Source organism: Streptomyces synnematoformans (assembly GCF_039531005.1).
Classification (GTDB): domain Bacteria; phylum Actinomycetota; class Actinomycetes; order Streptomycetales; family Streptomycetaceae; genus Streptomyces; species Streptomyces synnematoformans.
In genome coordinates this window covers 1-54,709 of the sequence record NZ_BAAAPF010000010.1, presented here as the reverse complement: position 1 = coordinate 54,709, position 54,709 = coordinate 1, and the positions used below count along the sequence as shown (strand labels likewise).

Annotated in this window: 63 protein-coding genes (1 of these 63 cut by a window edge); 21 read left to right on the top strand and 42 right to left on the bottom strand. The window is 72.8% G+C overall.

All coding sequences use genetic code 11. The annotated features are described in order from the left end of the window. Window positions 1-513: the 3' portion of a hypothetical protein gene (locus tag ABD317_RS04360; protein WP_344287994.1), read on the top strand. Its footprint begins 462 nt before the window's first position; only the last 513 of its 975 coding nucleotides appear in the window; its start codon lies off the left edge, out of view; its stop codon occupies window positions 511-513. A gap of 95 nt (window positions 514-608) precedes the next feature. Here ABD317_RS04360 and ABD317_RS04355 read toward each other — a convergent pair whose 3' ends face one another. The 5 genes from ABD317_RS04355 to ABD317_RS04335 form a co-directional block, all read right to left on the bottom strand. After that, window positions 609-938: a hypothetical protein gene (locus ABD317_RS04355; RefSeq protein ID WP_344287993.1), complete on the bottom strand. Its 330-nt coding sequence runs from the start codon at window positions 936-938 to the stop codon at window positions 609-611. A gap of 146 nt (window positions 939-1,084) precedes the next feature. Then, complete coding sequence (gene mobF, locus ABD317_RS04350; protein ID WP_344287991.1) at window positions 1,085-6,100, bottom strand: MobF family relaxase; 5,016 nt, start codon at window positions 6,098-6,100, stop codon at window positions 1,085-1,087. Between the two features lie 933 nt (window positions 6,101-7,033). Further along, on the bottom strand, window positions 7,034-7,528 hold the full coding sequence (locus ABD317_RS04345) for an HNH endonuclease (RefSeq protein ID WP_344287990.1): 495 nt from the start codon (window positions 7,526-7,528) through the stop codon (window positions 7,034-7,036). 122 nt (window positions 7,529-7,650) lie between these two features. Further along, the gene (locus tag ABD317_RS04340) at window positions 7,651-8,229 is read right to left on the bottom strand and encodes a hypothetical protein (protein ID WP_344287989.1); all 579 of its coding nucleotides are present in this window, start codon (window positions 8,227-8,229) and stop codon (window positions 7,651-7,653) included. After that, window positions 8,226-8,891, bottom strand: a complete 666-nt coding sequence (locus ABD317_RS04335) for a hypothetical protein (RefSeq protein WP_344287988.1) — start codon at window positions 8,889-8,891, stop codon at window positions 8,226-8,228. Before ABD317_RS04335 ends, ABD317_RS04340 begins: the two co-directional genes overlap by 4 nt. Window positions 8,892-9,190: 299 nt before the next feature. On the opposite strand from ABD317_RS04335, the gene ABD317_RS04330 reads away from it, so the two are divergent. Beyond that, on the top strand, window positions 9,191-9,862 hold the full coding sequence (locus ABD317_RS04330; RefSeq protein WP_344287987.1) for a hypothetical protein: 672 nt from the start codon (window positions 9,191-9,193) through the stop codon (window positions 9,860-9,862). 62 nt (window positions 9,863-9,924) lie between these two features. Here ABD317_RS04330 and ABD317_RS04325 read toward each other — a convergent pair whose 3' ends face one another. From ABD317_RS04325 to ABD317_RS04305, 5 genes are all read right to left on the bottom strand, one after another. After that, window positions 9,925-10,668, bottom strand: coding sequence for a nuclease-related domain-containing protein (locus tag ABD317_RS04325; protein ID WP_344287986.1), 744 nt, complete (start codon window positions 10,666-10,668; stop codon window positions 9,925-9,927). Window positions 10,669-10,801: 133 nt separating this feature from the next. Then, entirely contained in the window at window positions 10,802-10,972 is a 171-nt protein-coding gene (locus ABD317_RS04320; protein ID WP_344287985.1) for a hypothetical protein, read from the bottom strand. A 786-nt stretch (window positions 10,973-11,758) separates the two neighbouring features. Next, window positions 11,759-12,187: a hypothetical protein gene (locus ABD317_RS04315; protein WP_344287984.1), complete on the bottom strand. Its 429-nt coding sequence runs from the start codon at window positions 12,185-12,187 to the stop codon at window positions 11,759-11,761. A gap of 256 nt (window positions 12,188-12,443) precedes the next feature. Then, entirely contained in the window at window positions 12,444-14,507 is a 2,064-nt protein-coding gene (locus ABD317_RS04310) for a hypothetical protein (RefSeq protein ID WP_344287983.1), read from the bottom strand. A gap of 508 nt (window positions 14,508-15,015) precedes the next feature. Then, entirely contained in the window at window positions 15,016-15,264 is a 249-nt protein-coding gene (locus tag ABD317_RS04305; protein WP_344287982.1) for a hypothetical protein, read from the bottom strand. Window positions 15,265-15,604: 340 nt separating this feature from the next. Here ABD317_RS04305 and ABD317_RS04300 point away from each other — a divergent pair, with 340 nt between their 5' ends. The 5 genes from ABD317_RS04300 to ABD317_RS04280 all read left to right on the top strand — a co-directional run bounded on the left by ABD317_RS04300 (window position 15,605) and on the right by ABD317_RS04280 (window position 19,451). After that, complete coding sequence (locus ABD317_RS04300) at window positions 15,605-16,831, top strand: helix-turn-helix domain-containing protein (protein WP_344287981.1); 1,227 nt, start codon at window positions 15,605-15,607, stop codon at window positions 16,829-16,831. 197 nt (window positions 16,832-17,028) lie between these two features. Next, window positions 17,029-17,286 carry a hypothetical protein gene (locus ABD317_RS04295; protein ID WP_344287980.1) on the top strand — a complete coding sequence of 86 codons (258 nt, stop codon included), beginning with the start codon at window positions 17,029-17,031 and terminating at the stop codon, window positions 17,284-17,286. Window positions 17,287-17,454: 168 nt separating this feature from the next. Next, window positions 17,455-17,691 carry a hypothetical protein gene (locus ABD317_RS04290; RefSeq protein ID WP_344287979.1) on the top strand — a complete coding sequence of 79 codons (237 nt, stop codon included), beginning with the start codon at window positions 17,455-17,457 and terminating at the stop codon, window positions 17,689-17,691. Window positions 17,692-18,284: 593 nt separating this feature from the next. Beyond that, the gene (locus ABD317_RS04285) at window positions 18,285-18,776 is read left to right on the top strand and encodes a hypothetical protein (RefSeq protein ID WP_344287978.1); all 492 of its coding nucleotides are present in this window, start codon (window positions 18,285-18,287) and stop codon (window positions 18,774-18,776) included. Between the two features lie 36 nt (window positions 18,777-18,812). After that, window positions 18,813-19,451: a hypothetical protein gene (locus ABD317_RS04280; RefSeq protein ID WP_344287977.1), complete on the top strand. Its 639-nt coding sequence runs from the start codon at window positions 18,813-18,815 to the stop codon at window positions 19,449-19,451. A 183-nt stretch (window positions 19,452-19,634) separates the two neighbouring features. Here the strand turns inward: ABD317_RS04280 and ABD317_RS04275 are convergent, their stop codons facing one another. Genes ABD317_RS04275 through ABD317_RS04260 form a run of 4 tightly spaced genes read right to left on the bottom strand, consistent with a single transcriptional unit; the run spans window position 19,635 to window position 22,380 of the window. Further along, on the bottom strand, window positions 19,635-20,513 hold the full coding sequence (locus tag ABD317_RS04275) for a hypothetical protein (protein ID WP_344287976.1): 879 nt from the start codon (window positions 20,511-20,513) through the stop codon (window positions 19,635-19,637). A 7-nt stretch (window positions 20,514-20,520) separates the two neighbouring features. After that, complete coding sequence (locus ABD317_RS04270) at window positions 20,521-21,168, bottom strand: hypothetical protein (RefSeq protein ID WP_344287974.1); 648 nt, start codon at window positions 21,166-21,168, stop codon at window positions 20,521-20,523. Beyond that, complete coding sequence (locus tag ABD317_RS04265) at window positions 21,165-22,157, bottom strand: C40 family peptidase (protein ID WP_344287972.1); 993 nt, start codon at window positions 22,155-22,157, stop codon at window positions 21,165-21,167. Before ABD317_RS04265 ends, ABD317_RS04270 begins: the two co-directional genes overlap by 4 nt. Window positions 22,158-22,161: 4 nt before the next feature. Further along, window positions 22,162-22,380: a helix-turn-helix domain-containing protein gene (locus ABD317_RS04260; protein WP_344287970.1), complete on the bottom strand. Its 219-nt coding sequence runs from the start codon at window positions 22,378-22,380 to the stop codon at window positions 22,162-22,164. 39 nt (window positions 22,381-22,419) lie between these two features. On the opposite strand from ABD317_RS04260, the gene ABD317_RS04255 reads away from it, so the two are divergent. Genes ABD317_RS04255 through ABD317_RS04230 form a run of 6 tightly spaced genes read left to right on the top strand, consistent with a single transcriptional unit; the run spans window position 22,420 to window position 28,562 of the window. Continuing rightward, complete coding sequence (locus ABD317_RS04255) at window positions 22,420-23,151, top strand: DUF6668 family protein (RefSeq protein WP_344287968.1); 732 nt, start codon at window positions 22,420-22,422, stop codon at window positions 23,149-23,151. Between the two features lie 3 nt (window positions 23,152-23,154). Continuing rightward, window positions 23,155-23,460 carry a hypothetical protein gene (locus tag ABD317_RS04250; protein ID WP_344287966.1) on the top strand — a complete coding sequence of 102 codons (306 nt, stop codon included), beginning with the start codon at window positions 23,155-23,157 and terminating at the stop codon, window positions 23,458-23,460. A 22-nt stretch (window positions 23,461-23,482) separates the two neighbouring features. Continuing rightward, window positions 23,483-24,229, top strand: coding sequence for a DUF8175 domain-containg protein (locus tag ABD317_RS04245; protein ID WP_344287964.1), 747 nt, complete (start codon window positions 23,483-23,485; stop codon window positions 24,227-24,229). 1 nt (window position 24,230) lies between these two features. Beyond that, complete coding sequence (locus tag ABD317_RS04240) at window positions 24,231-25,583, top strand: TrbL/VirB6 family protein (RefSeq protein ID WP_344287962.1); 1,353 nt, start codon at window positions 24,231-24,233, stop codon at window positions 25,581-25,583. Continuing rightward, window positions 25,570-27,075 (top strand): SCO6880 family protein, encoded by a 1,506-nt coding sequence (locus tag ABD317_RS04235; RefSeq protein WP_344287960.1) that lies wholly within the window; start codon window positions 25,570-25,572, stop codon window positions 27,073-27,075. The genes ABD317_RS04240 and ABD317_RS04235 overlap by 14 nt, the downstream gene beginning before the upstream one ends. Before the next feature lie 8 nt (window positions 27,076-27,083). Next, on the top strand, window positions 27,084-28,562 hold the full coding sequence (locus ABD317_RS04230) for an ATP/GTP-binding protein (protein WP_344287958.1): 1,479 nt from the start codon (window positions 27,084-27,086) through the stop codon (window positions 28,560-28,562). A gap of 785 nt (window positions 28,563-29,347) precedes the next feature. On the opposite strand, the gene ABD317_RS04225 is transcribed toward ABD317_RS04230, so the two are convergent. From ABD317_RS04225 to ABD317_RS04180, 10 genes are all read right to left on the bottom strand, one after another. Beyond that, window positions 29,348-29,791, bottom strand: a complete 444-nt coding sequence (locus ABD317_RS04225) for an NUDIX domain-containing protein (RefSeq protein WP_344287957.1) — start codon at window positions 29,789-29,791, stop codon at window positions 29,348-29,350. Next, window positions 29,788-30,303, bottom strand: a complete 516-nt coding sequence (locus ABD317_RS04220; protein ID WP_344287956.1) for a hypothetical protein — start codon at window positions 30,301-30,303, stop codon at window positions 29,788-29,790. The genes ABD317_RS04225 and ABD317_RS04220 overlap by 4 nt, the downstream gene beginning before the upstream one ends. 23 nt (window positions 30,304-30,326) lie before the next feature. Further along, window positions 30,327-30,785: a Pycsar system effector family protein gene (locus tag ABD317_RS04215; RefSeq protein WP_344287955.1), complete on the bottom strand. Its 459-nt coding sequence runs from the start codon at window positions 30,783-30,785 to the stop codon at window positions 30,327-30,329. Window positions 30,786-30,794: 9 nt separating this feature from the next. Continuing rightward, window positions 30,795-31,421 (bottom strand): hypothetical protein, encoded by a 627-nt coding sequence (locus ABD317_RS04210; RefSeq protein ID WP_344287953.1) that lies wholly within the window; start codon window positions 31,419-31,421, stop codon window positions 30,795-30,797. A gap of 5 nt (window positions 31,422-31,426) precedes the next feature. Continuing rightward, complete coding sequence (locus tag ABD317_RS04205) at window positions 31,427-31,804, bottom strand: hypothetical protein (protein WP_344287951.1); 378 nt, start codon at window positions 31,802-31,804, stop codon at window positions 31,427-31,429. A gap of 3 nt (window positions 31,805-31,807) precedes the next feature. After that, on the bottom strand, window positions 31,808-32,557 hold the full coding sequence (locus tag ABD317_RS04200) for a hypothetical protein (protein WP_344287949.1): 750 nt from the start codon (window positions 32,555-32,557) through the stop codon (window positions 31,808-31,810). A gap of 340 nt (window positions 32,558-32,897) precedes the next feature. Further along, entirely contained in the window at window positions 32,898-33,668 is a 771-nt protein-coding gene (locus tag ABD317_RS04195) for a hypothetical protein (protein WP_344287947.1), read from the bottom strand. Between the two features lie 37 nt (window positions 33,669-33,705). Further along, window positions 33,706-34,122, bottom strand: a complete 417-nt coding sequence (locus ABD317_RS04190) for a hypothetical protein (RefSeq protein ID WP_344287945.1) — start codon at window positions 34,120-34,122, stop codon at window positions 33,706-33,708. Then, entirely contained in the window at window positions 34,119-34,247 is a 129-nt protein-coding gene (locus ABD317_RS04185) for a hypothetical protein (RefSeq protein ID WP_344287943.1), read from the bottom strand. The genes ABD317_RS04190 and ABD317_RS04185 overlap by 4 nt, the downstream gene beginning before the upstream one ends. Continuing rightward, window positions 34,244-35,533 carry a hypothetical protein gene (locus tag ABD317_RS04180; protein WP_344287941.1) on the bottom strand — a complete coding sequence of 430 codons (1,290 nt, stop codon included), beginning with the start codon at window positions 35,531-35,533 and terminating at the stop codon, window positions 34,244-34,246. Before ABD317_RS04180 ends, ABD317_RS04185 begins: the two co-directional genes overlap by 4 nt. A gap of 155 nt (window positions 35,534-35,688) precedes the next feature. Between ABD317_RS04180 and ABD317_RS04175 the strand changes: the two genes are divergently transcribed. The 6 genes from ABD317_RS04175 (at window position 35,689) to ABD317_RS04150 (ending at window position 40,643) form a co-directional block, all read left to right on the top strand. Continuing rightward, entirely contained in the window at window positions 35,689-35,952 is a 264-nt protein-coding gene (locus ABD317_RS04175) for a hypothetical protein (protein ID WP_344287939.1), read from the top strand. Continuing rightward, window positions 35,952-37,037, top strand: coding sequence for a tyrosine-type recombinase/integrase (locus ABD317_RS04170; protein WP_344287937.1), 1,086 nt, complete (start codon window positions 35,952-35,954; stop codon window positions 37,035-37,037). The genes ABD317_RS04175 and ABD317_RS04170 overlap by 1 nt, the downstream gene beginning before the upstream one ends. Window positions 37,038-37,101: 64 nt before the next feature. Next, a complete protein-coding gene (locus tag ABD317_RS04165; RefSeq protein WP_344287935.1) occupies window positions 37,102-38,040 on the top strand; it encodes a hypothetical protein in 939 nt (312 codons plus the stop codon). A 90-nt stretch (window positions 38,041-38,130) separates the two neighbouring features. Then, the gene (locus tag ABD317_RS04160; RefSeq protein ID WP_344287933.1) at window positions 38,131-38,763 is read left to right on the top strand and encodes a hypothetical protein; all 633 of its coding nucleotides are present in this window, start codon (window positions 38,131-38,133) and stop codon (window positions 38,761-38,763) included. A gap of 165 nt (window positions 38,764-38,928) precedes the next feature. Further along, on the top strand, window positions 38,929-40,359 hold the full coding sequence (locus ABD317_RS04155; RefSeq protein WP_344287931.1) for an exonuclease domain-containing protein: 1,431 nt from the start codon (window positions 38,929-38,931) through the stop codon (window positions 40,357-40,359). Then, complete coding sequence (locus ABD317_RS04150) at window positions 40,359-40,643, top strand: hypothetical protein (protein WP_344287929.1); 285 nt, start codon at window positions 40,359-40,361, stop codon at window positions 40,641-40,643. Before ABD317_RS04155 ends, ABD317_RS04150 begins: the two co-directional genes overlap by 1 nt. A gap of 4 nt (window positions 40,644-40,647) precedes the next feature. On the opposite strand, the gene ABD317_RS04145 is transcribed toward ABD317_RS04150, so the two are convergent. The 18 genes from ABD317_RS04145 to ABD317_RS04060 all read right to left on the bottom strand — a co-directional run bounded on the left by ABD317_RS04145 (window position 40,648) and on the right by ABD317_RS04060 (window position 53,935). After that, on the bottom strand, window positions 40,648-42,153 hold the full coding sequence (locus ABD317_RS04145) for a hypothetical protein (RefSeq protein ID WP_344287927.1): 1,506 nt from the start codon (window positions 42,151-42,153) through the stop codon (window positions 40,648-40,650). 69 nt (window positions 42,154-42,222) lie between these two features. Further along, complete coding sequence (locus ABD317_RS04140) at window positions 42,223-43,221, bottom strand: DUF5131 family protein (RefSeq protein ID WP_344287925.1); 999 nt, start codon at window positions 43,219-43,221, stop codon at window positions 42,223-42,225. Continuing rightward, entirely contained in the window at window positions 43,218-43,628 is a 411-nt protein-coding gene (locus tag ABD317_RS04135) for a hypothetical protein (RefSeq protein ID WP_344287923.1), read from the bottom strand. Before ABD317_RS04135 ends, ABD317_RS04140 begins: the two co-directional genes overlap by 4 nt. A 30-nt stretch (window positions 43,629-43,658) precedes the next feature. Further along, entirely contained in the window at window positions 43,659-44,003 is a 345-nt protein-coding gene (locus ABD317_RS04130; RefSeq protein ID WP_344287921.1) for a hypothetical protein, read from the bottom strand. Continuing rightward, window positions 44,000-44,551 (bottom strand): DUF6197 family protein, encoded by a 552-nt coding sequence (locus tag ABD317_RS04125; protein WP_344287919.1) that lies wholly within the window; start codon window positions 44,549-44,551, stop codon window positions 44,000-44,002. Before ABD317_RS04125 ends, ABD317_RS04130 begins: the two co-directional genes overlap by 4 nt. 84 nt (window positions 44,552-44,635) lie before the next feature. Further along, window positions 44,636-45,409 (bottom strand): hypothetical protein, encoded by a 774-nt coding sequence (locus ABD317_RS04120; RefSeq protein WP_344287918.1) that lies wholly within the window; start codon window positions 45,407-45,409, stop codon window positions 44,636-44,638. Further along, window positions 45,406-46,467, bottom strand: a complete 1,062-nt coding sequence (locus ABD317_RS04115) for a DnaB-like helicase N-terminal domain-containing protein (protein ID WP_344287916.1) — start codon at window positions 46,465-46,467, stop codon at window positions 45,406-45,408. Before ABD317_RS04115 ends, ABD317_RS04120 begins: the two co-directional genes overlap by 4 nt. Beyond that, complete coding sequence (locus ABD317_RS04110) at window positions 46,458-47,507, bottom strand: deazapurine DNA modification protein DpdA family protein (protein ID WP_344287914.1); 1,050 nt, start codon at window positions 47,505-47,507, stop codon at window positions 46,458-46,460. The genes ABD317_RS04115 and ABD317_RS04110 overlap by 10 nt, the downstream gene beginning before the upstream one ends. Then, window positions 47,500-48,531, bottom strand: coding sequence for a DUF1643 domain-containing protein (locus ABD317_RS04105; RefSeq protein ID WP_344287912.1), 1,032 nt, complete (start codon window positions 48,529-48,531; stop codon window positions 47,500-47,502). The genes ABD317_RS04110 and ABD317_RS04105 overlap by 8 nt, the downstream gene beginning before the upstream one ends. Further along, window positions 48,528-49,394, bottom strand: a complete 867-nt coding sequence (locus ABD317_RS04100; RefSeq protein WP_344287910.1) for a DNA adenine methylase — start codon at window positions 49,392-49,394, stop codon at window positions 48,528-48,530. Before ABD317_RS04100 ends, ABD317_RS04105 begins: the two co-directional genes overlap by 4 nt. Next, a complete protein-coding gene (locus ABD317_RS04095; RefSeq protein WP_344287908.1) occupies window positions 49,391-49,951 on the bottom strand; it encodes a hypothetical protein in 561 nt (186 codons plus the stop codon). The genes ABD317_RS04100 and ABD317_RS04095 overlap by 4 nt, the downstream gene beginning before the upstream one ends. Further along, a complete protein-coding gene (locus tag ABD317_RS04090; RefSeq protein WP_344287906.1) occupies window positions 49,948-51,744 on the bottom strand; it encodes a DNA cytosine methyltransferase in 1,797 nt (598 codons plus the stop codon). Before ABD317_RS04090 ends, ABD317_RS04095 begins: the two co-directional genes overlap by 4 nt. Then, window positions 51,741-52,388, bottom strand: coding sequence for a RapZ C-terminal domain-containing protein (locus ABD317_RS04085; protein ID WP_344287904.1), 648 nt, complete (start codon window positions 52,386-52,388; stop codon window positions 51,741-51,743). Before ABD317_RS04085 ends, ABD317_RS04090 begins: the two co-directional genes overlap by 4 nt. After that, complete coding sequence (locus ABD317_RS04080) at window positions 52,385-52,810, bottom strand: ASCH domain-containing protein (protein ID WP_344287902.1); 426 nt, start codon at window positions 52,808-52,810, stop codon at window positions 52,385-52,387. Before ABD317_RS04080 ends, ABD317_RS04085 begins: the two co-directional genes overlap by 4 nt. Beyond that, the gene (locus ABD317_RS04075; RefSeq protein ID WP_344287900.1) at window positions 52,811-53,086 is read right to left on the bottom strand and encodes a hypothetical protein; all 276 of its coding nucleotides are present in this window, start codon (window positions 53,084-53,086) and stop codon (window positions 52,811-52,813) included. After that, window positions 53,083-53,358, bottom strand: a complete 276-nt coding sequence (locus tag ABD317_RS04070; protein WP_344287898.1) for a hypothetical protein — start codon at window positions 53,356-53,358, stop codon at window positions 53,083-53,085. Before ABD317_RS04070 ends, ABD317_RS04075 begins: the two co-directional genes overlap by 4 nt. Window positions 53,359-53,447: 89 nt before the next feature. Further along, complete coding sequence (locus tag ABD317_RS04065) at window positions 53,448-53,585, bottom strand: hypothetical protein (RefSeq protein WP_344287896.1); 138 nt, start codon at window positions 53,583-53,585, stop codon at window positions 53,448-53,450. A 5-nt stretch (window positions 53,586-53,590) separates the two neighbouring features. Beyond that, complete coding sequence (locus tag ABD317_RS04060; protein ID WP_344287894.1) at window positions 53,591-53,935, bottom strand: hypothetical protein; 345 nt, start codon at window positions 53,933-53,935, stop codon at window positions 53,591-53,593. Between the two features lie 209 nt (window positions 53,936-54,144). Here ABD317_RS04060 and ABD317_RS04055 point away from each other — a divergent pair, with 209 nt between their 5' ends. Further along, window positions 54,145-54,369 (top strand): hypothetical protein, encoded by a 225-nt coding sequence (locus ABD317_RS04055; protein ID WP_344287892.1) that lies wholly within the window; start codon window positions 54,145-54,147, stop codon window positions 54,367-54,369. A gap of 141 nt (window positions 54,370-54,510) precedes the next feature. Next, window positions 54,511-54,709 (top strand): DUF2637 domain-containing protein (locus tag ABD317_RS04050; RefSeq protein WP_344287998.1); only part of this gene is annotated, 199 nt, incomplete at its 3' end.

Below are 54,709 nucleotides of genomic sequence, written 5' to 3'. Positions count from 1 at the left end.
GCACGAATCGAACTTGAATCGAACGATCAGTCCCGCATGCGGGACTCGGAGAAAACCCAAGGTCAGAAGCCACTTGTCATCAGTCAGCGGGCGGCTGAAGCGCTCACGTACCTGCGGGAGGACTACGGCGCCAGCGTCGCGGCCAACGCCTACCGCGCGGCGGTGGAGGTGACCGGACGGGACAGGGTCAGCCAAAAGACGATCACCGGCATCGTGCAGCAGCTCCCCCGCAAGGCCGATGAGGAACTGAGCGAAGAAGAACTCACCGGCCGGGTCCGCGACCTGGCCAAGAAGCAGACCGAAAAGGAAGCCGCCGAGGCAGAGGCCGCCGTCGACCCGGTGAAGGCGTTCGGAGAGTACGTGGCCGCGGCCCGCGACTTCTCCCGGAAGACCCGCGGCATGGCGGCGGCCTACAAGAAGGCGGCGAAGGTCGACCAGGCCAAGGCGGACAAGCTCGCCAAGCAGTTGCGCACCCACCTGGCCCACGCGGCAGACAACTTCCCGGACGTGTGAGCGCCCCGGCCCTGCGCCGAACACGAAGCCCGCCCCGAGAACGAAGGGCGGGCTTCGGCGTCGTACCGGCTGGCTTCGGGCGGCCTGGTGTCAGCTCATTGGTGCCAGAACCAAGGTTGCTCCTCGGTCGCGCCACGGACCCACATGACGGCGTGCTGCACGCCGTTGGCGAACGTACGACGCGGCCCGGTGCGCAGCGCCTCGTCGGCCGCATTGTCCTCGGCCCACAACTGGGCCCGGTCAGGGATGCCGGTACGGCCGGTGAACGGGGCGGGGCTCAGACCAAGTACCCACTGATAGGCGGCTTGGACGCCTTCGTGGAACTCCGGCATCTCGTACCCCTGGGACAGGGCGAGGCGGATGTCCTCGACCAGCGCGGTGATCTCGCCGACCGTGCGCTGCCCCACCTGGGTGGAGGCTGACACGGCGTCTGGCAGAGGAGGGGGCGCGCTCGCCCCCTCCGGCCGCTTGTTCCACGTCGGGTTCTCAGCCATACAGAGCACCGTAGCGGGCCGCACGGACAGCCGGGCAGAGGCTCGAAGGGTCGGCGAGCTGCCCGCCGGCCCTTCGCCTACATGTCGATGTCGGGCCCGATGTCGGGCATCGGCGGCGCCGGGGGCGCCGGCGCGGGTGCTGCGGCGGGCTCGGGCTGCGGTACGGCGACCTCCGGCTCGGCCGCGGCCGGGGTGATGGCGGTCGGTTCCATGTCGCGGTCGTGGCCGGCCATCTCCTGGCCCAGCCGCTCGTACTCGGCCTCGAAGTCCATGCCGGCATTCCGGCGCTCGCGTTCGGTCTCCTCGGCCTGCGGCTGCTGGCGCTCCGCCTCTCGCTCCTGTTCGGCGGCCTGCTCCCGCTCCTGGGCACGCTGCTGGAGGATCTCCTGTGCGATGCGGGCCTGCTCCATGGCCTGCATGAGTTCCTCCTGCACCGACATCTGCGGCGAGGGTGTGGGAGTGGCGGCGGCTTCGGCGGTCTCCGGCGCGGGGGCGCGACGCTCCAGCTCGACGCGGGCGAGGTCGGCTTCGTCGCGTACGGTCTGGGTCTCCTCGGCCCACTGCTCGCGGGCCTGCTGGACCTCCTGGAACTTCTGCGCGCGGTCACCCATGGTCGCGGCGATGCTGCGGCTGGTGGTCGCCCGGTCGAGAGCGTCCTTGACCAGATGGCTCGGGTCGATCTCGGCCTGGAGCGTGGGCACCTGCTGCAGTTCCAGAGCTTGAGCTTCCTGGTCCGACATCCAGATGTTGCCCTGCGCGGTCTGCACGTTCGAGACCGCGGTGGTGGCCTTCTCCTCGTGCTCGGCCGCCTCCTTCTCCGCCGTCTCCTGGGCGCGCAGCTCCAGTTGCGTGGCCTGGTCGGCGAAGTCCCGCTGCGCGGTGAACGCCTTTTGCATGTCGTCGGCCACATACGGCGGGGCCCAGCTCTCTTCCCGTTCGCCGCGCTCGACCATCTGGTGCAGCGTCTCGTCGGACGCGCGGGCGATGTCGGCCTCCCGCTCGTCGATCCCCAGGGCCCGGCGCGCGCGCTCCCAGTCGGCGCGGGCCTCGACCGCGCCGCGGGGCGGCTGCTGCCCGATGGCGTTGCGCTCGTCGTCGTGACCGTGCGCCTCGCGGTATCGCTCGACCCGGCCGGCGCGCAGCTCCCAGTCGGCCCGCTCGATCGGATCGTCCGGCACGGGGCCCAGTCGTTCGATCGCCCATGCCGGCGGCTCGTCGGCGGCGCGTTGCCCGAGCCGCTCGACGCGCGCGTCCATCTCGGCTGCCCATTCGTCCATGACCCGGCCCAGCTCGCCCGGAAGTGCCGGGGTGCGGGCCGCGTAGGTGTCCGTGGCCTCCCACTCGGCGGCGCGCTCGGCGGCCTGCCGCTGGGCGACCTCGTTGTCCTGCCCGGCGTGGAGCACCCCGGCGTGCGCTGCGAAGGCGTCGTTCTGCGCCATCAACTCCTCGAAGGGAGAGTGCGCCTCCTCCTCGACGCGGCGGCCGACGACCGCCAGGTCCTCGACGTCGTCGGCGTCCAGCTCGCGGGAACCCTCGCGAGCGTCCGCCATCTGCTCGTGCCGCCGGTCCTCCTCGCCCTCGTCGAGCTGGAGGGTCTCCACGTACATCTGCTCGGCCAGGGTCTGCTTGAGCAACTCGGCGTGCGGGTCCTCGGCGAGCCGCTGCAGCTCGCTCGGGTCCACCGGCTGGTGTGCGGCCTCGATCGCGGTGTCGACCTTCTCCCGCTGCTCGGCCAGCGCGGCGCGCTGCTCGGCCTCCTCGGCGCGGACCCTGTCACGCTCGATGTGCTCGAAGGCTCGCTCAAGGCGCCAGTGGAGAGTCGCCGCGTGGTCGTCGGCCGTGTCCAGCTCGCGGGAGCGTGCGGTGCGCACCAGCAGGTCCTCGGCGTCGTAGCCCTGTTCCTCGACGTGCCGGGCCAGCCGCATCAGGCTGCCGTACGACTCCTCGGACCGCAGCCGCTCGTACTCCTCGGAGCCCAGCGCCTGGTGCAGAGCCCGGCTGTACCGCTCGTCGGCGGCCTGGTCCTTGACGCCGGACCAGACTGGTTCGAGGACGGCGAGGTGCTCGCGGCGCTCCAGTTCGGCCTCGATGGTCCGCGTTGCGGTCTTCTCCAGGGTGCTGCGCTGCAGCGTGGAGTCGAGGGCGGCGAGGTGGTGGGGGACGTCCTCGGCCTTGATGCCGTCGCCGTCCCGGTGGGTGATGACCCAGCCGTAGTTTCCGTCCTCGCCGCGGGTGAGCATCACGTACAGCGCCTCGCGGCTGGTCGTCTCGTCGACCAGGGAGTGGCATACCCCGACCGTGCGGCCCTGGGCGCCGTGCACGGTCGCGGCGTACGCCAGCTCGACGTGGTTCTGCACGTAGGCGGCCGGCAGGTGCATCCGGGCGCCGTCCTCCAGCCGCACCACCAGGGATCCGTTGTCCGTGACGCCGGTGACTTCGGCGACCGTGCGGTTGACCGCGAAGTCGCCGTTCGCGGCGGTGATCCTGCGGTCGTTGCGGCGCAGCTGGATGCGGTCGCCCACCCCGGCCTTGGTCTCGATGCCGTGGTCCTCCCGGCCGGTGCGCAGCACGACGCCGTCCTCGGAGACCCGGCCGGCGCGGACCAGGTCCTCGCGCACCCGCGCGGACAGCTCCGCAACCTGGGCGTTGTCGCCAGCGATGAGCAGCGGGTTCTTCCCGGCGAGGTGGTCGGTCATCCACGCCCGGTAGGCGCGCTCGGTCATCTCCTCGGCGGAGCCGCCGCGGAAGCGGCCGTGCAGCTCGTACTGTTCCAGCGCCTCGGAGTCCCCGGCGCGCAGCTTCAGCGAGACGTCGGCCTCCCACTGCCGTACGGTCTTCTCGCCAGTGACCGGGTCGGTGTCCCGGAAGCGCCGGACCTCGTCGAGGACGTGGACCCCGGGCGCCTCCTCGACCCACTGCGCGAACATCCCCCCCGCCCCGATGGCGGACAGCTGCGCCGGGTCGCCGGCGGGCACGCACTTCGCGCCGCTGGCCTCGACCAGCTTGCGGATCTCGTTGATGTCGTCGGTGTCCGTCATCCCGCTCTCGTCGAGGATGACCAGCGCGCCCCGGGGAATCCGGTACATGTCCGCGTCGGAAACGTTCTTCCCCTCAGCGATGGCCCTGTTCTTGAGCAGCGTCATCTTGATGTTGGCGACGTTCTCGATGCCCTCGTCGCGCAGCACTTGGGCGGCGCGCTGACCGCTGGCCAGACCGATGACCTGCCGGTCTTCATGGGATTCCCAGACCTCGGTGAGGGCGGCCATGGTGTAGCTCTTGCCCGCGCCGGCCGGGCCGACCAAGACGTCGACCTTGCGGCCGGAGGTGGCCGCGGCGCGGATGAAGTCGGCCTGCGCGCCCTTCAGGCCGCGGCGGTCGATGACTTCCTCGACCAGTTCGGTGGGCACGGTGGGGGCGCCACGCTCGCCGGCGAACTGGCGCAGTCGTTCCTCGACGCGCAGGTGGTGCTCGGTGGCGTAGCGGTCCCAGGTCGCGGGGTTCGGCTCGAAGACGAACGTACCGTCGCGGCGCTGCAGCTCGGCCGGAACGTCGACCAGCGCCGGGGCCTTCGTGCACACGACGCCGTTGTCGGCGGTGGGGGAGAGCGCGTCGTCGGCGAGCTGGTTGAGCAGGTCGGTGACCTGCTGGGCCTCCAGGCCGCCAAGAGTGTCGGGCAGCGCCTTGGTCAGCTCCACAATCAGGTCGGGCCGGGTCCAGGTGGCCTTCTGCTCCTGCACGGACTGGATCGCCCGGCGCTGGATGACCTCGGGGTTGAAGGGGCGTGCCGGCCGGTGCAGCTCGTGCGAGGCGGACCGCTCGGCGACGTGGTCCGGGACGCCGGCGAGGCTCTCGCGGAAGCGGTCCTGGGTGGCGGCATCCCAGCGCGCAAGGAGCTGTTCACGGCTGGTGGCGTCGTGCTTCTTGGCGTTGCGCTGGTCGAGCGTGACGTACTCCGACATGCGGGCCAGCACGTAGGCGTTCGGCTCGACGCCGTGGGCCTCCTCGTACGCCTTGGCCAGCTCGGCGACGCCCTCGACGATGCCCCGGCGCCGGCTGCTGTGCAGGTCGCGCTGCTCCTGGGAGATGCCCACGATCTCGCGGGCCTTGCCGTCCGGGCGCATCTCGACGCGCACGCCCATCTCCCGCTCCAGCGCCTCGTTGGCGACGAACTCGGCGATGTGCCCGGCGGCCTGCTTGTGCTTGAACAGCCCCCGCCCGTCCAGGCTGCGCCAGACGGTCTTCTCCTCGCCGGTGACCGGGTCGACATCCGTAGTTTTGACCTTGGCGAGCACGGTCGCGTGGACGTGGAGTTGGGGGTCGTCGTTCCTCGACGTGTGCTGAGCGAAGCCGGCGACGATGAACTCGTGGGCGTCCACGTACCGGCCGGCCGCCCGCCCCTCGACGGCCTTGCCGTGGTGGCCGGCGCGGGAGTAGCCGGCTTCCTCCTGCATGTGCCCCAGCCCGGCCTGGACGCCTTCCTTCCAGCAGTCCCAGACCTTCTCGGCCTTGCGCGTGTACTCCGCCGCCAGCTCCGCGTCGCCCGACTCGCGCGCCTCCATCGCCTTGACCTGCAGCGCGGCGTGGTACACCGAATACGACTTCGGGGCACTGAAGGTGAGGTCGTAGTACAGCGTCGCGCTGGGGGCTTCCTTGCGGACGGAGAACTCGATGCTCTTGGTCTGCTCCGGGGTCAGCTCCCCGCCGGGGGCCTGCGCGCGGGCCTTCTCCAGCGCGGCGTCCAGGCGCTTCTCGAACGCCTTCTCGTAGTTCTTCGGCGGGTTGCCGAGAGTCGCCTCCTTGCGGATCGTCTTCTCCGCCTTGGCGTACTCCTCGGTGCCCTTCTCGTGCGGGATCGCGTCGAGCTTGGCGTACATCTCGTCCCGCTTCCGCGGGTCGATCCAGTGCGTGTACAGGTCCTCGAAGACCTCGTTCTCGACCTCGCCGGACAGCCCCAGCTCCTCCAGGCCGTCCCCGAGCCAGTAGCCGGGCGGCTCGCCCGCCTCACCGATGCTGCGCAGATAGTAGTGCTCGGCGCCCTGACCAACTTCCTTGGTCAGGTACCGAGGATCGCTACCTGCGGAGATCGAAAGCATCGCAACGCAGAGTAGCTGTATTTCAAGATCAAGAACAGCCATCGGATCGTGATGCATTGGTGTGCTAGATCATTGCAGTGGGCATGGAGGTTACGGAACGTTGTGACTAAGGTGATCGGAGTGAGAGATGGGGATTGGTGATCATGGGGCTACGGGGAGGTCAGAGTCGGAGATTCCGGGAAGGAGGTGCGGCGGGTCTGCGGCTTCGGCGGCGGGGGCTGCTGCCCGTATCGGTGCGCCTCGACGGCGCGGGAGCGCGCGTCTTTTGCCCCGAGATGCGCCAGCGCCGGGCCTTCGTAGCTGCCGGACCCCCCGCCGCGGCTTCGGCCGCAGGTCTCGAAGGAGTGGTGGCCCCCTGCCGCACGTCTGCGCTACGGTCGGCACCGACGACATCGCGACCCCCGCCGGGCCTCCCCGCGGGGGTCGACTGTTACCGAAGCGCGGTCGCCGAACGGCCGCGGGGCTTCCCCACCCACCCCCGGCCGCGCGCGTCAGCGCGGCGGCCGGCTCCCCGCCTGAGAGCAGTCGACGGACACAGTGCGTGACCGGATCCGGGGAAGCTCCCGCCGCCCGCTTCGCGCGTGGGGAACGACTCCGCGCGCTCGGTGCCCCCCGTGGGGAAGATCGGCGGCCACGTTCCCCAGTGCTGGGGAAGTCGCGTCGAGCGCGGGGCGGTGGGGAAGGTGGCCGCACTGGGGAAGCGGAGCCGGGGCGGGGAAGTTCCCCACGCGCACGGTCTTCCCCACGCCCGGCTGCTGGGGAAGTTCCCCATGGGGTCGGTACTTCCCCAGGCTTCCGCGTGGGGAAGATGCGGCGGGGAATGCTGCCGCGAGTCGCAGACGAACATCCCCGCGCCGGTTCCCCACCCCACCTTCCCCACGCCCGCGCCGGGCGGGACCAATTGGTCCCGCCCGGCGTCGTGCAGATGGTCGGTCAGAAGAGGGAGTCCTGGTGTGCCCCGGTGGGGTTGCCGGCAGCGAGGGCGGCGGCAATCGCCTCGTCGAGGCGGTCGGGGTCGGCGGCGGCGATGGCGGCCTGGACCGCCCGCGCCCGGCCGATGGCGCCGCGTACGTCGGCCAGCGCGTGACCCACCAGCCTGCGACGACTCGCTGCGTCGCGGTTGTTGTCGCCCCGGGTGCCGAGGAGCCAGTGGGCGGGGTTCTGGCACGGCGGCTCGTCGCACCGGTGCCGGACCACCATGCCGGCAGGGATGGAGTCGGGGCCGTGGGCGAGGCGGTAGCCGAAGAGGTGCGCGGGGACGGTGCCGCGGCGGGTCTTGCCCGGGAGGGAGAGCGCGCGGAAGGTCCCGTGCGCCGTGTCGCTCAGTCCCCCGGTCCACCACCAGCAGGCGTCCGCGCCCCGGCGAAGGACGTGACTCCAGTACCGCGCGACGGTTTCCCCATCGGCGAGCAGACTTCCCCACAGCACGCCGTTGGCCGGTGGGGAAGATAAGTCGATTTCCCCACCTTCCCCAGCCATGGGAACTTCCCCAGCCGCCCCCTGGGGAAGCTGGTCGTGGGGAAGTTCGGGCTGCGGCCCGCTGGGGAAGGTCACCGCGGCACCAGCCGGGCGGGCCCCGGGCGGGTCGTGGTGGGGACGGTCTCGGGGCCGGCGTGCACGAGCAGGGCCTGGAGCCAGGGCCACTCGCGCTCGACTTCCCCGTCGCTGTACGTGATGGCGACGGTGGTGTCGTGCTCGGGGTCGAAGGCGGCCTCGGTGAAGTGCCGCCACCCCTCCGGCGGGTCGCCGTAGATCCGCACCCACCCGCCCGCGAGGACGTGAGCGAGGTCCTTCACCCGGATCTCGCGCGCCTCGGGCTCCCACGCCGCGGCGGCCGGCGCGGTAAGCGGGACCGCGTCCTGGTCCTCGTCCTCGTCGTGCTCCTGGGCGGCCAGCTCGGCGGTCGCCTCGACGTCGACCTCACCGGTGCCGTGGAAGCACACGGCCGCGCCGTCCTCGTCGGTCTCGGTGTACGGCGGGAGGTTGTCGTCGTCGTCCGGGTCGCCGGTGCCGTAGGTGCGGCGGCTGCAGCCCGGGGCCGTGCAGTGCCAGACCTCCTCGCCCTCGACCTCGATCCGTTCCGTGGTGGTCGAGCAGTCCGGGCACGGCGGCGGTGTGATGGACGTCACGGGCGGCCTCCGGTGGTTGCAGGCGGCTCCGCGACCGCGCGGGCCGCGGTGGTGTTGGCGGCGAGGAAGGCGCCGGCGGCGGCGCTGGCTGCCTCGCTGGTGTCGTACGTGAGGTCTTCGGCTTCGGCGGTCTGGCCGTTGGCGGCGGTGGCGATCCACCACCAGCCGCCCTCGCTCGGGTGGAAGGAGATGCGGGCCTCGCCTCCGAACGCCTCGACGCTGATGGGGTCACGGCCGCGGTAGGCGTCGGGGTTGAGGGCGCTGACCGCGCCGCGCCAGCGTTTGCGGGCGCCCTGGCGGGTGATGCCCCAGGCTGCGCCGAGGTCGGGGTAGTTGGCGCCGTACATTCCGGCCTGGCCGGCGGCGGCGTCGGCCAGGCGCTCGGTCTCGTCCCTGATCTGCCGCAGGGCCCGCAGCGTCGCGAGGTTCCAGTCGGCGGTGTCGCCGTTCGCTGGCGTGAGCGTCTCGGTGATCTCGGGGGCCAGGTCGCGCAGATGGGCCTCGCGGGCGGAGATCCCGCGGACCAGCTCCAGGGCCGTGTCCTCGATGCGCGCGCGGACGGCGGCGGCCTGCTCGGCGGTGGGGTCGGTCCACGCGGGGTCGAACCGCTGCAGCAGGAAGGCGTCGATACGGGCGCCCGGGTCGGAGTCGGAGGTCGTCATACCCACCACGATACCCGTTCGGCAACTTAGTTACCGGAAAACTGGGATTCCTTCGGCAACTGGATTGTCTTGGGATCTTCCGCGGCTCGCCACCGCAGGGCTTGTTATTACCCCGGGGGAAGGGTGGCCTGGAGCAGGCGACTGATCTTCGGCGGCGTAGCTGTACGCGGACCCGGGTGGGCAGATATGACATGGGCGTCCGTGCACGACTGGGGGTGATGGGGGTGAGCGCCGTGTGGCCGCTGCGCCGGTCTCCGGAGGGGACCCGACGTTCGTGGCGTCAGCGTGAGGTGCTGCAGGTGATCCTGCGCGGTGAGTACGGGCCGCGGTGGTGGGAGGTCGCGCCGGCGTTCGCCGGGGTCGTGGTCGGCGTCGGCTTACCGCTGTTCGTCGTCGGCTGGCTGTGGGTCTGGGTGGGCTGGTGGGCGGCGCTGCTGGCCGCGGGCCTCTTCGCCTACGGGGCCCGCGCGGTGGTGCTGCGCCGGCGGGAGGTCGCGGCCCGCAAACGGCGCCGGGCAGCCTGGGAACGGGCGCGCTTCACCCTCGATGAGGTCGACGCGGCCGACGACCGGGGGTTCCGCCGGATCGTCGGCCGGCTGCTCGTACGGGACGGGTGGTCGGCCAAGGGGGTGCTGGTCAACGACCAGGGCGCGGTGCACCTGGTCGGCAACGACGGCGACGGGCGGCGGATGGGCTGCGCCTTCGAGCGCGGGATCACGGCGGCCGGGCAGGACGGGCCGCGCTCGGCGGCCCCGCTGCGCCCGGTGAGCGCGGCCCCGGACGACGACGGCCCGGAAGAGACGGAAGCTCCTGCGCCGTTGCTGCTGATCGTGTCGTCCGGGGCGTTCGCCCGGGAGCGGGTGGTGTGGGCGGCGCGCAACAACGTGCGCCTCGTCGACCGGGACCAGCTCGCGCGGTGGGCGGCCGGGGAGAGCCTGCGCGAGCTGCTGGACCTGAACCACGCGGACTGACCCCGGGACGCACGGAGGGCCCGGCTCGGCGGCCGGGCCCTCCGTGTGCTGCAGCTGGGGGTTCAGGTGCTGTGCGGCGGCAGGTGCTGCTCGGCCAGCTGCTCGACGGCCGCGACGCGCTCGGCGGTCCAGCCCGGCTGGGGGGTGAGGTTCTGCAGCAGGCGCGGGAGCTTCTTCGCGGCGACGACGGTGACGCCCTGGACCTCGATCCGGCCGGCGAACCCGGGGACCTTCGCGCCGTGGACGGCGACGAACGGCCGCACCGGAACCCCCAGCACCCGGCTCGCCTGCTCGGCCTCCCACACCACCGTGCGCAGGGCCTGGCTCTGGTCGTAGCGGCCGTAGCGCAGGGTGCCGCCCTCGAAGCGCAGCTTCGACTTCTTCGAGCGCCACGCCTTGGTGTCGACGTACGCGACGCCGGCGGCCCCGATGACCAGGTGGTCCAGGTTAGCCCGGCTGCCGGGGACGGCCCGGTCGTGGAGCACGGCGTAGCCGCGGCGGGTGAGCGGGGCGAGTAATCGGGCGGTCGCCACTTCGCCGGCGGCTCCCTTGGCCCAGGAGTTGTCCGCGCGGCGGTAGGTCTGCCGGATCCCGTACGCGATGACCGCGAGGGCGACGACCAGGCCGGCCTGCCACACCGTGGCGACGGCCGCGGCGGCGCCGAACGCGAGGGCGCACACGGCGGTGACGGGCAGCGCGGTCCTGGCCCTGTGGTGCTGCGCGGCGCGCTCGGCGGTACGGGCGGCCTCGGCGACCTGGCGGGCGCTCGCGCCTGCTCCTGGCCGTCGTCCTGGTGCCATCGCCATGAACGTGTCCTTCCTGCTGGTCGGTTGCTGCCTGTGTCGGAACCGTAGCGCTGTGCGCTGACACCGCGTCAGTACGCACGGACGGCTGTCCGGGGGGCGCCAGCTGTCCGGCGCCCCCCCCCGGGGGACCGGGCTACAGCTCCGGCTCCTGCCGGCGACGCTCGACCCACCGGTCGACGCGGGCGAGGGTGGCCCCGGCCCGCTCGGCGGCCTCACCGGTGAACCGCACGCGCCCCTTGCCCTCGCACGCCCAGCAGTCGGGCCCGCAGTCGAGCACGGGGCAGGGCATCGTGAGCTGGTCCATGGTGATCCTCCTCGGTCGGGGCCGCTGGCCTGATGGGCTCCGCCCGCCGCGGTTCTGGGAGGGGTGCAAGGCTCGCGCAGCGACCGCGCGCTAGCGCGGCTTGGCCTTGCGGCCCTCCCAGGTTCGTGGCGCCCTTGGGCATCAGGTCAGCGGTCACGACCGAGACACCCGCGCAACCACGTCGTACCGCGTTGACCACCGTGGTGGGCCTGCAGCACCCCGGCGACCGCCCGCTGCGGAGCACCCACCCACCCGTACCGGAACCGTCCTCGACCGGGGCCCGGGCCGTTCGGTCCCGCACCATGGGCCGGGCCGGAGCGGGGGGCTCCCTCGTCGGGCGGGCGCGCGCAGCGCTGCCGCAGGTTCCCGGGGGCCGGAGGGGATCGCGCCCCGCGCGACCCGCTTGCGGGCGCCGCAGGCGTCCTTGGAGGTTCCCGGGGTTCTGTGGCACCCTCCGGGGCCCGGTCGTCGAGGGAGTTCACCGCGACCCCACAGACTCACCCACCACCCGACCGCACCCAGCATGCTCCCCCCTCCCTCGGAGGAAGGGCCCGCCGGAGGCACCTGCCTGTGCCTGCACCGCCCGCCTACCGCAGCGCCCGTACCGCCGGGGGACCGCACAGCAAGTTGGGCCGGAAGGGATGCTTCCGGCAGCGACCCCCGCGGGGCCGAGCAAGCTGTAGCTTGCGACACTCCGTTCGCGCCTTCGGCCGCTTCCGGGTGCGCAAGCAAAGTTCCCCGACCGAGGGCGGCCGGGGAGAGCGGGAGGGTTCCGCGGGGTGCGGCTCAGCGTCGGCGGCGGCCCCGCTGGAACCCGCTCCGTGCGGCCTGGGCCGCCATGCCGTGGCCGCGGCGGCGCAGCTGCTCCGGTATGGCGGCGACGTCCTCGACTGCCGTGCGCAGTTCGGCGACGTCCGGGTACGGATGCCCGGCCTGCTCCTCGTAAGCGACCAGCACTTGCTCCACCGCCCGGTGCAGGCGCGCGACGTGCGGGTCGGCCAGGGGATCGGCGGAGACCTCGACGTACCCGCTGCGGGCCGGAGGGCCGGTGACCGTGCGCGTGCGGGCGCCGGGTGCGGCTGCCCAGCGGCAGGTCTCCGGGTCCTGGACCGCTTCGGTGAGGGGGTAGACCCAGTTCCTGACCTCGCCGTCGTACCAGTGTTCGCCCGTCTCGATCCAGTGCAACCCGTCCGGGCCTCGCCATAGAGCCGTCACGACGTCCTCCTCGTTCGCTGCCGGACGACCGTGCGCCGCCCCCTACTTACCCGTGCACCGAGGGGGAGCTGCCCGTGCCCACTGGAGTCCAAATTCGTGGCCGGTGTGACGGGTGGGGCTGAAACGGGCGAGGTGCCCGCGCACCGGCGTCCTCCTCGGGAGACTCCCCGCGACCCCCAAACCAGCAGCTTAATAACAAGCCCTGGGGATGCTGCCCAGCCAGAGACCGGGACAACACCGCGGCTGCGGCGCCGGGTCAGGCGGTGGCGATGCGGCGCTCGATACGGGCTCTAGCTGCGGCGTGGTCGGCTCGGCCATCGGGTCCGCGGGGGTAACGGCGCCGCGGCTGGGTGGGCAGCGTGGTGAGGACCAGGGCCGCTTGGTCAGGGTGGGTCTGGACTCCGGTGCGGACACCCTTCTTCGGGGCGCGCATCCACGCCTCCTCCTGGCGCCACCAGTGGTACAGCTCGGCCTCGATCGCGTACCTGCGGGCCCGTGCGGCGAGGCGCCCGTGGGCGCCCAAGGCGCGCGCGGCGGCGACAAGGGAGCCGGGCCGGGGTCGGTAGTGCGGGGTACCGGAACGCTGGGCGGTCAGGGTGCGGCGGGCGGCGTGCTGGTCGGCTCCGCGGCGGCGTACGACGGTGCCGGCGGCGGTGCGGCAGCGGTCACCCGGGGCGGCCTGGCAGGTGGGGCACTCGTGGTGCACGGTCATCACGGCCCGCGTGGCGACGAGCAGCTGCTGCATCCGTCCCAGGTGCCGGGTGCAGGTCCGCGGGGCGTAGCCGGTGCGTGCGCAGACCTCTGCGAGGCTGAGCGGCCGTCCGCCGTGCTCGGCGAGCTGCTGATAGATCCGTCCGGCGTGGTGCCCGAGTCCGCCGGAGTGGGTCGGGGTGGCGCGGCCGTGGGAGAAGACGTCGGCTTGACCGGCGGCGAGGCGGGTCTGCAGGAGGGAGGTCAGGGGGGAGCGGGGGGCCCCCTGGGGGGGCGGGTTTCCTTGTGTCCCACCCCGTGCAACGTGGGTGAATGCGGGGTGCTGCTCGTTGACGGGGAGTAGGTCGTAGGTGCCGGCGGGGCCGTCGTCGTCCGCGGTCGCGGTCCAGTGGTCGAGGGCGAGGCGGGCCAGGGCGCGGTGCATGGTGGAGCGGCCGTAGCCGGTGGCCAGGGCAGCGCGGCGAATGTCGAGGTTGATCCGGGTGCGGCCGGAGCGCAGGGCGAGCAGGCAGTGCAGGTCCAGGGCGGCGCGGTCGGCGGGGCCGGACTCGGTGGCCCACCGTTCGGGGCAGGCGTCGGCGGCCTGCTGCACTCGCGCGACCTGGTCGACGACGGCGTCGATCGTCTCGGTCCACTCCGGGTTCTCGTCGAGGACGGGCAGCTTGGCCGCGTACGCCACGCACCGGGCCCACTGGCGCTCCAGCTTGGCCGCGGCGTCGGAGGTGTCCAGCAGCACGCGCAGCGGGCCGACTCCGGGCGCGGTGGTCAGGTGCAGCAGGCCGCCCTGGCGGTACCGCTGGTCTCCCAGCAGCCGGGCGACCATGGGCAGGGTCCAGCGGCGCAGCGCCAGCTTCGTCAGGATCGACGCACAGACCTCGCTGACCCGGTCGGCGGCCGGCCGCCGGGTGAGCAGGGCCATGGTGTCGGCGTCCAACAGCGTGTTGGGCGTGCCGGCGAGCCGCGGGCCCAGCTCGTCGTCGAGGACCCGGGCATCGTCTCCTCGGGCGGCGGTCCGGGGGCGGATGTCCTCGCGGGCCGGGACGGCGCCGATGATGAGCAGCAGCCGGGTGAACGCCTCGGAGCCGTTGCCACAGGTGGCCGGGGTGAGCAGGGCGGCGGCCCGGCGGGCATCCGGCGGGCTCATCAGCTCGCTGCGGCGGCCGTTGCGGTGCGGGGCACCGATCGGGCGGACCGCGCCCGTACGGGACTTGAGCAGGCCGTAGTCGAGTGTCGGCAGCCGCTTCGCGGCGGCCACGGCGATAGCCTCGACCAGCGTGGCGGTCAGCAGGGCCTCGGCGGCCACCCACACGTGCCGCCCGCCGGCGGACCCGGAGGCGGCGAGCACGTAGGTCAGACCGGCTTCCTCCAGCCAGCGCAGCAGGGTCGCGAGATCGGGGCCGACGTCGCCGCGCTTGTCGTCCAGGTCGAAGCACAGCCACCGGTAGCCGCCGAACGCCGACGACAAGTAGACCGCGTACGGACGGCGCAGAGGCTTCGTCGGCAGGGAGCGCTCGGTGTACTTGTGCAGCCATTTGCCCTCGCTGGAGCGGGTGTCCGCGCGCACGGACAGCCGCGGGGACAACTGCAGGAAGACCTCCTGCAGGTCCACGCGTCCGCCACCGCCGCCGGGTGGAACACCGGGGCGGTGCGGGTGAATCCGAGCTGATGACGGGCTGTACACACCCGGCTCCGGGGACACCCCAGAGGCGGGCACGAGCTGTCCGGCACCGTAGCCGTCCGCTACGATGGGCACTGCTCCTAACTTCATAAGGCACGCCAAAGCCCCCCTTCCGCCGTGCGGCGGAGGGCCTCAACGCGACCAAGTAGGCGCGTGAACAGGGGCTCTAACTGAATAAGCAGTGAAGGGACACCACCCGCCCGGCAGTCGCCTGGTAAGCGATCTGCGGGGCCCGACTCGCCTCCTCTCCGGTTGTGCGAGGAACCCGGTTGGTAGCCGGGAACCTCTGGACTGGTGGCGTTGGGAGACACCACGGTGTTGCTGAGCGAAGCAATGGGTTACAGCGGGTCTGGGAAGCGACGCTGAACCCGGTACGTCGAGGGCGCCGCCCCGGTTGGAGGACCGGGGCTTTTTGGCGCCCTTCGGCTTTTTCAGACAATCAGCCGGTCATGGGAAGTTTCTCCCCTTCCTGCGGCCCGAAGGCGTCGTCGGCCCATACGGGGCGGCCGTTCTCGTCGAGCTGGTCACGCATGATCAGCTCCGCGATGTACTTGCCCATCGAGACGCCGGACGCTCTGGCGTTGGCGTACACCCTGGCGTGGACCTCGGGCGGGACAAGCGGCGCCAGGCGCACGAGGCTCTTGGACTTCGGATCGGCGGCGGGCGGCACGTACTCTCGCTCGCGCACATCCCGACTTCCGTAACGTCTAGGCATGCAGGCGATCATGCCATGAGAGCTTTACATGTACGGACGCAACGGGCGGATGTGTCTCGGTTTTTTTCTGGGGCGGGGGGCTTCTTCTGGTGCATTTCCGGGGGCGCCTGACGGGTGATTAGGGGCAACTCGGGACGTACAGGGGCGCATTGAGCCCTCCGTTCCTTGACGGAGGGCCGAATGGCGAAGCGGCAGCTTCACCCGATCGGGGGACCGCCCCGCCCTCTCATGACCGGCTGCCACGGTCGGGGTGGTCCGGGGTTGGGGTCGACGTTCTACGCTGGCGGGTACATCCCTGTCGAGGGGGGCTCGAATGCCTGACGAGAGCGTCGAGATGACGATTGACGGCGAGCAGTTGCGCGACTGCCGCGAGCGCCAGGGCATGACCCGCGCGGTCCTCGGCGGCCTGGTGGCGCGAAGCGAGGACTGGGTCAAGAAGGTCGAGCGGGGCGACAGGACCGTGCGGTCGCTGTCGATGATTGTCCGGCTCGCCCGCACCCTCGGCTGCCAGGACGTCAACGATCTGACGCGCGGTGAGGTGTCGGTGCCGATCGTGGGCGGCGGCAAGGTGACGCACCCAGGCGTCGCCGGGCTGCGCGCGGCGATCCACGCACCGCTGTTCACCGCGGCCGGGGCGCCGGAGGACGTCGGGGAACTCGCTGGCCGGGTGCGGCAGGCGTGGGACGTCTGGCACCGCGCCCGTGACCAGCGCACCGCCGTCGCCGCGGTGCTGCCGGGGCTCATCGCGGCGGGGCACGCCACGGTTCGGGCCGCGGACGCCGGGGAGCGGCGGCGGGCCTCGGTGATCCTGTCGGAGGCGTACGCGCTCGCGCAGCAGTACGCCGCGCACGTCGTGGAGCCGGAGCTGTACTGGGTGATCGTGGATCGGGCGCGGATGGCTGCCGAGCAGGCAGACGACCCGGTCGCGCTCGCCTCGGCGGCCTGGATCGTCGGCAACGGCCTGCGGGTGGTCGGCTACACCGACGAGGCGCTGCGGATGGTCGCGGATGCTGCCGACACCCTCCGCCCGCAGCTGGAGGGCGGCACGCCCCGGCTGCAGGGCATGTTCGGGTCGTTGTGTCTGCACGCCGCGGTGACGGCCGCGCAGGACGGCAAGGACGGCGACGCCTGGCGGTGGCACGGGGAGGCGGACCGGACCGCGGGCGCGCTCGGATCCGCCTACGCGCACCCGTGGACGATGTTCGGCACCGGCAACGTGGCCGTCCACGCGGTCACCATCGGCGCGGACCTGCGCACCCCGGGCATCGCCCTGCAGCAGCTGGCGGACACCGACCCGGGCTCGATCCCTTCGGTCGAACGCCGCTCGCGGCTGTTTTTGGATGCGGCCAAGGCTGAGCACGTCCGCAAGGAGAAGGCCAGCGCCCTGCAGTACCTGCGCTTGGCGTACGAGACGTCACCCGAAGCCGTGCGGTATGTGCCCTCGGGCCGGGCCCTGGCAGAGGACCTGAACCGCACGGTGACCGGGGCGCTCTCCCACTCGGCCCGCCAGCTCGCGGAGGACGTCGGCGTCGCAGCCTGATCTGCGGCTCACCGGTACGAGTGACAGCAACGGGGACAGTTCGTCCCCCTCGACAAGGGGGGACGAACTGTCCCCTGACTGTGTGTCAGCCCTGCGTACGGTCGGGTACGCCGCCGGTGCGGTACGCCGATGCCGATGCGTGCGCGACTCCAGCGGCGGCCCCCTCTTGGACGGACTGCATGATGGAGGCGACCCCGATGGGGACGACCAAGGAACTAGCCGGGCTGACCCAGTGGGAGCTGGACGGACTGCGCGCCGGAGAAGCAGCCGCCGGCGGCCTCCGTGAGGCCCTCGCTCGCGTCGGCGTCACGGTCCCGTCGCTGGCGGGCGGCTTCCCGGTCCAGGGCAACGGAAGAGTCCACCTGGGCATCTGCAACGCGGGCGTCGCGACGAAGCTGGCGGAAGTCCTCAACGCCGCGGCCGACGCGCTTCCCGAACTGCGGGCGCGCACGTGAACACCGGCGACGCAGCCCCGGAACCCTGCCGGCGGCTTCCGGTGCCCCGGCAGCGGCAACGCCCGGGGCGGGAGCCGTTCAACCAGCGGGCGGCGCTCGCGGGCCTCGGGGAGGCGCCGGATTGGCGCGGCTACCCGCTCCCACGGAAGCTGGGGAGGAGGGGAGAGCATGAACGCTGACCAGCCGCCGTCCCCGGGCGACCTGCTCGTCGACCGCAGGACCGGCCGGCCCGGCCGCGTGGTCTGTGTGCTCGACGAGTACGCCCGGCTCCGCCCGCTACGCACTGGCGCGCGCCCCTGGATTGCGCCGCTCTCCGCTGTCCGGCGCGCGACCGACGACGAGCAGCGTGCGGTCGTACGGCACGCGGGCCGCGTCCTCACCTGGCGGGGAGTGGCGGTCCGATGACCGCCAGCGCGCCTCGGACCTGCATGGAGGACCCGGTTCACCTGCCCGGCGGGTGGCCCCTTGACGACCCCGCTCCGGCTCCTGGTTGCGAACATTGCGCCGAGCTGGCCGCGGATCGTGCGGCAGCCCGTGCGGCCGGGGATCTGTCCGCCGTCAGCGACGCCAACGTCCTCATCCGCAGACACCCCGCCCACTGAACCCCCGCCCCTGGCCCCGGTCGCTCATACCGCCAGGGGCGGGCCCCGGCCAGCCGACCGCACATCGGACCCGGCCGGGGAAGGCTTCACCCGCCACAACCTGCCGGGCCCGGTGGGTGGAGCCCTGAAGCGTCCGCCGCCAGCCCGGCGGGCGGTCCCCATCGGCCCCGGCCGCGCCGATCCCCTGAGAGTGCGGCCGGGGCTCTCGGATGTTCTCTCGCTCGGTCTCTGCCAGCGCGACGACCTCGCCGCGCTCCCGGCGAGCGGTTTGACGACAGGACGGACTCCAACCTCCTCAAAAGCGCATGCGAAAACCTACCTCCTGGTTGACGCATGCGGAAACTAATGGAATGGTTGGCGCATGCGGAAATGGTCCGCGTGAAGGAGGTACGGCCCATGGGGCAGCGCGTCAACGTCTACACCTACCCGACCGAGTACGACGAGGAAGGCCCCAAGCTCGCTGGCTGGTTCCGCCTCGACTCCGCCACCCTGTACAAGGAGGTCACGGTGGACGGGGAGAGGTCCGCCAACCCCCTTCCCGATCACAGCCACCAGACGCTTTACCGCACCGCCCAGGGCTGTTGGGTCATGTGCACCTGGTCCCAGTACAGCGACATCGAGACCCGCTACGAGTTCGTCGACGACGAGACCGCGAAGGACTGGCTGCTGCGCAACGACGAGGACGACGCGGTCCAGCAGTGGTTCGGAGAGCTGGAAGAGGAGTCCGGGCCGAACCTCGGGGGACGCCCCGCGATCGGCGCGAAGTGGGAGGTGCGCCTGGACGCGGAGACCCAGCGACGGGTCACCGAGTACGCCGCAGGGCGGCCGCGGGCGGACGTGCTGCGGGAACTGATCGACGCCGGGCTGCACGCCCTGGAGCCCGCCTGACCGGCAGCGCAATCCTCCACCCGGGAAGGGACGACCATGCGCGACTACAGCCGGCTCACCCGCGACGAGCAGGCAGACCTCAAGGACGCCGTGGAACAGCTACGCGCCGCCGGCATCCTCACCAGCGTCTCCCAGGTGGCCAAGGCCGAGGACGACGTACGGGCCTGGGCCGCCGGCCGCCTGACCGGCGCCCGCCTGAGCAGCCGGTACGGCTGGGACGCCGACCACCTCAAGCCCGAGTACTGGCGCGACGAGAAGCGCGGACTGACGGTCCTGCTGCGCGAGGAGCAGTGGCGGGCGGCATCCGGCGCCGCCGCCGAACGGACCCGCAGCGGTGAGCCCACCCGGCTCGGCTTCCTGCACAAGCAACCCGACGGCACCACCGACGTGAAGCACCTGCCGGTGGTCACCGTCCACCGCCGCACCCGCACGCCGGTGGAACAGGCCCTGTCCGGCCGCGCATGGGCCGTGCAGGACATGCCGGGCATGGTCGCGGCGGAGATCCCGGTCAACTACCGCCACCACCCCGAGTACGGCTTCCCCTGCGCATGGTGTGGCGTGGGTGCCGCGCAGCGGCTGCGGCTCGACCAGCGCGACCGCCCCGGGCTGATGTGTGACGGCTGCGTGGAACTCCACGACATGTCCACCAGCATGTGGCCGCTGGAGTTCGACTGACCCACACACACCTCCGTGCCACCGCCCGGCCTCGCCGAGCGAGGGCCGAGGTCCCGCCCGCCCTCGTTCAGCCTTCGCCGTCTGGTCGCGCAGCGGGCGTTGGCCCGGGGCAGGCGGGGCGGTGAAGGCGTAGCGGCCGAAGAAGTTGATGTGGTCGTACTGGAGCGGAGAGAAGCGCTCCGGTCAGCACTCGGCGACCTGGGTGCTTCCCCGGATGGCGGCGGCTTCGAGTTCGGCTTGTCGGGCTTGGGCTTGGTGGTAGGCGGTGCCGTCCGGGCCGGGGAGGTGGCTGCGCATGCGCAGGATGCTGCGGCCGGCTTGGGTGGCGGCAGTCAGGTCCGTGATGGTCAGCCAGACGGCGTGTGCGCGGGCGGCGGCACGGTCGGCGTCGTCGCGGTGGCCGCTGTGCCACCAGCGCTCCGCGACGTCGCGGAGCACATCGACGGCCGCGGCGAGTTCGCCGAGGGCGGCCATGAGTTCCCCGCGGAGTTCGCGGGCTTGCAGGGCGTCGGGGTGGGACGGGCCGTGTGCGTCGGAGGTCGCTTCGTCGAGCTGCGCGGCCAGGTTGACGGCGGTGGTGAGGTCGCCGGCGGCGGCGTAGCGCTGGATGACCAGCGTTGTGGGGATGGGGCCGTGCTGGGTGGCCTCGTGCTCGTCAGCGGGGCTGCATGGTGCCGGCGGGGCGGCTGGCGTACAGGGCTGCTCGACGACCTGGGCGGCGGCGGGCATTGGTGCATTTGGGGCGGGTGACGGCGGTGCGGGGGGTGCCGGGCGTTTCTTGCTGGTCTTCCTGGTGCGGCGCGGTGGTCCGGCTTCGGTGACGGTGCCGTCTGGGTGGGCATACAGCGGCCAGGCGGTGCCGTCGCTGTCGACGGCGTCGATACGTACCGGGCGGGGCGGTCGAAGAACGGTGGCGGCGTGGGTGGTGACGGCCTGGAGGGCGGCCGTGCGGGTGGGGTACGGGCCGGGGGCGATGGCGGGGCCGGTGATGGTGACGGCGCCGGTCTCGTCGGCGTCGAGCCGGTACAGCGGCCAGGCGGGGACGGTGGTCTGCTCGGTCATGTCTCCCTCACTGGATGCTGATCGCGGCGAGCCGCCATGGTGCGTCGGGGTCGGCGCGCTGCAGCTCGGCGAACACCGTGGAGTGCTGCGGCTGGCCCTTCCAGTCGTTGCGGCCGTGCGGGGTGACGGTGATGTTCCACTGCCGGTAGGCGGTGGTGGGGGTGTCGGCGGGGCGGCCGGCCTCGTCGGCGGCGGTCAGCTTGACCGTGGTGTAGGCGCGGTGCTCGGCCCAGGTGGCCCAGTCCGCGCCGGGGGCGGAGCGGGCGGCGGCGGCGCGCAACTGCCGGGCGTACTCCTCGGTGCACCATCCGGCCTCGGCGGCGCGGCGGCCGGCGTCGTTGCGGCTGGCGTCGATCGTGGTGTCGTAGGTGAACATCGCGGTCAGCGCTCCCTCGCTGACGGCGCTGGCGTCGTGTTCGTCGACGTCGTCGGGGTGGGGGATGCCGCCGTGGGGGGTGCCGTCTTCGCCCTTGGGCAGGGTCTGGGCTGGCGTGGGGTCGGCGGGTTCCTCGTACGGGCCGGCGCCGGACGGTGCCGGGCTGGCCGTCGTCGGCTCGGGCTCCGGCGCCTGGTCGTCGTCGGCGAGGGAGCAGCCGGTGAGGAGCACCGCCACGGCGAGCACCGCCGCGGCGGCGGGCGGGCGCTGGGTCATCATCCGTACCTCCGGTACTTCTGCGGCTTGCTCGCGTAGTACGGCTCGTCCAGCTCGCTGATCTTGACGGCGTCGCCCGTGCCCGGCGCGTGGATCATCTTTCCGTCGCCGGCGTAGATGCCGATGTGGTCGTACGAGCCGTCGTTGAGGATGAACCCGATCACGTCGCCCGGCCGCAGTTGGTCGCGGGAGATGGCCTTGCCTGTGGTGACCTGCTCCTGGCTGGTGCGCGGCAGGGTGATCCGGCCCTGGGATGCCTGGTAGACCACGTACTGCACCAGGCTGCTGCAGTCGAATCCCTTGGTGCCGCCGCCTTGGGCGAAGCCGTAGCCGGGGCCGCCGACGCCGCCGCCGCCCCAGCTGTAGGGCACCCCCAGTTGCTTGCGGGCGTACTGCACGACGCGGGCGCCGAACTCGTCGGCGGGCTCGGTGGCGCCGCGGCTGTAGGCGGTGATGAGCTGCTGGATACGGGCGACGTACGCCTGAGTCTCCGGGTACGGCGGGACGCCGTTGTGCTCCTCGACGGCGCCGGGGCCGGCGTTGTAGGCGGCCAGCATCAGCTCCGTGGGGTCGCCTGCGATGCCGCGGACCTTCTCGGCGAGCCAGCAGTCGTACCGCCCTTGGGACATGATCGCGTCGGGGCCGGACCGGGGATCGGCGCGGCCGTCGCCGTCCGCGTCGACGCCCCACGTTTCCCACGTGCCGGGCATGAACTGGGACAACCCGATGGCGCCGGCGGCGCTGACGGCGTCGGGGTCCCAGCCGGATTCGGCGTCTATCTGCGCGGCGATGAGTGGGGCGCTGACGGCGTCGCAGAGCTGGCCGGCGGCGTTGACCCAGTGCTCGTACTCGTCGGGGACCTTCGCGCCGTTGAGGGGGAGGTCGTCGGCTCCGGCGGCCTGCTCGGTGGATCCGGCGAGGACGGCCACGCCCATGGCCAGGCCGATGAAGGCGGCCAGGGCGGCGAGCACGGCGCGGGCGGCGCCGTTCATGTGCTTACGCCTCGGGTGGCTGTCCCTCGATCAGGGCGCGCAGCCGCGCCTTGTCGAACCGCCAGGCGGCGCCGACCTTGAAGGCGCCGGGGAGTTGGTCCTTGCTCGCCAGGGTGCGGACCGTGCGCGGGCTCGTGCGCAGAATCCCGGCCACCTCCTCGACGGTCAGCACGTCCGGGTATCCGGCGAGCAACTCGCCTGTCTCGTCGTCCCCTTGGGTCATGGGCGGGCATCCTAGCCACACGCGGCCCCCTATGGCCGCATGAGGCATCCGCGGCCAATATCGCTCCCTGTGATCGAACTCGCACGTAGGATAACGTGTACGACCGATTGCGACCACATAGCTACTGTCGGGACCAAATCGGCTACGTACGAGGGGGGGTTGATCATGTCTGGTTCTCCGGGGAATCCCTGGCTGACGTCTACGACGTCGTCGGCGCCTGCCGTGAACGACGCCGCCCCGGCGGCGCCGGTTCCGCCGGCGCCGGCTGCGCCGGTCCGGCCGCAGTACGGCGTGGTGCCCCCACCCGCGGCCGGGCTCCGTTTCGCTCATCCCGACCGTGGTGCCCGCTGGTGGTGGGTCGGCTGTCACGGCGGCGCTGGCGTCACCACGCTGCACGCCGCCGTGGGCGCGGGATCGGATGATGCCGGCCGGTACTGGCCGGTGCCCGCCTCCGCCGGCCCCCGGTACCCGGTCGTCCTCGTCGCCCGGTCGTCCGCGGCCGGTCTGCAGGCCGCGCAGACGGCGGCACGGCAGTGGGCCTCGGGGCAGGTCCCCGTGAGCCTCCTGGGCCTGGTCGTGGTCGCCGATGCACCCGGGCATCTGCCCCGCCCGCTGCGGGATCTGCAGCGGCTGGTGGCCGGCGGCGTCCCGCGCTGCTGGACGGTGCCCTGGGTGGAGCCCTGGCGGCTGGGCGAGCCGCCCGCCCACCATCTCCCCCGCGAGCTGCAGCGCGCAGCCCGCGACCTGGCCCACCTCACCGAAACGGGGTAACCCATGGCGTATCTGGACGTCGATCTGCTGCACACATTCGCTTCCGCCGTGCCCGCCGATCTTGCGCAAGCCCCCAACCCCAAAGGCGGGGAGAACCCTCCGGGCTGGGGAAAGATGGTCAAGGTGCTCAGGTGGGGCTTCCGGGGCGCCACGCTGCTCTTCGTCGGCTGCGTCGTGTGGGTGTCCGTGCTGATCGCGGCGTCGTTCCACCGCGGCGAGTCCCGTGAGCACGTGTCCGGGCTGGGAAAGGTGCTGCTGGGCTGCATCATCGCGGGCTCCTCCTCCGGCATCGTCTCCGTACTGATCTGACGGGCTCGGGAGGAGACGCGCCATGACCGCACCCGACCCTTACCAGGACGAGCCCAGCCCCAGCCCATGGACGCGACCGTGGTTCATCGCCTCGGTCGGCTTCATGGGCGTGGTCGTGCTGATGCTCGTCGTCGTCCTCGTCGCCGGCGACGGCAACGACGACGGCGGCGACCAGGCGGCCCCGTCCCCGGCCCCGTCGACGAGCGCGTCCCGGCCGGACGCCGGCGACGGGGAGGGCTGCCCGGAGCTGGAGGAGAGCGACGAGGTGCCGGACGGGCCGCCGCCGGCGAACTGGGACCTGTTCCGCACCGTGGCGCTGCCCGTCTCGAAGGAGGCGGGCCCGGCGGTCATCGACGGCGACGTTGCCCGGTGCTACGCCCATTCCCCGACCGGGGCGCTGATGGCCGCCGTGCAGATCGGCACCCGCTACACCCTGGCCGAGGACTGGCAGACCGTCATGGAGGAACAGACCTACGGCGACGCGAAAGACCAGCTGATCGAGGCCCGGTCGGAGCTGGAGGCCACGGCGCCGCCGCCGGCGCCGGCGCCGGGTGAGCTGGGCCAGATCGCCGCGTTCGACATCACCACCTACAGCCCGGACACCGCGGTCGTGCAGTTGGTTACGCGGTTCGTCGACGGCTCGCTGCAGGCGTCGACCGCAACTTTGCGCTGGATGGACGGGGACTGGCGGTACGAGGTCTCCGAGACGTCCGCGCCGCAGAAGACGGTGCTGTCAACGACCGGTTTCACCGAGTGGGGCGGCGTCTGAGATGGGTTGGTGCGGCTTCTGGGACAAGTTGCCCGGCCCGAACGCGCCGGGCTGCAAGGCCGTGGAGGAGGGCGCGGACGCGGTCGGCGACGCCGTGGCCGGCGCCTGGGAGCGGATCGTGCAGGACCTGGCCGAAGCGGCGTCGGCGGTCGTGCGGGAGATCGCGACCGGCTGGCTGGCGATCGACAGCCCCACGCTCGATCAGGAGAGCGGGCCGGTGGGGTTCATTCACGGCTCCACCATCGCGCTGACCAGCTACGTCGCCGTCGCGTGCCTGATCATCGCGTCGGTCCGGCTCGCCTGGGAGCGCCGGGCCGAACCCGCCCGGCAGGCGCTCGCCGGTGTGCTGCGGCTGGTGGCCGCCTCCGCGGCCGGCGTCGCCGTCATCAACCTCCTCACGGCCGCCGGCGACGACTTCTCTCGGTGGATCGTCAACAGGAGTACGGGCTGCGGCGGCTACGCCGCGAACGAGGAATGCGTCGACGCCTTCGGTGAAAGACTGCTGCTGGTGACCGCGTTCGCGGCCGTCGACCGCCCGCTGACCGGGCTGATCTTCGTCATGGCCCTGCTGCTCATCGTGGCGTCGATCGTCCAGATCGCGTTCATGCTGGCTCGCAACGCCCTGCTGATCGTCCTCGCGGGCACGCTGCCGCTGACCGCCGCGGCGAGCACGACGGAGGCGGGCAGGGCCTGGTTCAACAAGAGCGTCGGGTGGCTGCTGGCGTTCGTGCTGTACAAGCCGACCGCGGCGATCATCTACGCCGCCGGATTCGCCTCCATCGGCAAGTCCGAGTCGGGCGAGTTCATGACGCAGGTCTCCGGCCTGATGCTGCTGCTCCTGGCCGCGCTGACGCTGCCCGCACTGATGCGGATCGCGGTTCCGGTGGTCTCGGCTGTAGGCGGCTGGTCGGCGGCCGGAGCCATTCAGGGCACCGGCCGGGCTGTCGCGCAGGGCGCCATGGCGATCAAGACCGGCGGCGGGTCGGCCGCGGCGCGACCCCCCGCCGGCGCTGCCAGGACCGGCGGCCGGCCCGGTGCCGGGGGCGCCTCCGGCACCGCCGGCGGCAGGCCGGGCGGGCGGCCCGGTGGCGGCGGGCCCGGAGGGGGCCGGCCTGATGCCGGCGGAGGCACTCGGACCGGCGGGACGGGCACCGGCAACGGGCAGGGCCCTGCCGGCGGGCGCAGCCGCCCCGTTCCCGCGCAGCCGCAGTCCGGGGCTCCGGCAGGCGGCGGCCCCCGCGGCGCCGAGGGCCAGCCCTCGGGCGCCCCCTCCCGGGGCACGACGGACACCGGCGGGCCGCCGAGCGGCGGCCGGCGGCGCAGCGACGAGGGAGGCCCGCATGGCAGCCGGTGAGGCCACGCCGCGGCAGCAGCGCACATACGGCAACTGGCGGCGCCCGGAGCGCGCCGGGATCGGCCGGCTGAGCCTGGGCGCGACGCTGCTGCTCCTCGGCGGCCTGATCGTGGTGCTGCTGGGGATGCTCATCTCGGTGCTGCTGGCGCTGGCGCTGGCGCTGGTCCTCGCCGTCGTGCTGGCACCGCTGGCGATCCGCGACCGGCATGGGCGCTCTCTGCTGACGCGGCTCGTCGCCCGGCTGGCCTGGCGCCGGCAGGTCTCCAGCGGCGCCTACCTGTACCGCTCCGGGCCGCTGGGCCGCACCGATCACGGCACCTGCCGGCTGCCGGGGGTCGCCGCGTCCTCGACTCTCACGGAGCATCAGGACGCCTACGGCCTGCCGTTCGCGATGCTCGCCTACCCCCACAGCAACCACTACGTCGTCGTCCTCTCCTGCGACACGGACGGCGCGGGCCTGGTCGACCAGGACCAGGTCGACATCTGGGTCGCGCACTGGGGGGCGTGGCTGCGGGACCTGGCCACGGAGCCGGGCCTGGTGGGCGCCACGGTGACGGTGGAGGCGGCGCCGGACTCCGGGGTGCGCCTCCACCGTGAGGTGCGCAGCAACACCGCGTCCGGCGCGCCGGCGCTGGCCAAGGAGATGCTGGAGGAAGTGCTGGCCGACTACCCGGCGGGCTCCGCGCAGATCACCACCCGGATCGCGCTGACGTACTCCGGCGCGGCACGGGCCGGCCACGAACGGCGCGGCCCGGAGGAGATGGCCGTACAACTGGGCAACCGGCTTCCCGGCCTCGTCGGCGGCCTGGCGATGACCGGCGCCGGCGCGGCCCGCGCCATGACCGCCGCGCAGCTGGCCGAGGCCGTCCGGATCGCCTACGACCCGGCGGTCGCCACGCTCGTGGAAGAAGCGCAGGGCCAGGGCGGCAGCGGCTTGACGTGGGACCAGGCCGGCCCCATCTCCACGCAAGAGACCTGGGAGCACTACCGGCACGACACCGCGCTATCGACGACGTGGGTGATGTCTGAAGCCCCCCGCGGGGAGGTGCTGTCCTCAGTGCTGACCGGGCTCCTCGCACCGTCCGAGGACGTCGCACGCAAGCGCGTCACGCTGGCCTACCGACCGCACGACCCGGCCGCCGCCGCCCGGCTCGTCGAGCGGGACCGCAAAGACGCGCTGTTCCGCGCCGGGGAGTCCCGCATCGGCCGGGCCCGTGACGACGCCTCCGTACTGGCCGCCAAGCAGACCGCGGAGGAAGAGGCCCGCGGCGCCGGCGTGACGCGGTTCGCGCTCTACGTCACCGCGACCGTCGCCGCCCCGGCGCACCTGCCGCGGGCGGAGGCGGCGATCGACAACCTGTCGGCGCCGGCGCGGATCGCGCTGCGGCGGATGAGCGGCTCACAGGCGTCGGCGTTCGCCGCGTGCCTGCCCATCGGCCTGGTGATCCCGCTGCACCTGACGATCCCGACCGCGTTCAAGGACAACCTGTAGGGGGCGGCATGGGGAAGGCGAAGAACACCGGCCCGCGGCCGCGGCTGCGCCGGCCGGGGCTGCGCGGCTGGGCCGGCCCCGGCGGCGGCGCCTGGCACTACCTCGACGCGCCGCCGGAATGGCGCGGCACCACCGTCCAAGTCTGCGGCCTATGGCCGTACGGCGCGGGCTCCGGCACCCCCATGATCGGCGTACCGCTGGGCCGCGACCTCAGCTCGGGCGCAACCGTCTGCTGCGACCCCATCTCGTGGTTCCAGCGCGCCCACCTGATCAGCAACCCGTCGCTGTTCGTCCTCGGCCAGCCCGGACTGGGCAAGTCGACCGTCATCCGCCGGATGGCCCTCGGCCTCGCCGGATACGGCGTACACCCGATGGTCTTCGGGGACCTCAAGCCGGACTACGTCGACCTCGTACGGGCCATGGGCGGCCAGGTCATCACCCTGGGCCGGGGCCGCGGCTACCTCAACGTCCTCGACCCCGGCGAAAGCCGCGCGGCGGCCGAGCGGCTGACCGGAGAAGCCCGGCGGGCGCTGGTGGCCGACGCCCGCGGGCGCCGGCTGCACATGGTCTCGGCCCTGATCACCATCCTGCGCCGGGAGCCGCCAAGCGACCGAGAGGAGACCATCCTTGCTGCGGCACTGCGGGTGCTAGACGAGCGCCACGACGGCACACCGGTCCTCGGCGACCTGGTGGAGGTGCTCAAAGCTGCGCCTGACACCGTCCGGGCGGTCGCTCTCGACCGGGGCGACATCCACCGATACCAAAAGATCACCGAAGAACTGGAGGGCTCGCTGACCGGCCTGCTGGGCGAGGGTCGGCTGGGCGAGACTTTCGCCCAGCCGACATCGGAGCCCATGCGGCTCGACCGCCCCGTCTGCTTCGACGTCTCCTCTATCGATGACTCGGAAGAGCTGCTGCAGGCCGCGGCTCTCCTCAGCTGCTGGTCGTACGGGTTCGGCGCCGTCGCCGCGGCGCAGGCCCTGGCCGACGCCGGCCTGGAGCCGCAACAGCACTTCTTCCTCGTCCTCGACGAGTTGTGGAGGGTCCTGCGCGCCGGCCGCGGGCTGGTCGACCGCGTCGACGCACTCACCCGCCTGAACCGACAGCGCGGCGTGGGCATGGCCATGGTCACCCACACCATGAAGGACCTGGAGAGCCTGCCCACCGAGGAAGACAGGATGAAAGCAAGGGGGTTCGTCGAGCGCGCCGGAATGGTGATCACCGGCGGACTACCGAAGGAAGAGATGCCCCGACTGACACGGGTCGTCGACCTGTCCGCCATCGAACAGCGGATCGTCACGGAGTGGTCCACCCCACCCGGCTGGGACACCACCGCCGCCGCCGAAGCCGCACCGCCCGGCCGCGGAAACTTCCTGATCAAAGTCGGCGGCCGGCCAGGGATCCCCCTCCATGTAGACCTCACCCGCTCGGAGCTGGACGTCAACGACACAAACCGGCTCTGGACTCGACAGCCAGCCGCCCGCTGATGGACAGGTTGGTGAAGCTGCGCCCCGCTGACTGAGTCAGAAGCGGGGCGCAGCCCGCCGTGCTTCGGCGCCCTCGGGCATCAGGACAGCGGTGGCGGCCCGGACGCCACCAGCTCGCCCCGGGCGCTCCCCGGGCCGCGGTAGCCGACGACCCGGGGGCCGGGTGGAGGCGGCCGGCCACCGTGACGCCAGCTGCGCGAGTCCGTCGTCGCCGGGGCCGAGCACCGCCCAACGTGCCGTCGAGCCCGGTCCCCGTTGCTCCCCGGCGCGTACGGGCCTGGGCCACGGCGGGACGGCCCGCGCTGGGGAGTGACGGGGTGGCTTTGTTCACGAGTTCCGACAGCAGATGTTCATGACTTCCGGAGTCACCTGCTGGCCGGACGAGTCGATGTTCACGAGAACGGGAGGCACCAACCCGCAGTCGGCAACGGAGCGCTGGCGGCTGCGGCCCTCGCCCGTAGCCAGCGCTTTTGCCCCGGACCCAGGACGGACGGGAGACGGCATCCCGTCGGTTGCCGCCGAGCTGCCTCCCGTTCTCGTGAACATCTGGCGGGGGCACCGCCTCCCAAACTGGTGGAGAAACGCTGCTCTGCCACGTGAACAGAGCCAGACGGGGCAAGCGGGGTCCAGGGGCCGGCGAAGGCCCCTGGTACCACGCGGCCTCCATGAGTCTGTGACCTGACCCCGTACGGCGTCGAGGACGCCTACGCGCGGTGGCCGTAGAGTACGAGCAGGCGCCCGCAGCCAGCTCCAATGGCTGCGGGCGCCCTTCGCGTACGGGGTTCTCAGACGACCTGCGTGCCGCCGCGGGCGCGGACCAGCTCGTCGAAGCGGCGGAGGATGTCGGCGTGGTCGAACGCGAGTCGCGGCAGGTCGTCCATCGGCCACCACAGGGCCACCCGGGCGTCGTCCCCTGCCACGATGGGCGTGCCGGTGGGGACGGTGGCGTGGTAGGCGACGGTGACGTACCGGCCGCGGGGGTCGCGGTCGGGCCGGTCGAAGACTCCGATCTCCCGCAGGGCGTCGTCCTCGGCGACGACACCGGTCTCTTCCTCCAGCTCGCGCCGGGCGCCGCGTCGGCTGGTCTCTCCGGGGTCGACGTGACCACCGGGGAGGGCCCAGTGCCCTTCGTAGGGGTCCCACTCCCGCTCGATCAGCAGGACCTGGCGGTCCGGGGTGGTGACGACGATGTCGGCGGTGTAGTGGATGGTCTCGGGGGTCTCGGTCATCGGTTGGTGCCCTCCAGGGTCGGGTTGGTGCGGTGGATGTGCGCGGTGAGCGCGTTCAGCAGCGCGGTGTGGGCGACGCGGGTCCGCTCGCGGCCGGCGGCCAGGGCCGCCTCGACGTCGTCGCTGAACCGCCGGGTCTGCACGTCGGCGTCGCCGAGTTCGATGTCACTCAGCTCGATAGCAGACCACGCCGCCTCCTCCGCGGCGGCGGTCAGCGCGGGGTCGGCGGTGGCGCGGGCGAGGCGATTCCGGGCCTTGGTGACCTCGGTGCGGGTGCGGTAGCGGGTGACACGGGCGGCTTTGGTGTCGGCCTCGCCGCGGCGGCAGTCGGACACCCACAGCCAGTACTGCTCGCGGAAGTCGAGGACGGCGTCGAGGACGGCGCCGCCGGCGTCGGCGACGCGCTGGCGCTGCTCGGCGGCGCGGGTCCGGCGGTCTGTCAGGATCTGGGTGCCGCTGGCGAGCGCGACGCCGGCGAGGGTGCCCAGGACGGCGAACAGGGTGCTCCACATGTTGGTCTCCTTTCTCGTGCTGGTCAGAGCAGGGCGGTCAGGACGGTGGCTGCGGCGAGGCTGCCTACGCCGACGAGAACGGAGTCGACGGCGGTCCGGAGTCGGCGGAACTTGCGGCGGGCGGCGGCCTGCAGGACCTCGACCTCGTCGGTGCCGGTCCCGGCGTCGAGGCGGGCCTGCAGCTCGGCGCGGGCCAGGCGGTGCCACATCGGCCAGCCGGTGCCGTCGAGGCTGGGCCGGACTGTGAGGAGCAGCAGCACGGTCGCGACGGCCAGGGCGGTGATGCCGGCGGCGCCGGTGGCCACGGCCGCGGCGGGCAGGTCGAGCTGCGGCGCGGCGGATCCGGTGCCGGCGAGCGCGGCCCCGGTCAGAGCGAGTAAGAGCGACGCCTTGCTGTCCGCGCGGGCCAGTTCGGTGCGGAGCATGGCGGCGGCGTCGGCCGCGCCCTGCGTCGCGTGGCGTACGGGCTCGGTGGTGGTCACGGGGGCCTCCTACCGCTCGATGGACGACGCGGTGACGACGGTGCCGTCGTCGAGCAGTACGGATCCGTGCGCGACGTGATCGTGCTTGCGCTCGTGGCGGTACTGCAGGGGGCCGGTGGCGTCGAGAAGCGCGGTGAGGGGCTCGTCCAGGTCTCCTTCGGGAGCGAGGACGACGTGCACGCACGGGGTGCCGGTCTCGTCGTAGAGGTGGACGCTTTCAGCCCACTGGGTCCAGTCCTGCAGGACCCATGGGATCAGGGCGCGGATACGGGAGGCCAGGTCGGCGGCCGTGCGGGTGCACGGGTGCTCGATGAGCGGGGTGTCGGCGTAGAGGTGGCTGGCGTGGACCGGGGTGCCGTTCCAGGTCCCGGACACGGTGGCGCGGCCCATGACCTCGGTGCGGGTGTGGGCGATCGGGGCGGCCAGCGCGGCACCGATCCGGTCCAGCGGGCCGACCTCGTCGGTGTAGGGAAGTCCGGTCTTCACGAGCAGGCGGACGCCCTCGGCCTGGAAGGGGTGGAGGCCGGCGCGTAATCCGGCGGTGTCGCCGAGCTGCTCCAGGAGGCCGGCGGCGGTACGGAGCAGCGCGGGCAGGCTGTGCAGGCGCGGCTTCATCGATGGCTCGGTGGTGGTCACGGGGGTTACTTCTCCTTCTCGTCGTCGAATGCGTCGGTGATCAGGTCCGGCCAGCCGGTGTGGCCGCGGAACTCCAAGCGGTGGCGCAGCATCGCGGCGGCCTGGTCCCGGGGGACCTGCAGCGCGAAGTCCTCCATGGCGCGGGCGACGACGTCGCCGACGCTGACGCGCAGCGGGATGGAGATGTGCAGGTCGGTGACCGGCTCGGCGAGCTGGGCGCGCACCGCGGTGGAGATGGCGTGGTCGGCGGCGGCCTGCAGCTGCTTGCGGTAGTGCTCGTTCGCCCGGCGCTGCCGACGTTCCTGTTCCAGCCGGAGCAGGCGCGGGGCCAGCAGCGCGGCGAGCACGGCGAGGGCGAGGGCAGTGCCTACGAACCAGGCCACGGGCTACTCCGCCTCGACGTCGGCGGCGCGCTCGGGCGGGGGGATGACGACGCGGCCGTCGTCGATGGCGGGGCGGTCCCGCGGCACGTAGACGGGCTGCGGGTCGTGTCCGTCCTCGGGCTCGTAGATCTCGGTCTTGGTCATCAGGCCGGTCAGCTCGTTGACGACGGTGCGGTGGTGCTGCCAGCCGTCGTGGTCGAAGAACATGCCGATCGGCTCGCGGCAGGTGGCACACAGCGCGTCGTCGGGGTGGATCAGCTCGTAGTACAGATCCTCGGCGTCGCTCAGCGCGGCGCCCGGGGCCTCGAAGCGGCCGTCGAGGGATTCGAGCAGCTCGGCGACGGTGCCCATGTGGCGGTCGCTGACGGCGGCGAGGGCCTGGCCGACGACGGCGAGCAGGCCGGCGGTCTCGGCCGTCACGCCGGCCAGGTGGGCGTGCAGGGCCTCCAGCGCGGTGCGCGTCCACCGGAGTTCCTCCGGCGAGGGCTCCGCCCCGCCGCTGGCGGCGTCGAGGCCGAAGCGTCCGCCCGGCGCGGACAGCGGCGGCCTGAGCGGGCGCCCTTCGGAATCGACGGCGGCCCGCGCCTGGTGGCGGGTGCCGCGCTCGGCGACGGGCAGCGGGACGACGGCCGCGACGCGCTCGCCGTTGCGGGTCACGTAGGTGATGACGCTGTCGTCCTTGGCGCGGTCGACGACGCTGGCGATCTCGTCGCGGACCTTGCGGATCGGGGACTCGTACTCAACTCCGGTCATGTACCAATGGTACATTATGACGTGTACCAAGGGTACGCATTCGCGGGAACTGGCCGGGGAAATCTGCCGGTTGCCCGGCGGCGGCCCGCGTCACGTCGGCGACGGTGACGCTGCCGGGTCCGCCCGCCGCTGCTGGTGACGCCGTCTCATCCGGTCCCCTTCGGCGGCGGTACGGTACGGAGAAGGCCCGGAGGCAGCTCCAATGCCTCCGGGCCTTCTTGCTGTCGAGCGCTTGGCGCTCAGCGGCTCGCCGGCGTCGTGCTCTCGTCCGCGCTGGCCGGGTCGTTGCCCCAGATGACCCGGAGTCGCCAGGCTTTGAATCGCGCGATCAGTCGGCGGATCACGCCTGGCTCCCGGCGGGGAGGGTCTCCCGGGCCAGGCTCGTGCGCCGCTCGTGGGTGCGGTCCAGCTTCTCGCGCATCGCCTGGGCGGTGTCCTCGGCGTCGGGCGGGATCTCCGGGAGGGCGGGGGCCCCCTCTTCGGCGAGGATGCGCTGCTCGTACACGTCCAGCTCCGCGTCCGTCTGGAACCAGCCCATCTCGGCCGCCGGCCGGACGCGGTCGCGCCAGGCGTCGATGGCGGCGCGGGCCTCGTCCACTGCCACGACGTAGGCGTGGTGCGCGGCCATCCAGTGCGCTGCGGTGCTCAGTTCCTCCCAGCGCTTCTCGACCAGGTGCAGGGCGCGGTCGCGCGCGCGGCGTGCCTGCTCCATGTCGTCGAGCAGCGGACGCAGCCGGTTGTACCGGTGGACGGCGCAGTAGATCGAGTAGGAGCGTGCCGAGGCTGCGGCGACGTCGTCGCCGGTCCGCTCGGGGTGCTGCCGCTCGAAGGCCAGCAGGTGCTGGCGGACGTCTTCAGGGCTCGTGCCGTCGATGCCTTCGACGGCGATGGCAGTGGTCAAGTTGTTTCCCTTCTTCGGTCGGTGGTCGGGATCGATCCCCGCGGAGCGGAGATCGGCGTAGACGGTGGGCCTGCTGACGCGGGCGGCCTCGGCGAGGGCGGAGACGGTGGTCTCGCCCGCATCCCAGGCCGCAGCGATCAGCTCGGCGCGGCGGCCGGGAGCGGACCAGGTCCGCAGGGCCGCCATCGCGTCGTCTCGTGTCGTGCTCACCTCTTCATAATCATGTCAAACCATTTTACATGGCAAGTCATTTGACATTGGTCGGCTGGAATTCGCCGTCCTCCGTTCCGCCGTCGTCCCGCTGCAGAATGCGGTCGCCGCGCTCCGGGACGATGGTGATCTGCTGCCCGTTGTCCAGGCGGACGGTGAACACCGCCCACTGCGGCCCGTCGCCGGTTCGCATGAGCGCGGATCGGACCACTTTGCCGGTCAGCTCCAGGCGCACTGGGGTGCCCGGCTGGGCCAACTCTCGGGCCAGTGCGTGCTGCTCGGTGGCTGCGGCCAGCCGCCGCGCTACCGGAGCCGGAGCGGTCGTCCGAACCCGGCGCGGGCGCAGCGGCGGCACCGGGTCCGGGCAGCGGCAGGTACGCGGCGCCTCGGGCACGGCTCTGATGACCTTGCTGCAGCGCCCGCACGGCCACACCAGATCGATGCTCTCGGTCACGACCTCATCGCCTTCCGATCAGAACCAGTGGGGCAGGACATGTGCTCTGCCTCGCTCACGGCGTCGTAGTGCTGGGTGCGCCTGGTCTGCTGCTCGGCGGCCCGGCGCTGGCGCCGGCGTCTCATCGGCTGCTCCTCTTGGTCTGGGGAGCGTGCGTCTGCAGGACGGACTGGAGCGTGTGCAGCACGTTGTCGCGGGTCCTGCGGTTGGAGGACAGGATCTCCTCGCACTCGTCGGCCCACTGGGGTACGGGTCCGGCGCGCAGCAGCTCGACCGGTCGGCGGTCGTCGGGGTGGGCGAGCCAGGTGCGCAGCGTGGCCGCGTCGGCGCCGTCGAGGGCGGCGGCGAGCAGGTAGCGGGACAGGATCCGGTGGCTCATGCTCTGCCAGAAGTCGGTGTTCGGCGCGTAGTCCTGCAGCAGGGAGGTCGCCGTCGCCTGGGCCGTGTCCGGGTCCGAGCAGGCGGCGATGTCCAGCACGTAGGACATGCGCTCCGCCGCGATCACGGCGTCGAGGTGTTTGCGGACGCTGGCGGCGTCGACCCCGTCGAGGCGCTCGGCGAGCAGCGCGGCCACGGCGGGCTTGGAGCCTCGGCGCTCGGTGTCGGTGAGGGCGAGGTAGGCGGCGCGCACCTGCTGGCGGGTCCCGTCGTCCGCCGGCAAGCCCTCGGGGGCACGGCCCCCGGCGATGTCCTGCGCGATGCTGCGCTGGGTGGCCGCTCGGCGGCGGTGCTCCGGGGCGACGGGTTCCTCGACGACGGCGAGGCGCTCGTAGACGTCGGCGCGGGCGAGGTGCTTGGCGGCCCACACCTCCCGCTTCTCCTCGGCGGCCGGGGTGCCGGTGGCGTCGAACGCCGCGGTGTACGCGACGTCGATCTCCCTGCGCAGCTCCTCCGCCCGGTCGTGCAGCTGGCGGGCCTCGGCGCGCCGGGCGTCCCCCTCGGCGCGGGCGGCCTCATCGTCCAGGGAGGGCAGCAGGGCGCTGACGGCCCGCCGTTCTCCGACCCGGTCCTCGTACCACTCGTCCAGGTACCGGGCGTGGGTGGCGGGGTCGGCCGGGCCGCGGCCGATGCCGGTGCGCCGGCGCTCCATGAGGACCCACGCGCCCACCGTGGTGGTCCACCGTTCGTGGGCGGCCTGCCGGGAGCTGCCCGCGGCGTCGCCGATGTCGGTCCAGCTGGCGCCGCGCTCGCGTTCGGCGACGGCGGCCCGGTCGACCAACTGCGCGGCAAGATCCTGGAGGGACAGGGCCCTGCGCAGCAGGCTGCCGGGGTCGTCGTCGCCGAACGCGACGTCGTACAGGGCGGTGTCGGAGATCTCGCGCAGGGTCTGTGTGAGGGCGAGCATCGCCTCGTCGGCCGGGGCGAGGGCCGGGGGCCGCTCACGCTCGGCGGGTGTGTTCGCTTCAGTCATAGAGTCAAGGTATCCCTGACAGCCCATTACGTCAGGGGAGCCTTGACGACTGGCCGGATGGTGCCGGTCTTAGGCCGGAAAGGAACGCACAGGATAATGACGGTTATCCTGTAGACTGCTGCGAACCATCGACCCTGCTCGGACAAGGGGATGCCGTGCCCGCCTTCCAGCGCCTGACCCGTGCCGACCTCGACCGGCTCACCCGTGCCGAGCTGCAGGACCGGATCGAGAAGGAGAGCGCCTACTGGGACCGCAAGTGCCGGCGCGGGCTGAGCGAGACCGATGCCGCCGCGCACCGGGAGTTCGGCGAGATCCTGCACGCCGCTATCGACCCCGGTGCCTCGCTCGCCCACGTCCGGGAGTACCTGGAGACCGGCCGGGACAACGGCTACTGGGACCAGCGGCCGGGGCAGCGGTAGTGACCGCCGTCGTGCCGGCGGCCGGGGAGCTGGCGCGAGGCGCGGCGGATCCGCGGGCGCTCTGGCCGGAGCACGCGCAGAAGCTCTCCGCGCACCTGGCCGGCATCTACGGCGAGGACGACGCGCTGCCGGTACTCGCCGGCGGCTGGATCGCCAGCCAGCGCTCGACGAACACGCAGAAGGCGTACGCCCGCGGCTTCAAGGTGTTCGAGGAGTTCGCCCGGGAGCACGGCGCGCACCCGCTGGCCGTGCGGACGGGCCTCGCTGATGCCTTCCGGCTGCATCTGGAGAGCGCCCCGACCTGGCGGCGAGTCAAGGGCGGCCAACTGGAGCGCACTGGGGAGCCGTACTCCGACAACTCCCGCGCCGCGGTGCTCTCCGCGGCCAGCTCGTTCTTCGACTACCTCGACAAGGTCGGCGACGAGGCGGTGAAGAACCCCTTCGACGCGGTCGCGCGCCCGGTGCTCGACCCGGACTTCTCGCCCACCCCCGGCTACACCGAGCAGGAGTGGGCCGCCCTGGTCGCGGTCGCCCGGGACCACCACCGGGCGGCGGCGTACCGCAAGCGCGCGTACGCGCTGCTGCTGGTCCTCTACACCTGCTGCCTGCGCATTGACTCCCTGCTGAACGCGCGGGTCGAGGACCTCGGCCAGGACAAGGGGCACCGCGTGCTGCGGGTGCGAACCAAGGGCGGCGGCCGGCGGGCCAAGGCGATTCCGCCGGTGGCCTGGGACGCGCTGAGCGACTACCTCGACGGCCGCACGGAGGGCTGGCTGTTCTGCACCGCCAGCGGCAACCGGCTCGACGAACCGGCCGTGTGGCGGCTGCTGCAGTCCCTGGCCCGCCGCGCCGGGCTGCCGCTGCGCGGCCCGCACGGCGTCAAGGGCGACGCCGTCACCCACGCCCTGGCCCGCCCGGACGCCCGCCCGGACCGGGTGCAGCGCTGGGCCGAACACGCCAGCGCCCGCACCACCCAGCGCTACAACCGGCGCAAAGAGCTGCTCGACGACAGCCCCGGCTACGCCCTCGGCGCGGACCTCGCCGGCGCCCTGCAGCACGGGCAGCCCCAGCGCGGGCGCGCGTAGGACGGTCCAGAAAGTCCAGCCGCCGGCGGGCACGGGCATGTGCGCCGTACGCGACAATCGGCGTGTGCCGGAGTACCCGTCGATCGCCGCGCTGGACCGCCTCCTGGACGACCTCGTCGTCGGCGAGGCGCGGCGTCGGCAGCTCGGCATGGTCCGCGGCGAGCTGCTGCGGGCTCTGGGTCAGGACGCGCTGCCCGCCTCGACCAGGCGCAGCCTGCGGCAGTTGCTGGCGGAAGAGGTCCTCAGCTCGTACCTCCGCCTCGCGGAGTCCGGCGCGCTGCGCGCCCGTCTGGTCGGCGGGCAGCGTCCCCCGACGTCGGAGGCGACGAACGAGATCCGCCGGCAGTGTGTGGACGTGCTGCGCGACGCGGTCGGGCTGCCCGCGCTGCTGCTCGGTGGCGGGGCGCTGCCGCTGCAGCCGACCCCGGCCTTCGGCGACTTGGCGGCCCTGCGTCGGCAGCTCGACCGTGACCTCGCCGGGCACATGCCGCCTGGCCGGATACGGCTGACCGCCGTCCTCGGCCTAGTCCTCGACGCGGCCCCGCGGTCCGGGGAGCTGGCCGCGCTGCGCCTGGCCGACGTCACCCCGGGCACCACCGCGGTGTACGTCGAACGCCGGCCGCAGCGCGGCGGCGGCGATCCGGACGGCGCGGGCGGCTGCGTCGAGCTGTCGCCGCTGACCCGGGCCGCGCTCGACCGCTGGCTGCCGGTCCGTGCGGAGCTGGTCGACCGAGCCCATGGCACGTCGCGGTTGTGGGTCTCGCTGTGGCACAACCACGACGGCCACGCGGGCGAGGAGGGCGCGACGCTCAACCGTCCCCCCGGGATGCCGCTGGAGGAGAACGGGCTGGTCACCTCCTACCGCCGGGGCCGGGCCCAGTACGGGCTCGCCGGCCTGCTGCCGCCGAAGCTGGAGCAGCTGCGCCGGGCCGTCCTCGACGCGACGCCGCCCCGCGCTGTCGAACCGGCCGAACCCACCCTTCCCCCCTGGCAGGCGCTTTGACCTGCTCTTTCAGGAGCGGCGCCGCCGCAGGGCTTGTTATAAGCCGCTCGGCGGCTTGCGGGCTGTTAAACGACGTCGTTTACTGGATGCATGGCAACGAAGCGAATCACGCTGAACCTCTCCGTCCAGCAGGCCGGGCGGCTGAGAGCTTTGATCAGGAAGCACCGGAAAGCCGAGACGAACTTCGTGGAAGAACTCGTCGAGGAGCGGGCGGAAGCGCTGACGGAGACGGGCGGGTCCCTGCAGTGGGAGCGGGCCGTCAAGCGGCTGCGCCGGCAGGCGCGCGTCGAGGCTGCCCAGGTGCGGCCGGAGCGGTGGCCCACGCTCGATGCCCTCATGGGCCAGGCCCTGGTGGCACGGCTGCAGCAGCCGGATCTGGCGGGCCCCTGGGTGCCGCTGAGTAGGGCAGAGCAGACCCGGCTGTCACTGTCGGGGCGGTGGCCGGCCTGCGTGTCGGGGTGCGAACACGGAGTGGAGGAACGGGCGTTCACGCTGGCTGAGGACGTGGTGGTGCAGCTGCGTACGGCGGCCTGGCGGATCTCCGAGCCGGTGCTGAACGAGCTGGAGGAGAAGGGGCTGACCGGACTGCAGAGCGCTCTGAGCCCGGAGGAGCGCGCCGAGCGCGAACGGCTCGCGGCCAAGCTCTACCCGTCCAGCCGGATTGCCCGCGAGGCCGTCGAGGAGCACTGGCCGTTCACCCTGGTAGCGCCGTCTCCGGACTGAGCAGCTCCGGCGTTCTATAAACAACGTCGTTTAAAGAAATGCACCGCTTTGAACAGCAGTCTTTCGCACTAGATCACCCTCCATGGAAATGTTTGAATGGGCGCAAGAAAGGGTTTATAACTGCTACGGTTTCTATTCCTTCGGTCCTTTAGGGAGGCGTGATCAGTGAGCAGCACCACGGCAGCGGCGGAGGTCCCGGCCAGCCGTACGGAGGCGGACCCGGAGCGGGTGGCCCGTGCGGAGCCGTGCGGGCACGTCGGTGAGGTGTCGGTGTACGGCTGGGGGCAGGCTCCGCCGTATCTGCGTACGCAGACCCAGCTTGGCGGCGAGCGCCTGAAGCTGGCGGACGGGCAGCAGCCGCTGGCCTACCTGCGCACGCGGGACTACGGGGATGTGCCGCTGTACGACCTGGCCGGCGCGGTGAAGATGAAGCCACTGGGCTCGAAGACGAAGGCGGCGATGCGCCGGCGCCGGACCTGCCCGCAGTGCGGGAAGGTCCGTACGTACGTCGTGCGGCGGCAGTGCGACGTCTGCAACCGCAGGGCGCAGCAGGCCCGGGAGCGGAAGCAGGCACGGACCTGCTGGGACTGCCGGAAGGTCTTCCCCCGGCCACTGCCGAAGGAGCACCACCGGTGCGGCGGGTGCCGACGCAAGCAGCTCGCCGAACTGCGCCGCAAGGCAGCCGAGTGGGTGGAGCGAGTCACGGTGTGCGCCGGGGAAGAGTGCTCGGTCAAGCTCGTGACGAAGAAGGAAGCCCGCGCGCACCAGCGCCAGCAGAGTCTGCACTGGGGTTCCTGGAGCCGGGCAGCGCACTGGCCGTTGCGCTGCCCGCCGTGCACGGAGACGGAAGATCGGCGGCAGGCGGACCAGCGGGCCCGGCGGGAGCAGGAAGAGCGGGAGCGGCAGGAGGCGGAGCGCCAGGCGGCGCGTGCGCGGGTGCGCTGGGCGGCGGAGGCCCTCGTCGACCCGGATGTGGTGGTGCTCGACACGGAGACGACCGGTCTGCACGGTACGGCGCGGATCGTGGAGATTGCCGTGCTGTCGTCGTCCGGGGAGGTGCTGCTGGACACTCTGGTGGATCCGAGTGGGCCGATCCCGGCAGAAGCCTCGCAGCTCCACGGGATCACGACCGAGATGGTGGCCGGGGCGCCGGCGTTCTCGCGGGTGCTGCCGGACCTGGAGCGGGTGCTGGAAGGCAAGCGGTGCCTGATCTACAACGACGTGTATGACCTCGGCCGGCTGCGCCACGAACTGACCCTTCATCACCTCGACCATGCGGCGCGGGCCTCCGCCTCGACGACGACGGCGGGCGCGGGCGCGGTGGCGGAAGAGGTGCGGGAGCAGGCTCTCGCTGCCGCCCGTACGCGGGCGGCAGCGTGGGTGGACGCGCTGCACGTCGAGGACGTGATGGGCCCGTACAGCGACTGGGTGGGGGACTGGAACGACTACTGGGGGAACAACGAGTGGCAGGCGTTGCGCGGCGGGCACCGGGCGGCGGGCGACTGCCGCGCGGTCCTGGACTGCCTGCGGGCGATGAAGCGCAGCGGCGAACACGAAGGCGGCGAGGGCGACCTGGACGAAGGGGAGGCGCTCTGATGCCGCAGATTCGGCTCATGGGCTCGGACTCGGCCGACGTGCAGCGGACGGCCGACGCTGTCGTCCGGGCGCTGCGGGCGTGGCCGGAGACCCGGGTCGGTGACGTCTCCACCCCGGTGCCGAACCGCCGCGGAAGCGGGTGCCGCATCTACATCGAGGTCCTGGCGGACGTCACCACCGACAGGGTCGAGGTGACCGTCGAGCGGAACGACCAGGACCAGCCTGAGCCTCGTACGACGGGGCGGCGGGGATTCCCCGCGGGCCGGGCGCAGTTGGGGCGCTGAGCGCTCAGCGCCGGTCGGGCGTGTTGTGCAGGTACTCCAGGCGCTGCTGGGCCATCGACAGGTGCCTGCGGTCGAGCGCGGGCAGGGCACGTAGCAGGCTGATCAGCTCGGGGCCGCAATCGCGGGCCTGGGCCGAGTCGGACATCTGTGTCCAGCAGTGGTGGGCACTCGTCGCCGTGGCGAGCACCTCCGGTGCGTCCGGCGGCTGGTGGGCCAGGCGGGTACGGCCGGCGGCGATCCATAGCTGCGTCGCCAGCTGGTAGTTGCCCTCACGGCGGGCGAGGTCGGCCCGGATCTCGACCCACTGGGTGGCCTGCGGCGAGTTGATGCCGTAGGTCTGCAGCGTGTGCTGCTCCCATGCCTGGGCGAGGCGGGCGGCCTCGCGGTGCTTCCCGGCCTCGGCCAGCGCGTGAATGTGCGGTCGAGGGTCCTGCGGTTGAGCCGCCGCCGGTGGGGTCGCCGGCGCGGCAGGGGCAGCGGGCTGGACTGCGGTCGGATGGGGTGCGCGGACCGCCTCCTGGACGGGCTCCGGCTGCTGCTGGTGCGCCGGGGCGGGTCCGGCGCTCCCGGGTCGCGTGGAGGGGCTTGGGGCGTGCGCTTCGGGCCTGGGTGCGGGTGCGGGGACCTCCGCCGCATCCGGCGGCCGTTGCGGGGCAGCGGTGGCCGGCGCGGGCGGTACGTAGTACGGCTCGGCGGGCTCGGGGTGTCGGTTCAGGCCCGGCGCGACTTCGGCCGGCTCCGTCCTACGGCGGCGCCGGGGCAGGACGGAGGTGTCGCCGGCGAGGAGCCGCTGCACGTTCGTCTTCGGCGCGGACGCCTCGTACGACGGGGCGGCGTTGATCTCCGGGGCGAAGGGGAGGACCAGGGCGCCCGGCGGCAGGGCGGCGGTGCCCACGGTGAGCGCGTGCAGCCGGGAGTTGGTGGGCCGCTCGGGCTGGTTGCGCAGCTGTTCTATCCAGGCGCGGGTGTAGGTGCTCACCCCGGTCCCGGGGGCGGCGAAGCCGGGCGGGGCGATGACGCCGTACACCTCGGCGGTGCTGGCCGGCAGCGTGCCGTACTCCTGGAGCATGGGCCAGGCGGTCTTGTCGGCCGCGAGGTCGAACAGCACGGTGGTCAGGCCCGGCGGGCGGGTGTGCAGCTCGGTGCCGAGCCACTCCCAGGGCAGGGCCGTGTAGCGGGCGGTCGCCGTGGTGGTGCCCGGCAGGGCGAGGTAGAGGTTCTGCCCCCGGCGGTCGGTGGTCAGCCGTCCGGAGAGGTAGACCAGCAGCGGCCCCGGGGTTGCCGCGGCGGCCCGCAGCCGCACCTGCAGGGAGTTCTGGTCGCGGATGCCGTCGAGGTACGTGGTGTCGCTGGGCACGTCGCTGCCGAGCAGTACGGGCACGGGGACGACGGACAGGGCCGCGAGGTTCGCGGACGGCACCACCTGTACGTTCCGTCGCCGGGCCGCGGTGTCGCTGGCGAGCAGCAGTACGTGTCCCCGCTGTTGGTGTCCCGCCCCGTTGAACTGCATAGACATCACCGTACTCATACGTAGAAAACCCCGGCGGGGAATTCCGCCGGGGCTGTTGCTGCAGCGTGGTTATGTGCCGGCGCCGGAACCGGCGCGCTGGGGGATCTCATCCCAGGTGCGGCCGTCCAGCTCGCGGCCGGCAACGCTCTTGCCGACCCGCACGGCGATCGTGTCGACGTCAAGGAGGACGCCGGCGTTCGTCACGTCGCCCGGCTTCATGGCCCGCAGCCCGCCGCCGCGGAAACTGCCGCCGGCTTCCCGGATCACGGCCGCGGCGCGACCGCCGCCGGGCGTCTCGTAGGCGCGTCCGCCGGTGAACGTCGGATCGTCCTCCACTGCGGCGGGCAGGTGCTCGCCCCACTGCTTGAAGAAGAACGGCACCGGCGGTGTGGCCTGCAGGCAGGTGTCGCGGACGCCGCGGACCCACTGGGGGTGCATGGGGCGGGCCCGGGGCCCGGACTCGCCTCCGGCGATGACCCATCCGATGCTGTCCAGCCGCAGCCCGTCGAGCGGGCCCAGCAGTGGCTCGCAGGACAGGAAGCGGACGGCGGCCGGGACCCGGCGCAGCTCCTCGACCCGGTCGAGCTGGCCGCTCGTCTCGACGGAGACGCCCATCCACACGTTCGCGGGCCAGTCGAGGTGGTCGGCCAGGCGGCGCGCTCGGCGGGCCCGCTTGGTCAGCACCTGGTAGGTGTGCTGCGGGGTGTCGGCCATGACGCGGAAGACGCGCTGGATGAAGTCGAGCGGCACGTGGGCGTGGAACAGGTCCGACATGGAGTTGACGAACACGGTCCGCGGCTTCTTCCACCGGAAGGGGAGGTCCAGCGCCTCGGGGTGCAGCGTCAGGCCGAAGCCGGGCCCGGAGGTGCGCGGGTCGCCGTCGTTCTGGTACTTCGCCTGCCCCATGCCCCTGAGCCGCTTGGCCATCGTCAGCGCGTAGCAGCCGCCGCTCTGCCCGGTGGCCGCGTCGCTGCTGCCGGGGCGCGGTAACCCGCAGCCCGGCGAGAGCATGTCGCACCCGGTGACGGGGTTCCACGTCTCCTCGGTCCACTCGATGCGGGTGCTCACAGCTCGATCTCCTGCTCCTCGTCGCGCTCGCGCCCGTGGCACTGCTCGGCCTGCTGGGTCGGCGCGTCGACATCGCGGGGGTGGTGGATGTGGTCCAGCGCACGGGCGGCGTAGCCCGTGGCGCCGGCGCTGCGGTGCTCGCGCTCGGCGTCGCGGACGCCACCGACGTCGAGGCCGCTGGCGTTGAGCAGGTGGCTGGCGTGGTCGGTCTGCACGCGGTACGCGGCGGCCGTGCCGGGGTCGGGCACCTCGCCGGCGGCTTTGGCCGCCTCCACTTCGCCACCCAGCTTGTCCAGCACCGCAAGGGCGGGCATCAGGTGCGCGACGGTCTCCTTCCCCGCGCCCTTGCCGTCCTGGGCCTCTTCGGCGGCCTGTTCGCGCTCCTGCTCGGTGTCCGTACTGCTCACGGTGATACTCCTCGGTCGGGTGTCGTGGGCTTAGAAGTCGATGTCGAAGTCGTCGTCCGCGGATCCGGGACCAATTGGTCCCGGATCGCTGTGGTCCTGTGCGGGCGGCCAGTCGGCGCCCGCCGGGCCGTGGACGGTGACGTCGTGGGGGTGGACCTCGGCCTGGACGTGGCCGCGGTACACCAGGTCACCGCCGGGCAGGAACTGCAGCGCGGGGTGCGCGCGAGGGTCGTCCTGCGGACGGACCGCGTCGCGCTCGGTGAGCGGGGTGGGGTCGATGGTGTGGCCGTCGATGGCCAGGCCCTTCTCGCTGACCTGGACCGTGTGGCCGCGCCATTGCTTGACGAGTCGCCCCTGGGGCGCGGTCGGCTTCACCGGCCGGACCCGCTGGGGCCGTAGCGGTGCGCGAAGCAGATTGCCGTGTCGAGCAGGTCTTCGACCTCAACGGCGGTGCGGTCGCGCTTGCGTTCCCAGGCCATGGGGTCGGCGGTTTCTGCGCCGGTGCGGGCGCACAGCACCAGGCCGAGGATCGTGCAGGCGGAGGTGTAGGTGTCCAGGTCGCCGGGCCCGCGGGCGACGTCCCACAGCGCGCTGTTCAGGCTGTGCCGGCGGGGCGCGACGGTGTGCGCGTACACGCCCTCGGCCGCGTCGGCGGGAGTGGTGTCGATGATGCGGATCGGCTCGGTGTTGCGGTTCGGTGTCCAGCCGTTGCGCTGCAGCAGCCGGGCGGTGGCGGTGAGGTGGTCGGCGATCTGGCCGCCGGTCAGCGGCTCGCCGCTGCAGCCGGTCCACAGGTGCGTGTGGGCGTGGCGCTGCCGCATCACCTCGGCCGTGCGTTCCACCAGGACGGTCTGCTCGGCGAGCATGTTCTCCAGGCCCTGGATCATCTCGTGCGCCTGGTCGCTGTGGTGTGCGTCGTCCATTGGGTGTCTCCCCTTGGTTCGCGCCGGGGCTTTCCCGGCTCCCTGCGGTCCCCGGGCCTGGAGTCCGGGGGCCACAGGCAGCCGTCAGCCCGTCTCTTGGCTGCGCCATTCGCCGGCGCGGTCGCGGGCGGGTAGCTCGACGGGCGCGGGGCGGTCGTGGCCGGCGGCGCGCAGCAGGGCGGAGACGCTCAGCTCTTCCCCGGGCGCCAGCGTCCGGTCGGCCTTGGCCTCCTCGGCGGCGGTGATCGCCTCGACGGCGCGGGTGATGCCCTCGACCCGGGCGACCTCGGCGCGGTACTCGTACTGCGCGCCCGTGATGCGGGCCTGCGCGTCGAGGGCGGCGACCTGGGCGGCGGCGCGGGCTTTGGTTTCGGCGAGCTGCTGGGCGTGGGCCTGCTCGCGGGCGAGGCGGCGGTCGGTGCGCCACAGCGGCGCGCAGATCGCGTACACCGCGGCGGTGCTGGCGGCCCACAGCAGCGCGGCCAGGGAGACGTGGGGGGTCCAGGCGATGGTGCCGAGCAGGGCGAGGACGCCGCCGCCGGCCAGGGCGGTGCGGGTGGTGACGGTGTCGCCGTTGGGCTGGGAGGCGGACAGGGCGCCGGCGGCCGCGGCGAGGACGGCGAGGGAGCCGCAGATCCACAGCGGCTGCGTCGAGCCCTCGGGCAGCTGCAGGTTCCACGTCCAGGCCAGGCCCGCGAGCGCGGTGGTGGCCAGCGCGGGGGCGATGCGGCCGAAGTGCCGCCACAGCGCGCCGCGGGGCGGCGGCAGCGGCGCCGGGCCGCCCGCCGCGGGGGTGGTGATGTGCTCCTCGTGGGTGAGGAGGTACATCGTCGGGTCAAAGGTGGGCTCGTTCTTCACAGGTCCATCTCCATCTCGTCGCGGGCGTGGTCGGTGGGCTGGGGATCGGGTGGTGCAGGCTCCTGGTCGGCCGGTTCGCACTCGTGGTCGTGCTCGGCGTGGTGGAGGCGCTCGCGGTCGCGCTCGACCGGGGCCAGGGCGCGCCCGGCGTCGTCGAGGAGCGCGGCCGGGGGGAGCCCGGGGTGGCGGGCGGCGGTGCGCATCCGGTGCCCGGCCGCGTCGAGCCGGTCCAAGGCGGCGGTCGCCAGAACCTTCTCGCCGGTCGTGGCGGCGATACCGGCCATGCCGCCGCGGTCCAGGGCGTCGAGGAGGTCGTGGCTGGGCTGCGGGCCGGGCTGCCGGGCGGCCTGCCAGGCGACCGTCAGCGGGTCGACGGGGGCGTGCCGGGCGTCGAGCGCGCTCATCGCCCGGTACGCGCCCCGCAGCTGCGGATCGGAGAAGTCGTCGGCGTTGAGCCAGCGGACCTCGGCGAGCTGCGCGGGGCGGTACATCAGGGAGGCGACGGTCTCGGCCTCGGCCTGCACGTCGGTGCGTACGGGGCCCGACCGGGCGGCGAGGGTCGGCGGCTCCTCGGGGTCGACCTCCAGCAGGGTGCGGACAGTCTCCGGGGCCTGCTGCCACGCCCGGCCGAAGGCGCCCAACCGCTGTGCGGCCGGGGCGACGTCGGCCAGCGCCTGGTCGGCGAGGTCGATCTCGACGTTCTGCGCGGTGGTCCGCAGCCCCTCGCCAGCGCGCTCGACGCCGCGGTGGATCGCGGCCTCCAGCGTCATCCCCCCGTACAGCGGCGCCCGGCCCGGGTCGGGGCACGCCGCTACGAGCGTCGCCAGGTAGGAGGGGGACAGGACACTCCGTACGCCGGGCTCCGCGTCGGCCAGGGCGGCGGTCACCGCCATGGGGGTGACCTGCTCGGCGGGCAGGCTGTGCAGCAGCCGCCACAGCGCCGGGTGCGCCGGGCGGGCGAACGCACCCGGCGGGATCCAGCGCAGTGCGGTGAGGGCGGCGGGCCGGAGCAGGCCCGCCCCGAGCAGGGCCTGCTCCGCGCGGCGGGCTACGCGCATACGGACCGCCCCCGCTCGTGGACGGCGGCGTCAGCGACGACGCGGGCGTGCCAGCGGAAGGCCCAGTCGGGGCAGTTCGCGCAGTTCTTGTGGGAGTGGCCGGCCAGCGGAGGGGAGTAGCGGGCGTCCTTCGACCAGGCCATCGAATCGACGGAGGTCAGGTGCCGGGCGTAGGCGGCAAGCCCCTTGATCTTCACGCCGAAGCCGTGCAGCCGTACGCCGCGGACCGCGAACGTCTCGACGATGTGGCGGATCTCGGCGGTCGCCTGGCGGCGGCACACGGAGCCGAGCCCCACCACGGGCTCGGTCGTGAGGTCGACGCCGGCGTCCGCGTAGAGCTGGGCGCAGTCGAGGTAGTGCCTCAGCTCCCAGCCCTGCAGCACGGGAATGAACGGCAGGTCCGGGGCGAGGCGCCGCAGGGCGAGGAAGTTGTCGACGGTGTAGCGCTGGTGCAGCGCCACCGCGGTGTCGAGGTCCTGCTCCGGGTCGTCGTCGGCCAGGCCGCGCGCGGCCCGGGTGCCGTGGTAGCGCTGCCCCTGGTGGGTGCCGCCGTAGATCACCCACGGTTCACACATCCAGTCCTGCGGGGCGGCCCACTCCATGCGCCCGATCGCCTCGGCGTACCGGCGGACCTCGACGGCGTACTGCTCTGCCGAGAGGGTCCAGCGGCCGTTCCGCTGCAGCATCGTGAAGCCGCCCGAGTCCAACACCCACGCGCTACGGGCGCGGGGGAAGGACTTCCGGGGTGCGAGTCGGCCGCGGTTGACCATCAGCGGGACCTCGCTGGTGGCCAGCCAGTTGACCATGTGCGTGGTGAGGTAGATCCGCACCCCCAGGGCGCGGACCTCCTGCTCTTCGCGCATGCAGGCGCACGCGCAGCCGGGTCCGGCGCACTCGTCGCAGTCGAAGCAGACGTCGTGGACGCAGTGCCCGCACAGGTAGAAGCCGCTGCACGGGCAGACCGCCTGCAGTTGTCCGTCCCGCTCGACGAGCGACACTTCGTTGATCAGCGTCAGGGACGTGGGCGCGGACTCAGGCATGGCCGCTCACCTCCGCCTCGTCGGCGGGCCAGGGCTGCAGCGGCGCACTGGCGGGCAGGTAGAGCGGGTGCCGCGGGTGGCCGTCCTTCGTGGTGCCGAGGCAGTGCAGCCGCACGCCGCGCGCGGCGAGCTGCTCCGCGACGGCGGTGTCCCGCCCGGCGAGCGTCCCGGCGGCGCCCCATCCGGCGATGACCGGCGCCTGCTGTGCGGCGAGCAGGTCCAGCACGGCGTCGTTATGTTCGCCGACCGGGTCCGGGTGCGCGGCGAGGGCGGCCGGCTCCGTGCTCCGCAGGGCGAAGAGGTTCACCACCGCGGCGCCGGCGAAGCCCTCGCGCCGGGCGAAGGCGGTGACGCGCCGCAGAGTGGGGTCGTCCTGATCGCCCCCGGCGGTGGAGGGGTTGAGGAGCGCGACCCCCGCGTGCGCGCCGGCGGCCTCGCCCCAGGTGCGGGTGAGGGCGTAGCGGTAGACCGGCGTCGTCTCGCTGCTGAACACCGCAGTGCCTGCAGCACTCTCCTCGACGACCAGACCGCGCGGGACCGCCCACGCGGCGAGCGCCTCGGGGACCGGCATCCGGCCGCCGTGGCGGTCGGCCAACGCGGCGAGGACCCGGGCGTGGCACGGGGCGCCGTCAGGGCACCAGCAGCCCAGCGTCCGGCCGCGCAGCCGCGGCAGCTCGCGGTCGAGCAGCTGGGGGTGCGAGGCGAGCCACGCCGCGTACTTCGCGACGACCGTGACGGCGTCGCCGTCGCGCCCCAGCTTGAAGGGGTTGCTCAGCACGTGCCCGTGCAGCCGCCACCCACCTTGGAACTGCGGCCGGCCGACGTACACCACGCTCTTGATCGCGGGGTCGTTCTTGCGCCCCCGCAGGCACACCACGGTCGTCGGTCCGTCCGCGACCGTGCCGGGCCCCGGCCTCGCCGGCCGATCCGTTCGCGGCCGGGGCAGGGTGAAGACTTCCTCGGCGGCGGCGAACAGGTCGAGCTGCAGGCCGCCGTTCATGACGGGCTCGATGCGGCGTGTCACGGGGCGCTCACCTCCGCGAAGAGGTCGCCCTGCTGCGCGGCGGCGAGCGGCCGGTTCGACCACACAACTTCGACGCCGGCGGGCCCGGTGTGTCCGGCCCGGTTCGCTGAGGGCCTCTGCACCGGCACCTCGACGCGCCACCAGTCCGCGTACAGCTCGTCGTACAGCGGCGAGGGGTAGCCAGACAGGAGCACGGTGGCGGTGCAGGCGTGCAGGACCTCGGCGAGCTGGCGGTGGTCCAGTTCGGAGTTCGTGTCGTACCGGTAGTCGCCCTGCCGGTGAGCACGCAGCCCGGTCCGGGTGGAGTCGAGGTACGGCGGGTCGCAGTACAGGACGGCATCGGGTGCGTCGTACAGCGCGATGACGTCGGCCGCGGCCCGGTTCTCGATCACGACGCGGCGCAGGCGTTCCGCCGTGGCGTACAGCCGGTCGACGAGGTCGGCAACCGTGGTCGCCGAGGAGGAGCCGCGGGTCATCCCGTTGGACCAGGACGCCCGCTTGCTGGCCGCGGCACCGCAGGCGTTGAAGGACTGCGTCGTGCGGACGAAGAAGCGGCGGGCGCGCTCCAGCTCGGCGAGGTCCTCGGCCGCGAGGTCCGCGGCCCGGTACTCCTCCCGGCTGTACGGGGTGAGGGTGAGCTGCCGCACGAGATCCTGCTCCCGATCGCGGAGCACCCGGAAAAACGTGGTGACGTTGCCGTCGAGGTCGTTGAGGACCTCGTGCGGCGCCGCGCGGTGCCGAGCGAACAGCACCGCGGCGGAGCCAGCGAACGGCTCGACGTACACCCGGTGTGCGGGCATCAGCCCGGCGATCCACGGGGCCAGGCGCATCTTCGAGCCGTAGTACGAAAACGGCGGCCTCACGATCCCACCGCCTCGTGGCCGTGGGGCTGGTAGGCCCAGAGCCAGAGCGTCTTGCGCCCGGCGCCCGGATGCCCTGAGGGCCGCTGCTTGCTCCAGGTCGAGCCGGGCCCGCTCGGAGCGCCAGCCCGACCGGTGACCCTCGTCCAGCCGTCGGTCCGGTAGATGTGCCCGGGGTGGCGCGCGTTGTCGGAGTAGGCGACCGCGGCCTGCGGCGTCCAGTACGGCCACGCCGGGCCGCCGACCTCACGCCACAGGCGCAGCATCACGCGCGTGGCCCACTTGAACCCGGGCCGGGTACACAGCCGGGCGAGTTCGACCACCTGGCGGCGCTCGTAGCCGGCCACGGTGGAGCTGACCGTGGAGGCGCTGATCGCGACCGAGACCGGCTCGCCGGCGATGTCGAGCCGCCACGCCTGCGCGCCGAACGGGCGCTCGCTGGCTCCGAGATAGTGCCCCCAGGAGACGACCAGGTCGTTCGCCGCGGACGGGTCGGTCTCGAACAGACCGGATGCCGGGGCAGCGATGGCCGACAGGTCCAACTGCATGGCGGCGGTCACGCTGCACTCACCGCCTCGTACCGGCTGATCTCTTCGCGGGTGACGGCCTCGACGAGTGCGGCGACGATGACCTCGGCGGCGGGCGGGGTGACGGCGTTGCCGTACTGGGTGACCTGCTGCCGCTTGGTGCCGAGGACGGTGTACTTCTTGTCCTTCTTGCCGAAGCTCATGCCGCGGGCGATCTCGTGGGGTTCGAGCATGCGGTACAGCACGCTGGCGAGGTCGATCTGCTCGGCGGCCTGCACGAGGGCGTACCGGTCGCGGGTGGTGAGCGCGCCCACGGGCTGGTCGACCGGGCGGGCGTTGCCGTTGCCGTAGTACGGCACGAGCAGTTGCTGGTCCCAGGTGGCGAGCGACTGGTGGCCGGCGGCGGTCAGCGTGCGCATCGCCTCGTCGAGCGGGGTGCACAGGTGCCCGGCGGCACCGCGGGGGGTGTTGTTTCGCACGAGCATGGCGCCCATCTGCGGGTCCATCACGAGTCCGTGATGGTTCCCGCCGGCGGTGACCGCGTGCAGCGGGTGGGTGATCGGGCGGGCCTTCTCCGCGTCGCCGCCGCCGCGGACGGGGGTGATGAACGGGGGGAAGTCGCCGGGCAGCCAGGCCAGGCCGGTCTCGCGGCGGGTGGTCTGGGCGCGCATCGGCCGGCTGGCGGGGGTGGCCTCCTTGCCGTCCCGGCCCTCGGAGGGGACCAGCAGCGGCGGCACCGCGAGGGCGTCGTTCTCGCTCGTGGTGCGGGTGGCCATCGGCTCGGCGACGCTGAGCGCGGCCTGCCGCCAGGTGCCGCCGGAGGGAACGAGCATCGGCGGGACGGCCCGCGCCTCCTGGTGCTCGCTCTCGTCCGCATCGGCGGTGAGAGGGCGGGCGTACTTCGCCAGGCCGGCCCGGATGCGGGCGAGGGTCTTCGGGGTGAGCCCGTCCGGGGCCTTCTTCGTCGGCTTGCGCTCCCCGATCGGGGTGCCGGGGATGGACCAGTCGACCGCCACGGCGGCGGGCAACACCTCGGGCTCGACGACGTGGTTGCGGCAGGAGGTGCGCGGGCAGCGGTAGACGTATTGCCCGTGCCGGATGCCGTAGCGGCCCATGTCGTTGCGCGGGTTCTTGAACACCTGCATCGCCTGAACGAGGGCGTCGCAGCCGGGGCAGTACGCAGTGGGCCGCAGCCACTTGTCGAAGTCCGGGTTCCGGCCGATGCTGCGGTGCCAGTACGCCACGTACAGCCGATCCCTGCTCTGCGGAGCGCGGTCCAGGGTCCGCGGCTGGACGTGCATGGAGTTCAGAGCGATCAGCCTCAGGCGGTACCCGAGTCGCTCGATGTCGCGCCACCACCGGTCCCAGTGGGCGCCCTTGCGGGCCTGGACGACGTTCTCGACGACGCCGAAGAGCACGAGCTTGCCGCGCCGCTGCACGCCGTCGAGGTACTTGGGGATGTCCCACATCAGCGCGCGGGAGCGCTCGTCTTCCTCGGGCGGCGCCGGCTTCTCCAGGCCGGGCAGTGCGTCGTCGGCGCGGTCGTAGTCGACGGCCACGCCGCGGGCGTTGGTCCACTTCTTGCACTCCGGGGAGGCCCAGAAGCCCATCGCGACGGGCCAGGTGTGCACGGGCAGCTCGCGGATGTCGCCGCGCTCGTGCCGGACGTTGGGGAAGTTGGAGGCGTGGCTGTCGAGGGCGAGCTGCCAGTGGTTCGCGGCCAGCTCCACCCGTACGCCGGGCACGGCGTCCGCGCCCTGCGAGGAGCCGCCGGCGCCGCAGAACCAGTCCATGAGCGTCAGTTCGTCGTCGTGACGGAAGCTCACCGGTCCGCACCCCCCTCGTCGGTGTCCGCCGCGAGCTGGGTGACGGCGTACAGCGGGTAGTGCGCGAGGTCGGCTTCGTCGGCGCGGCAGGTGAAGCGCCGCGGTGCGGGCCGGGGGCACCGGCACGGCGGGGTCCACATCGGCGGGAAGACGGCCGCGGCCTGCCCGCAGCGGCGGCAGTCGGCAACCTGGTAGCCGGGGGCTGCCAGCGCGCCCTCCAAGTGCCGCGCGACGGAGGCGCAGAAGCCCCGCTCGCCGGGGAGCGGGCGGTGGATGTGGCGGTGGACGACGGTGACGGTGATGTCGTCCTGCTGCAGCGCGCGCAGCCGCTCAGCGAGGGCTTCGGCGAAGGCGACGGAGCGGCGGCGCCCGGCGTCGGAGGCGACGTGGACATCGAGCTGCGGAAGGTCATCGCGGGACCTGACCTTCGCGACGACGAGGTCGGCCAGCCGCTTGGCGCCGCGCGACGTCATGACGTACCCAGCGACATCGGTGTCCAGGCCGGTCGCCCGCGTCCGCTTCCAGAGGGCCCACAGGGGTCCAGACGGGTGCCGCAGGTCCGTGACGGGCACGAGGATCCGGTTCGCTGAGACCGGCGGCGGGTCGTCGTGGTCGAGCCCGTACGAGGTGATGGTCACGTTCATGCGGTGGCCCCCTGGTCCTCGTCACCGAGGTCGCCGAGCTGCTGCCGGACGCGGTCCAGCAGGACGGGCGGCGGCACCCATAGCCCGAGGGCCCCGCGCCAGGGCACCGGTCGGGGCAGCGCACGGACCTCGTCGAGGGCGAGGTGGTACTGCCTGGCGGCGGACCACGGGGTGCAGGCCCCGCAGGTGTTGGGGTGGCAGTCGGTGATCCGGGCTGTGCCGACGACCGCGCCGCGGTGGAGCGTCAGCGTGCCGAGGACGGCGGCCAGCGGCGGGTGCCGCAGCGCGATGCGGTCGACCGAGCGGGAAGAGTGCAGCAGGATCGGACCCCGGTACCGGGTAGACCAAACACGGTTCTCAATCCGCTTGTCGGCCTGGACGATCGCAGCGATCCAGGGCTGCCGGATGGTCAGAGCGCGCATCTACGCCACCCCCGCCACGTGCAGCACGGACCGGCCGGTGGCAAGGAGGACCAGCACCGCCAGTACGGCGACGACGAAGACGCCCTTGCTCGTGGCACGCACGATCCGCAGCGGGTTCAACTTCCAGTTCCGCGCCGCCACGGCGGTCGCCGCGGCGTAGGCGACGAGGGCGCAGAAGCCCGTGCTGTCGAGGTTCCCGCCGAGCTGGTGAGCGAGGAGCGCGCCGAGAAGGGCGGCGGCCAGCGCGGCGCTCGCGGCGACGTGTACGCGGCTCACCGGACGCCCTCCGTCCCCGCGGCGGGCGTGGGCCACGCCTGCTCGACGGCCGTCAGGCAGCTGCGCATGCGGGGCACGGCGGTCTCGGGGTGGTCGCCGTAGGCGTAGGCCAGCTCGGCGAGCGCGGTGTCGTAGTCGACGCGGTCGATGACGTCGTTGATGCAGACGAGGGTCTCCGCCCGGCCGGGCGTACGGCTCACGGTGGGGGCGGGGGAGACGAAGAGGAACACCGCCAGGGCGGTGGGCAGGTCGGTGAAGGTGTCGGTGGACACGAAGCCTCCGCGAGGAGAAGAGAAACGGGGTGTCCACCCCGACCCGGACGGGCAGTTGCTCACCCGCCCGGGTCGGGATGGGAGAGCAGTCAGCCGCCCTGGCGGCCAGCCGCTTCCTTGGCCTTCTGGGCGTCCTCGGCGGCCTTGCGGGCCTCCTCGGCGCGACGGAGGGCCTCGGCAGCGGCGGGGTCCTGGATGACGGCGGTGGTGCCGATCGCGGCGCGCACGGCGGTCAGCCGACCAGCAGCGCGGTACGCGAGTGCGGGCGCGGCTGCTCCGGCGGCACCGGCGGGGGCTCCTGCCGCCCGTCCCGCTCGTGCGGGGTCGGACGGATCGGCAGGGGCGGCGGCTGCGTGGTGGCGTGCACGGGGCTGTCGCAGGTGACGATGCCGGTGCGGGTCACGACGGCCTCGAAGTCCCGGCACTCGCGGCACTTCGGACCGATCCGCCCGACGACGGCGAGACGCGGACCGGCAACGACCGGCAGAGCGCGGTCGCCCTCAGGCGACAGGCGCACGGCGGGGAAGTCGTCGACCTCGATCTCGATACCGGGGATGAGGCTGAGAGAATGGCTCACGGATGTCCCTCCAGTTCAGGGGTGTCCCAAGCCCGAGAGGCGGTCGCACGCCTGCTCGGGTGGAGAGGGTCGGGGCTGCAACCCCGGCCCTCTCGCTGTTCGGTTGGTGTTCCTGTAGCCAGTATGCCAGCATTCTTGCTTGCTTGCAATCTGGTTTTCTGGCTAGAGTGGTAGGCGAGTTCAGATCCACTGACCAAAAGGGGCGGCCTATGGTGCTGCAGACACTGGAGCGACCACCTGAGAGAGGCGACGTGTCTGAGGAAAAGGGGAAAGACCCGCAGCAGGCGGAGGCTGAAGAACGGATCAACATCAGCGCCCGCGTACGGGTATCCATCCGCCGCCGCGCTCGCCTGTACGCAGCCGCGCAAGACGTGAGCTTGCAAGACGTGGTCGATGCAGCACTCGACGAGTACCTGAGTCGGCGCGACAGCTAGTCACCCAAGGAGAAAGCCCCGGCGGCGCTTGCCACACCGCCAGGGCTGGACGCTGAGATTGGAGTCTGCATGCGTCACGATCAGGGTACGGGGCCTGGAACATCCAGGTCACCTGCCCGCGAGCCGACTCAGGCGCTGCCGCTGAACCGGACGCACCGCATCCTCATCGCCATCGTCGTTCTCGGCGCGGCGGTGATCGCGGCGATCGGGTTTGCGGGGTCCTACGCGGCCGTGCGCGAGCTGGCAGAGGAGAAGGGCTTCGGCGACTTCGCGGCCTGGTTCCCGATCGGCATCGACGCCGGGATCGTGGTGCTGCTGGCCCTCGACCTGCTGCTGACCT

Excerpts from the sequence above, each read along its gene's own strand:
- ABD317_RS04200 (WP_344287949.1), bottom strand. The coding sequence starts at position 32,557 with ATGACCGGAGTTGAGTACGAGTCCCCGATCCGCAAGGTCCGCGACGAG.
- ABD317_RS04280 (WP_344287977.1), top strand. The coding sequence starts at position 18,813 with ATGCGCGACTACAGCCGGCTCACCCGCGACGAGCAGGCAGACCTCAAG.
- ABD317_RS04180 (WP_344287941.1), bottom strand. The coding sequence starts at position 35,533 with ATGACTGAAGCGAACACACCCGCCGAGCGTGAGCGGCCCCCGGCCCTC.
- ABD317_RS04240 (WP_344287962.1), top strand. The coding sequence starts at position 24,231 with ATGGGTTGGTGCGGCTTCTGGGACAAGTTGCCCGGCCCGAACGCGCCG.
- ABD317_RS04335 (WP_344287988.1), bottom strand. The coding sequence starts at position 8,891 with ATGACGACCTCCGACTCCGACCCGGGCGCCCGTATCGACGCCTTCCTG.
- ABD317_RS04230 (WP_344287958.1), top strand. The coding sequence starts at position 27,084 with ATGGGGAAGGCGAAGAACACCGGCCCGCGGCCGCGGCTGCGCCGGCCG.
- ABD317_RS04110 (WP_344287914.1), bottom strand. The coding sequence starts at position 47,507 with ATGCCTGAGTCCGCGCCCACGTCCCTGACGCTGATCAACGAAGTGTCG.
- ABD317_RS04145 (WP_344287927.1), bottom strand. The coding sequence starts at position 42,153 with ATGCAGTTCAACGGGGCGGGACACCAACAGCGGGGACACGTACTGCTG.
- ABD317_RS04125 (WP_344287919.1), bottom strand. The coding sequence starts at position 44,551 with ATGGACGACGCACACCACAGCGACCAGGCGCACGAGATGATCCAGGGC.
- ABD317_RS04150 (WP_344287929.1), top strand. The coding sequence starts at position 40,359 with ATGCCGCAGATTCGGCTCATGGGCTCGGACTCGGCCGACGTGCAGCGG.
- ABD317_RS04265 (WP_344287972.1), bottom strand. The coding sequence starts at position 22,157 with ATGAACGGCGCCGCCCGCGCCGTGCTCGCCGCCCTGGCCGCCTTCATC.
- ABD317_RS04080 (WP_344287902.1), bottom strand. The coding sequence starts at position 52,810 with ATGCGCGCTCTGACCATCCGGCAGCCCTGGATCGCTGCGATCGTCCAG.
- ABD317_RS04300 (WP_344287981.1), top strand. The coding sequence starts at position 15,605 with ATGCCTGACGAGAGCGTCGAGATGACGATTGACGGCGAGCAGTTGCGC.
- ABD317_RS04320 (WP_344287985.1), bottom strand. The coding sequence starts at position 10,972 with ATGGACCAGCTCACGATGCCCTGCCCCGTGCTCGACTGCGGGCCCGAC.
- ABD317_RS04055 (WP_344287892.1), top strand. The coding sequence starts at position 54,145 with ATGGTGCTGCAGACACTGGAGCGACCACCTGAGAGAGGCGACGTGTCT.
- ABD317_RS04235 (WP_344287960.1), top strand. The coding sequence starts at position 25,570 with ATGGCAGCCGGTGAGGCCACGCCGCGGCAGCAGCGCACATACGGCAAC.
- ABD317_RS04325 (WP_344287986.1), bottom strand. The coding sequence starts at position 10,668 with ATGGCGATGGCACCAGGACGACGGCCAGGAGCAGGCGCGAGCGCCCGC.
- mobF (WP_344287991.1), bottom strand. The coding sequence starts at position 6,100 with ATGCTTTCGATCTCCGCAGGTAGCGATCCTCGGTACCTGACCAAGGAA.
- ABD317_RS04250 (WP_344287966.1), top strand. The coding sequence starts at position 23,155 with ATGGCGTATCTGGACGTCGATCTGCTGCACACATTCGCTTCCGCCGTG.
- ABD317_RS04295 (WP_344287980.1), top strand. The coding sequence starts at position 17,029 with ATGGGGACGACCAAGGAACTAGCCGGGCTGACCCAGTGGGAGCTGGAC.
- ABD317_RS04270 (WP_344287974.1), bottom strand. The coding sequence starts at position 21,168 with ATGATGACCCAGCGCCCGCCCGCCGCCGCGGCGGTGCTCGCCGTGGCG.
- ABD317_RS04285 (WP_344287978.1), top strand. The coding sequence starts at position 18,285 with ATGGGGCAGCGCGTCAACGTCTACACCTACCCGACCGAGTACGACGAG.
- ABD317_RS04260 (WP_344287970.1), bottom strand. The coding sequence starts at position 22,380 with ATGACCCAAGGGGACGACGAGACAGGCGAGTTGCTCGCCGGATACCCG.
- ABD317_RS04245 (WP_344287964.1), top strand. The coding sequence starts at position 23,483 with ATGACCGCACCCGACCCTTACCAGGACGAGCCCAGCCCCAGCCCATGG.
- ABD317_RS04085 (WP_344287904.1), bottom strand. The coding sequence starts at position 52,388 with ATGAACGTGACCATCACCTCGTACGGGCTCGACCACGACGACCCGCCG.
- ABD317_RS04225 (WP_344287957.1), bottom strand. The coding sequence starts at position 29,791 with ATGACCGAGACCCCCGAGACCATCCACTACACCGCCGACATCGTCGTC.
- ABD317_RS04255 (WP_344287968.1), top strand. The coding sequence starts at position 22,420 with ATGAGGCATCCGCGGCCAATATCGCTCCCTGTGATCGAACTCGCACGT.
- ABD317_RS04160 (WP_344287933.1), top strand. The coding sequence starts at position 38,131 with ATGGCAACGAAGCGAATCACGCTGAACCTCTCCGTCCAGCAGGCCGGG.
- ABD317_RS04115 (WP_344287916.1), bottom strand. The coding sequence starts at position 46,467 with ATGCGCGTAGCCCGCCGCGCGGAGCAGGCCCTGCTCGGGGCGGGCCTG.
- ABD317_RS04220 (WP_344287956.1), bottom strand. The coding sequence starts at position 30,303 with ATGTGGAGCACCCTGTTCGCCGTCCTGGGCACCCTCGCCGGCGTCGCG.
- ABD317_RS04275 (WP_344287976.1), bottom strand. The coding sequence starts at position 20,513 with ATGACCGAGCAGACCACCGTCCCCGCCTGGCCGCTGTACCGGCTCGAC.
- ABD317_RS04290 (WP_344287979.1), top strand. The coding sequence starts at position 17,455 with ATGAACGCTGACCAGCCGCCGTCCCCGGGCGACCTGCTCGTCGACCGC.
- ABD317_RS04185 (WP_344287943.1), bottom strand. The coding sequence starts at position 34,247 with ATGAGACGCCGGCGCCAGCGCCGGGCCGCCGAGCAGCAGACCAGGCGC.